Source organism: Pseudomonas sp. USHLN015 (assembly GCF_037153275.1).
In the GTDB taxonomy this organism is placed as follows: Bacteria; Pseudomonadota; Gammaproteobacteria; order Pseudomonadales; family Pseudomonadaceae; genus Metapseudomonas; species Metapseudomonas tohonis.
In genome coordinates this window covers 170970-228640 of sequence record NZ_JBBCKP010000008.1, presented here as the reverse complement: position 1 = coordinate 228640, position 57671 = coordinate 170970, and the positions used below count along the sequence as shown (strand labels likewise).

Here is a 57671-nt window from a genome sequence, read left to right as displayed (position 1 = left end):
TGCTGCTCAACGCCCACCACGACGTGGTCAACTTCCGCCTGCCGGAAGTGGCCCAGGGCACCGCCTGGACGCTGCTGCTGGACACCAACCGCCCCGACGACCGTTCCCTGGAGCGCTACGAGTTCGACACGGAGTTCACCCTCACCAACCGCTCGCTGCTGCTCTTCGAACTGCAACGGGAGGACGGCTGATGGGGGGCGCCCCGGCCTGCGCCGCCAACCGCCTGGAAGGCGGCCTGGCGGAGTACCCGTGCCCGGGCGCCGACACTCCCGAACTCGGCCGCCGCCTGGCCGCGCTGGTGGCGGCGGGCCTCGACCGCCTGCCCCAGCCGGGCGGCGGCGCCACCCTGGAGCGCTGGCAGGCGCTGGCCCGGGTCGCCGCCCGTGACCTGGGCCTGTGCAAGCTCTACGAAGGCCACACCGACGCCCTGGCCATCCTCCACGAACTCGGCGCCGAGGCGCCGCCGCCCGGCAGCACCTGGGGCGTCTGGGCCGCCGAGCCGCCGCAGGCGCGGGTGCGCATCAACGCCCGCACCTCGCAGCAGGACGTGCGCCTGGATGGCACCAAGGCCTGGTGTTCCGGCGCCGCCGTGCTCAGCCACGCGCTGCTCACCGGCTGGAACGAGGCCGGCCACCAGCAGTTGGTGGCCGTGGCCCTGGACCAGCCCGGGGTGCGCATCGCCACGGGCGGCTGGAACGCGGTGGGCATGGCCGCCACCGGCAGCGTCGAGGTGCACTTCGAGCAGGCCCGTGCCCACTGCATCGGGCCTGCCGGCGGCTACCTGGAACGCCCCGGCTTCTGGCACGGCGGCGCCGGCATCGCCGCCTGCTGGCTGGGTGCCGCCCAGGCCCTGGGCGAGGCGCTGCGGGTGCATGGCGCGGATCACGACGAACCTCACGCCCTCGCCCACCTGGGCGCCCTGGACGCACAGCTCTACGCGGCCGCCTGCACCCTGCGCGACTGCGCCGCCTGGATCGACCGCCAGCCGCGCGCCGACGCCGAAGTTCCGGTACGGCGCCTGCGGGCGATCTGCGAAGGCGCCGCCGAGGCCGCCATCCGCCATGTCGGCCACGCCCTGGGCGCGGCGCCCTACTGCCTCGACCCGCACCTGGCACGGCTGCTCGCCGACCTGCCGGTGTACCTCCGCCAGAGCCATGCCGAGCGCGACCTCGCCGCCCTCGGCCGCCTCGCCACCTTGGCCCCACAGGGGAGCTGGATGCCATGAGAGCCCACCTCATCCACGGCGACGGAACGCCGCTGCAGGCCTGGAACGCCTCGCAGCACCTGAGCCTGGTACCGACCATCGACTGTGAGCGCCTGGTGCCGCCGGAAGCCCGCGCGGTGATCGTCGCGCCGCACCCGGACGACGAAGTGCTCGGCTGTGGCGGCCTGCTGCAGCTGCTGTTCCAGCTGGGTCGCCAGGTGCTGCTGATCTCGGTCACCGACGGCAGCGCCAGCCATCCCGGCTCGCCCTACTGGACCGCACATCGCCTCGGCATCGTGCGCCCCCAGGAAAGCGCCGAGGCGCTGCATCGCCTGGGCATCCCCGTGGCGGAGCTGAAGTGGCTGCGCGGCGGCTTCCCCGACACCGGCGTCGGGCGCCACTTGGGCGAGCTCAAGCGTTTCCTCGCCGCCTACCTGCAGCCCTCGGACGTGGTCTTCACCACCTGGCGCGAGGACGGCCACGCCGACCATGAGGCGGTGGGACTGGCCACCCTCGAAGTCGGCAGCGAGATCGGCGCGCTGGTCCATGAGGTGCCCATCTGGGCCTGGCACTGGGCGAGCCCGGAAGACCCGCGCATCCCCTGGGAGCGTGCGCGCAAGGTCGAGCTCGACATCTGGACCCTGGCCCGCAAGCGCCACGCCGTGCAGGCCTTCGCCAGCCAGCTGTACGCCGACCCCGGTGGTGGCCCGCCGGTGCTCGGCAGCGCCAGCCTGGAACGCCTGCAGCAGCCCTTCGAGCTGTTCTTCCTATGAGCGTGGCCGACACCTATTTCGACAGGCTCTACCGCGACAGCCGCGACCCCTGGGCCTTCCGCCAGCGCTGGTACGAGAAGCGCAAGCGCAACCTGGTGCTCGCCGCCCTGCCCCGCGGCTTCTACGACAGGGTCTTCGAGCCCGGCTGCAGCAATGGCGAGCTGAGCCTGCGCCTGGCCGACCGCTGCCACGACCTGCTGTGCTGCGACACCTCGGCGCGCGCCGTGGAGCTGGCCGCCCAGCGCCTGGCCAACAAGCCCAACGTGCGCCTTTTGCAGGCGCGCCTGCCGCAGCAGTGGCCCGGCGGGCGCTTCGACCTGATCATCCTCAGCGAGCTGTGCTACTACCTCGACGCCGACGACCTCGACCACCTCATCGCGCATTGCCTGGCGTCGCTGAACCGCAGCGGCACCCTCCTGGCCTGCCATTGGCGGCCGGAGATCGACGGCTGCCCGCTGACCGGCGACCAGGTGCATGAACGCCTGGCCCGGGGCCTGGGCATGCCGCGCCTGCTGCGCCACGAAGAGCCCGACCTGCTGCTGGAGGTCTGGTGCCACGACGCCACCTCGGTGGCCGAGCGGGAGGGGCTGCGGGAGCGCGGTGCATGATCGGCGTCGTCATCCCGGTGCACAACGAGGAACAGCTGCTGGGCGCCTGCATCGAATCGGTGCTGGCGGCAGCCGCCCACCCCGACCTCGGCGGCGAACCGGTCCGCGTGCTGGCCGTGCTGGACGCCTGCAGCGACGGCTCCGCCGCCATCGCCCAGGCCGCCGGCATCGCCACCCTGGCCATCGCCGCCCGCAATGTCGGCCAGGCCCGAGCCGCCGGCGTGCATGTACTGCTGGATGAGGGCGCGCGCTGGATCGCCTGCACCGACGCCGACAGCATCGCCGGCACCAACTGGCTGGCCGCACAGCTGGCCCTGGGTGCCGACGTGGTCTGCGGCACCGTGCGCATCGCCCAGTGGGACACCATCCACCTCGACGCCCAGCTGCGCTACCACGCTCACTACCAGCAGCGCGACGACCACCGCCACGTGCACGGCGCCAACCTCGGCTTCAGCGCCGAAGCCTACCTGCGCGCCGGCGGCTTCCCGCCCCTGGCCGCCCACGAGGACGTGCACCTGGTGCGCGCCTTCGAACGCAGCGGCGCGCGCATCTCCTGGAGCAGCAGCCCCGCCGTGCACACCAGCGCCCGCCTCGACGCCCGCGCGCCGGAAGGCTTCGCCGCATTCCTGCGAGGGTTGATGTAGGAGCGAGTCCACTCGCGATCGATGCCAAACCACACGCGAGGCCTCACCCGGGTCACCCGCCACCCCGCCATCGATGCCCCGCGCCTCACATCGGTGTGCGCGGCGTCTTCCCAGGTGCGCGTAGCACACCCTACGGCGCTGCACCGCGCCTCCCGGGACTCCCGCACCTGTAGGGGCGAATTCATTCGCCAAGCGGTGCGCAGCGCCGTCCCACGTAGGAGCGAATTCATTCGCGATCGGTACCCCACCACACGCCGGCCCGAAACCCGGGCTGCGCCTCGTGCCCAACGGGCAGAAAACCTGAACCGCTCCCTTGCCGCCCAGTCGGAACTATCACAGGTGCCGCCCCGGCGCCTGCCGTTTTCCATGCCTGGTCGCCGGTGAGCACCGGCCCGGGCCCGAACAGGAGCCACCCATGAAGGCAGTCGTATTCCATGACGTGGGCGACATCCGTCTCGACGACGTCCCCGAGCCGACCCTGCAGGCGCCCACGGACGCGATCATCCGCCTCACCGCCTCGGCCATCTGCGGCACCGACCTGCATTTCGTGCGCGGCACCGTCACCGGCATGGTCAAGGGCACCATCCTCGGCCACGAGGGCGTCGGCATCGTCGAAGCCCTGGGCAACGACGTGCGCAACCTGCAGATCGGCGACCGCGTGGTGGTGCCTTCCACCATCGCCTGCGGCAACTGCTCCTACTGCCGGGCCGGCTACTACGCCCAGTGCGACGTGGCCAACCCCAACGGCAAGGAGGCCGGCACCGCGTTCTACGGCGGGCCCCAGGCCACCGGCCCCTTCCATGGGTTGCAGGCGGAGAAGGCCCGCATCCCCCACGCCAACATCGGCCTGATCAAGCTGCCCAGCGAGATCAGCGACGACCAGGCCATCCTGCTGTCCGACATCTTCCCCACCGGCTACTTCGGTGCCGAGATGGCCGAGGTCACCCCCGGCGACACGGTGGCGGTGTTCGGCTGCGGCCCGGTGGGCCAGTTCGCCATCGCCAGCGCCAAGCTGATGGGCGCCGCCCGGGTGTTCGCCATCGACCACCTCGACGACCGCCTGCGCATGGCCCGCCAGCAAGGCGCAGAAGTGATCAACTTCGACCTGGAAGACCCGGTCAAGACCCTGCGCCGGCTCACCGACGGCATAGGCGTCGACCGCGCCATCGATGCCGTGGGGGTGGACGCCGAGCACGCCTGCCACGACCACCACGCCGCCGGACGCATGCGCCGGGAGATGGCCGAGCTGACCCCGCGCACCCACCCGGACGGCGACAACTGGCACCCCGGCGACGCGCCGAGCCAGGCCCTGCAATGGGCGGTCGAAGGCCTGGCCAAGGCCGGCACCCTGTCGATCATCGGCGTCTACCCGCAGCAGGCGCGCAGCTTCCCCATCGGCCTGGCGATGAACAAGAACCTGACCATCAACATGGGCAACTGCCACCACCGCAAGTACATCCCCAGGCTCATCGAGCTGACCCTGAACAAGCGCGTCGACCCGGCCAAGATCCTCACCCAGGTCAAGCCGATGAGCGATGCCATCGAAGCGTTCAAGGCCTTCGACCGCCGCGAGAGCGGCTGGATCAAGGTCGAGTTGCACCCACAGCGGATGCAGCCGGCGGGCGCTGGTGGCGAAGAAGTGATCGCCGACGAGGCGCAGCTGGAACGGACGCTCGCAGCCGTCAACCCGGCTCCGGGTCGCTAGCGGAGGCGAGGATGGCAGAGATCCGTATCGGCATTTCCGGCTGGCGCTACGCCCCCTGGCGGGGTGATTTCTACCCCAGAGGCCTGGTGCAGAAGAAGGAGCTGCGCTTCGCCTCCCGCGCCGTCAACAGCATCGAGATCAATGGCTCCTTCTATGCCCTGCAGACGCCCGAGCGCTACGCCGGCTGGGCGGCCGACACCCCCGAGGACTTCGTCTTCAGCACCAAGGCGCCGCGCTACATCACCCACGTGACGCGCCTGCGCGAGCTGCAGCAGCCCCTGGCCAACTTCATGGCCTCGGGGCTGTTCCGCCTGGGCGGGAAGCTGGGGCCGGTGCTCTGGCAATTCCCGCCCAGCTTCAAGTTCGACCCCGCGCTGTTCGCCGACTTTCTCCAAGCCCTGCCCCACGACAGCGACGCCGCCCGTGAACTGGCCCGCCACAGCGACGCGCGCATGCACGTGGAGGGCTACCTGGACATTCCCAAGGGCCTGCGCCTGCGCCACGCGGTGGAGATCCGCAACGACAGCTTCCTCGACGAGGCCTTCGTCGCCCTGCTGCGCCGGCACAAGGTGGCGCTGGTGGTCGCCGACACGGCGAAGAAGTGGCCCTACGCGGAGGACCTCACCAGCGACTTCGTCTACATGCGCCTGCACGGCGACAAGCAGCTCTACGCCAGCGGCTACTCGGACGCCGCGCTGGCCGCCTGGCAGCGACGCATCGAAGCCTGGAGCCGTGGCAGCCAGCCCGAGGACGCCCGGCTGATCAGCGCCAAGGCACCGGCCCGGCGCAAAAGCCGCGACCTGTACTGCTACTTCGACAACGACATCAAGGTGCGCGCGCCCTATGACGCCCGCCAACTGCTGGAAAGACTCGGCCTGGCCGGGCACCTAGAGACCGAACCCGGCCAGCCCCTGGAAGGAGCCGACCTGTGAATACCGTCACCAGTGCCCCCTTGCCCGCCACCGACCTGCTGCCGGCCGTGCACCAGCTGCGCATCATCACGGTGAACACCCACAAGGGCTTCACGCCCCTCAACCGCCGCTTCATCCTCCCGGAGCTGCGCGATGCCGTGCGCACCCTCGGTGCCGACCTGGTGTTCCTGCAGGAGGTGCTCGGCACCCACCAGCTGCATGCCAGGCGCTTCAGGAACTGGCCGCCGACGCCCCAGTACGAATTCCTCGCCGACAGCATGTGGACCGACTTCGCCTACGGCCGCAACGCGGTCTACCCGGAAGGCGACCACGGCAATGCGCTGCTGTCGAAATTCCCCATCCTGCGCTACGAGAACCTCGACGCGTCCATCGCCGGCAACGAGGAACGCGGCCTGCTGCATTCGGTGCTGGACGTGCCCGGCCACCGCGAGGTGCATGCCATCTGCGTGCACCTGGGGCTGCGCGAAGCCCACCGTCGCGAACAGCTGGAACTGCTCTGCCGCCTGCTCGACAGCCTGCCGCCGCTGGCGCCGGTGATAGTCGCCGGCGACTTCAACGACTGGCGCGTGCGCGCCGACGACATCCTCGCCAGCCGCGGCATGGTCGAGGCCTTCGTCAACGCCTATGGCGCCCCGGCACGCAGCTTCCCGGCACGCTGGCCGCTGCTGCGCCTGGACCGCGTCTACGTGCGCAATGCCACCAGCCACTCACCCCAGGTGCTGCTGCGCCGGCCCTGGTCCCACCTGTCCGACCACGCCCCCTTGCTTGTGGAGGTGCACCTGTGAAATTCGACTGGCGTGAAGGCAACCACGTCGAGTTGCTGATCAATGGCGAGGCCTTCTTCCCGGCGGTGTTCGAGGCCATCGACAAGGCCCGCCACGAAGTACTGCTGGAGACCTTCATCGTCTTCGAGGACAAGGTCGGCCTGCGCCTCAAGGAGACCCTGATCGCCGCCGCCCGGCGCGGCGTGCGCGTGGAGCTGACGGTGGACGGCTACGGCACCGCCGACCTCGGCACTCGCTACATCCGCGAGATGACCGAGGCCGGCGTCAACCTGCACATGTTCGACCCGCGTCCCCGGGTGCTGGGCATGCGCACCAACCTGTTCCGCCGCCTGCACCGCAAGCTGGTGGTGGTGGACGGCGAGCTGGGCTTCATCGGCGGCATCAACTTCTGTGCCGATCACCTCGCCGACTTCGGCCCCATGGCCAAGCAGGACTACGCGGTGGCGGTGCGCGGGCCCATCGTCTGCGACCTGCACCGTACCTGCAGCCAGCTGCTGTCCCACAGCGCCAGCGAGGTGCACAGCCTGCTGCCGGAATCGCCGGAAAACCGCGAGGCCGGGCCTGCCCGCATGCTGCTGTCGATCCGCGACAACGAGCGCCATCGCAACGACATCGAGGAACAGTACCTGCGCGCGCTGCGCTCGGCCCGGCAGCGGCTGGTGGTGGCCAATGCCTATTTCTTCCCCGGCTACCGCCTGCTGCGCGAGCTGCGCAATGCCGCCCGGCGCGGCGTACAGGTGACCCTGATCCTCCAGGGCCAGCCGGACATGCCGCTGGTGCGCCTGTGCTCGCGGCTGCTCTACAACTACCTGCTGCGCGACGGCGTGGTGATCCACGAGTATTGCCAGCGACCGCTGCACGGCAAGGTGGCGCTGGTGGACGGCGAATGGGCCACGGTGGGCTCGAGCAACCTCGACCCGCTGAGCCTGTCGCTGAACCTGGAGGCCAACCTGGTGATCCGCGACCCGGCCTTCAACCGGCAGTTGCACGACCACCTGCAGCAGCTCGCCGACGCCAAGTGCAAGCGCGTGACGTTGCAGCGCATCACCCGGGGCCACTGGTGGCGGGCGCCACTGATCTTCCTCAGCTTCCACTTCCTGCGGCACTTCCCGGCCATCGCCGGCTGGTTCCCCGCCCACTCGCCGCGCATCAAGTCGCTGCAGCCGCTGGAGGATGCCGGCGTCGAGCCGGTCTACGAGCAACAGGAGAAAAGCTCATGAGCGCGGGCAAGGCCACCTGGAAGACCTGGGCCAAGCGCGGCCTGACGGCGTTCTTCTTCTGCCTGGTGCCGGTGCTGCTGTTCATGCTGGTGAAGAACCTCGACTGGCAGGAAGTGCGCCAGGCCATCGCCAACTACAAGGCCACCACCCTGGCGCTGGCCGGGCTGGCCTGCGCGGCGAGCTACGCCACCTACTGCTGCTTCGACCTGGTGGGCCGCCACTACACCGCGCACAAGCTGCCGGCCTGGCAGACCATCCCGGTCACCTTCGTCTGCTACGCCTTCAACCTCAACCTCAGCTCCTGGGTGGGCGGCATCGCCCTGCGCTACCGCCTCTACTCGCGCCTGGGGCTGGACGTGCCGACCATCACCAAGGTGCTCAGCCTGAGCCTGATCACCAACTGGCTGGGCTACATGCTGCTGGCCGGCTGCGTCTTCTCCCTGCGCCTGGTGGACCTGCCCGAAGGCTGGAAGATCGGCGAGACCGGCCTGCAACTGATCGGCTTCGCCCTGGTGGCCGCCGCCCTCGCCTACCTCGCCGCCTGCCGCTTCTCCACGCGCCGCAACTGGCGCTTCCGCGACCAGGAGCTGACCCTGCCGAGCCTGCGCATGGCGCTGATCCAGGTCGGCCTGGGCATGCTCAACTGGTCGCTGATGGCGGCGCTGATCTGGATCCTGCTGCCCAGGGAAGCCTTCTACCCGTCGATCCTCGGCATCCTCCTGATCAGCAGCATCGCCGGGGTCATCACACACATCCCCGCCGGGCTCGGCGTGCTGGAGGCGGTGTTCATCGCCCTGATGCAGCACCAGATGTCCAAGGGCACCCTCCTCGCCGCGCTGATCGGCTACCGCGCCATCTACTTCCTCCTGCCCCTGGCCATCGCCTGCGTGGTGTACCTGGTGCTCGAACGCCGGGCCAAGCAGATCCGCCAGCGCGATTGGGCGCATGAGGGGTGACGCCTATCGCTGTAGGGGCGACTTCAGTCGCCCAGCGATGCGCCGCATCGCCGTAGGTTGGCGCCGAGCGTAACGAGGCCCAACGGCGTAACACCGGACCCCGTCATGTTGGGCTTCGTACCTCAGCCCAACCTACGAAGCTGGCGTTCTGAAGCCCAGCAGCCCGTAGGATGGGTAGAGCGAAGCGAAACCCATGCTGACGGTCGCCTCCGCTAGAACCAATCCCGGCGCTCATCGAAGGCGGCGTGCACCAGGGCGACGAGGCGGCGGACTTCCTCGCGCTCTTCTTCCCCCGCGCGCACGGCGAGCCAGGCCTGCATGTCCATGCGTGGTTCGAACAACGCCGGCAGGGCCATGAGGTTCTTGTCCAGCTGGCTGACGTAATGGGGCAACAGGCCGATGCAGGCGCTCCACTGGATCATCTGCCGGAGCATTTCGTAGGAGTTGACCCGGGTGACCCCGGCGCGGCGTTCGGCGATGGCCAGGTTCCAGGGTTGCAGGGCGTCGATGCCGGCGTAGCCGTGGAGGTCGACCAGCATGTAGTCCGCAAGCTCCACCAGGCTGCGCGGGCGGCTGGTCTCGCGGGAGTAGCGCTTGGCGATGTGGGGCAGGTATTCCAGCTGGGCCAGGCACACCTGATGGGCGCTGGCGAAACCCGGCCAGGGCGTGGCGTCACCGGGCGGAGCCAGCCACACGCGCAGGTCGGTGTCCGCCGCCGGCGCTTCGCCCTCGTCGAGGCGTGCCAGTTCCAGGCGCACGTTGGCGTGCTGGCGGAGGAAGGCCAGCAGGTCGCGGCCGAGGATGTCGTGCAGCAGCGGCTCGGCGACGGCGATGCGCACCAGCGGCTGGTCTTCGTTCTGCGCCAGGCCCGGCGACAGCACCGCCAGGCGCGCCGCCAGCTGGGTACGCAGGCGCCGGCCCTCGGGGCTCAGCACCAGGGCGTTGCCCTGGTGCTGGAACAGCGGGTGCCCGGCCCAGGCCGCCAGCACCCCGAGCTTCTTGCGCAGCAGTGTCGGCTTGACGCTCAGGCTGCGCGCCGCCTGCATGAAGCAGCCGCAACGGGCGGCCACCACGAAGAAGTGCGCCGCCTCCATGTCCAGGCCGGCGAAGCCCTCGTCGGCCCCGTGGTCGCTCACGATGCCGCCGCCGCTTGCCGGGTGGTCGTTCTCCTGCAATGCCATAAACCCTCCTCCGTAAGGTTGCCTCGCGCCGGGCCTCCCGCCCGGCGCCGTCTCAGTGGGCCCGCTCCAGCGCCTGGTCGAGGCTCGCACCATCGATGCTCAGGGTCGCCGAGCTGACCATGCCGTCCAGGTAGGCCCGTGCCACCTGTTGCTGGCGTTGCGCACGCAAGGCCTGGCGCAGGCGGTCGCGCACCTCGTCGAGGCTGGCGACGCGGCCGGGCTGCTGCTCGGTGAGCTTTAGGATGTGGTAGCCGGCCTCGCTGCGCAGCGGCTCGGACACGCTGCCCACGCGCTGGCGGGCGAGTACCTGGCGCATCGCCGGGACGAACTGCACCAGCGGCTGCAGGCCGGTGTCGCCGCCGCGCTCGGCGGTGCCGGCGTCCTGGGAGAACTGGCGCGCCAGGGCGGCGAAATCGGCGTTGGCAGCCGTCGCGCGGCGGGCCAGCTCGATGGCCTGCTTGCGCACCTGCTCCTCAGCCGCACCGGGGCCGACGGCGAGGAAGATCTGGCTGACGCGGTACAGCGCGGGGGTCATCCAGTTGTCCTTGCCGGCCTCGTAGGCGGCCTGCAGCTCGGCGTCGCCGGGGTAGTCGGCGGGCACCTGGCTGACCGACTCCAGGTAGGTGCGCAGGAGGATCTGCTCGGTGGCGGCGCGGGTCAGGCGCTGGATGTCGGGGCGCTCTTCCCAGCCCTGGGCCTGGGCCTGCTGCAGCAGGGCCTTCTCCGCCAGACGCCCGCGCACCCAGCCTTCCAGGGCGCCCCGGTCGGCACGCAGCTGCTCGCGGGTGGCTGGCAGCAGGCCATCCAGCACCGCCTGCAGCTCGCCCTCGCCCAGTTCCAGCTCACCCAGGCGCGCCACCGCCCGCTCGGCGGGGGCGGCCTGGCTGGCCACCCTCGCCTGCTGCACTTGGAGCGCGGCCTGCACCGCCGCTTCAGGCGCACTGCCCGGTCGCAAGCCGAGTGCCAGGCCCACCGCAAGCGCCACGGTGGCCAGCGCACCGATGCCGACCATCCGGCCCTTGGCGTACATCGCGCTCAGGCCTCGCTGTCGGCGGTTTCGGCCGGTGCCTGGGCGGCGGCCTGCTCGCGGGCCATGGCCTGGCTGTAGTCGCGCAGGTAGGCGATGAACTCCTGCAGCAGGCGGTCCCACAGTTCCATCTGGCCCTGCAGGTGCTGCGGGCTCACGCCGGCGGCGACGATGGCGTCCATCTCCAGCACGAGGAACTCGCCCTGGCGTGACAGGCGGGCGAAGCGGCGGCTGGCGTTCCACACCTCGGCGAGGCCCGCCGGCAGCTCGCCCTGGATGCGCAGGGCGCAGCTGAAGCAGTAGTCGAGGTAGGCGCCCGCGTCAGTGGCCGGGTTGCCGAAGCGCACGGCGAAGCCGATGCCCTGGCTGGCGCTGAGCAGTTGCACCACGCCGCCCTGCTCGGTGCGGTTGACGCGGTAGCCGGCGGCCTGCAGGCGCTCGGTGAGCTGGTCGGGGGTGATGCTGTGGATCATGTCGATGGCGGTCATTGCGCGGTTCCTTGTCTGCGGTTCGGTGCCGGCCGCGCCGGCACCCGTGGGTCACTGGCCGGCGGCGGGCACCATGGCGGCGTCGAAGTGGGTCTTGTAGAGCGCATCGCCGTAGGTCTGCGCCAGCTCCTCGAACTTCACCCGGGCGCTGCCGGCGAAGGGCTGGCGGATCTTCATCACGTCGCTGACGTCGATCTTTTCGTAGGCCTCGAGGATGTCCTTGGCCACCTGGTACATCTGCTGGTTCTTGGCGGTGCACTGCTGCACCTGTTCGTCACGCGTGGCCAGGTCGGTGGCCAGCTGGGCGCGGGCCGACTCGATGCCACGGGCGCGGCCCAGCAGTTCGTCGTAGGCCTGCTTGAACTTGCCCACCTGCAGGGTGCTGGCCGCGACCTGGGCCTGGGCGGCGCTGCGCAGGCTGTCCTGCTGGCCGGCGAGCTGCTCGGCCTGGCCCTTCGCCTTGGCCAGCTCGGCGGTCAGCTGCTTGATCTGCGCCTGGGCCGCCGCCAGTTGGCCCTCGGCCGCAGTGCGCGCGGCGGCAGCCTGGGCCTGCTCGCTCTGCAACGCCTGCAGCTGCTGGGTGGTGCTGCGCAGCTGGGCACGCAGGCGCTCCTCCATGCCTTCGGCCGAGGCCGCGTTGGCGATGCTGGCCCCCAGCAGCAGGGCCAGGCCCAGCTTCAGCGGTGTGTGCGATCGGGTGTTCATGCTCTCGCTCCTTGGCCACACGCGCGTCAGAAGCGCGTGTTGACCTCCAGTTGCAGGACATCGATGTCGAAGGGCGCGCCGTAGACCTCCTCCGCACTCAGCCAGCGGACGCTGCCGACGATGTTCTTGTCGAAGCCGTAGTTGGCGCCGAGGAACCAGCCCTTGGCGTTGGTACCGCCGAGGTGGAAGGACGAGTCGTTGAAGCCGTCCGGCAGGGCGTCGGGCTCGATGCGCTTGTAGCCGGCGTAGAGGTTCCAGTCGCCGTGCTTCTTCAGGTCCAGGGCGTTGCCCAGGGTGAACTGCAGCATCCAGGCGGTATCGCCGCTCTCGATGTTGCCGCTGGCGTCGACGTTGTTGGCCAGTTGGCCGGCCGAGCGCTTGCGGATCTCGAGCTCGTCATAGCCCAGGTTGCGCAGGTAGTGGGCCTGGCTGCGCAGCTTGAAGTCGTGGAACAGCGCGGTGTCCCAGGCGAGGTTGAGGTCCACCAGGTTGAACTCGGAGGCCAGGCCGAAGTACTGCGGCTGCGGCGTGGTGGTGGGGTTGGCCGGGTCGATGACGATGTTGCGCAGCTGCATCAGGGTGTTGCCCTTCTGCATGAAGGCGGGGCGCGACTCGTCGGTGTCGCAGGCCGGCTGCCCGGAGTACAGGGAACAGGGGCTGGAGCGCCGGCCTTCGATGTCGTCGAAGCGGTAGTAGGCCAGCGCGCCCTTGACGCTGTTGTCCGCGTCCAGCTGCCAGCGGGCGCCGAGCTGGGCGCCGTAGAGCCAGTTGTTCCTGCTGCTTTCCTTGTCGAAGCCGTTGCTGCTGGCGGTGTCGGAGCTGTATTCCACCGGGAAGGCGCCGAGGGTGCCGAACAGCCCCATGTCGCGGTCCAGCGGCTGGTCGAACACCGCCGCCAGGCCGTCGAAGTTCAAGTCGCCCGAGTACAGCAGGTCGGTGGTGTAGAACGGGTTGGGCATGCGCCCGCCGGTGAGGGTCAGGCGCTCGTCGGGCTTGTAGGCGAGGTAGCCCTGGTCGAGCCACAGGTCCTTCTTGCCGAAGCCGCCGCCCAGGGTCTGGGTGGTGGACACCGGGCCGCTGTCGGAGCCGGTGCCGATGCGCATGACCGCCGTCCAGCTCGGCGAGAGCACGGCGCGCAGGCCCAGGCGGGCACGCAGGCGCAGCAGGTTCTCGCGGTCCTCGCGGGTGTTGAGCAGCGGTGGCAGCTGCCGGTTGGTGTTGGTGTTGATGTCGTAGGGGCCGCGGTCGTTGATCCGCGCGAAGTCGACGATGCGGTCGCTGTTGGTGTCGGAGTAGTAGCGCGATTCGCTGCGCAGGCGCACGTCGCCCTCCAGGCTGATGCGCGACACCCAGTCGGGGAAGGTGTTGGGCGCGGCCCAGTTCTCCTGCCTGGCCTGGGCCATGACCTCGGCCTTGACCTGGTCGCGGATCTGGTCGCGGACGATGGCCGGCACGTACTGCACGCGCACCTCGCCCGGCACCCCGGCCGGGGCCGGGGCCGATGGGGCCGTGGCGGCGGCCTGGCGGGCCTGCACGGCCTCGGCCTCGGCCTGCTGGATCAGCGCCTGGGCCTGGTCCTGCTTGAGCACGCCCTGCTGCACCAGCAGGCGGATCAGGTTGATGGTGGCGTTTTCCGAAGGCGCCGGCGGTTGCGCCAGCACCGGGCCGGCCAGGCCGGCGACCACGGCGCCTATCCCCAGCGCCAGTCGGCTCATTCTGCAGATCATGGTTCTACTCCTTGGCTGTTCTTGGTGGCGCGGCCTAGCTGGGCCGGCGTCCTTGCAACGAGATTCGGACCGGCATCGACATCGAGGCCGGCGGGCGTTCCAGGGCGGGCGAGGCACGCAGCGCGGCCAGCACCTTGGCGTCGAGTTCCGGGTCGCCGGTGGAACGGGTCAGCTCCACGCGGGTGACCTGGCCGCCCTGGTCGATCCACACGTCCAGGTGCACGCGGAAGGCCAGCGAGCGCAGCTCGGGGCTGTCGCGCATCAGGCGCTGGAAGGCGTAGGCGAGGAACTGGCTGTAGGTGCCGTTGCCCAGGCGCCCGCCGCCGCTGCCGGCCATGCCGCCGCCCTTGCCGGCGCCGATGTTGAAGGCGTCGGAACCGGCCTGGGCGTCGCCGTCCATCTGCATGGGGTTGGCCAGGTCGTCGGCGGGTGTCGGCGGTGCCTCCTCCTCCGGCTTGACCTCCTCGGGCTCGGGGGTGGGTTCCGGCTCGACGATCTTTTCCTCCACCGGGGTTTCCGGCTCCGGCGGCTTCTCCTGCACCGGCGGTGGGGGCGGCGGCGGTGGCAGCGGGATGATCGCAGGGATCTTCGGCGCCTCGCGGCGCACGCCGCTCATGTCGTTGGCCCACTGCCAGAGCAGCCAGGCGAGGCCGGCGGCGACCAGCGCCCCCAGGCCCCAGGCCAGCGGCCGGCGCCAGGTCGGCTCGGCGCTGCGGACTTCGGCGAGCCCGCTATCGGGGCCCTTGCTGGGAAAGGTGGTCATGGTCAGCCCTGGTTCGGTTTGCCGGTGACCAGCCCGACCTGGGACAGCTCCAGGCGCCGCAGCAGGTCGAGCACTTCGATGACCTTCTGGTACTGCACCGTGGCGTCGCCGCGCACGATCACCGGGAAGTCGGGGTTCAGCGCCTTCTCGGTGCGCAGGCGGTCCTCCAGCTCCGGCAGGGTCACCGGGTAGGCGTCGAGGAACACCTGGCCGCCGTCGTTGACCGAGATGGCCTTGGTCTTCGGCTGCGCCAGGGAGATGGCGGCGCTGGCCTTGGGCAGGTTGATCTGGATGCCCGAGACCTGGGCGGTGGCGGTGAGGATGAACATCACCAGCACCACCATGAGCACGTCCACCAGGGGCGTGATGTTGATGCTGTCGACGGCGGCGTCCTCGTCGTCGTCATGGCTGCTGCTCAGGTTGGCCATGGCAGCGTCCTCAGGCGGTCAGCGGCGCGCTGCCGGCATGGAGGCCCCGCCGGTGCGCCGTTTCGCTGAACTGGGATTCGCCGTGCACTTCGGCCAGGCGGGTGACGAACTCGTCGACGAACACCCGCATGTCGGCGCTGACTTCGCGGTTGCGGGTGGTCAGGCGGTTGTAGCCGAACAGCGCGGGGATGGCGACGAACAGGCCCATGGCGGTGGCCAGCAGCGCGGCGGCCATGCCGGGGGCGATGGCGTTGATGTTCACATCGCCCGCCATGGCGGTGCCGAGGAACACCACCATGATGCCCAGCACGGTGCCGAGCAGGCCGATGTAGGGGCCGCCGGCGATGGCGTTGGACAGGGTCGACAGGCGCGAGGACAGCTGCTGGTTCTCGCGGGTGCGCACGCCGTCCATGGAGGCGCGGATGGCTTCGATGGTGGCGGCGGAGATGGACGAGGTGTCGGCGCCCTGGTCGCGGCGGGTACGGATCTCCTTCACCGCCACCTGGTACAGGCGCCAGAGCGAGGAATGCACCAGGGACTCGTTGAGGGCACGGTCGTCGGCGAGCAGCTCCAGGCGGGTGCCGACCCGGGCGAACTGCTCGCGGAACAGCTGGTTGGCGCGCATCACGCGGGCCACGCTGCGGCTCTTGCGGATCATGATCACCCAGGACTGGATCATCATCAGCACCAGCACGGCGATGATCACCCAGGCGTCCACCGGCACCGCCTTGAGCAGGAAGCCGAGGCTGCCGAAGCCGAAGCCGGACTGCTCTTCATCCACGCCGTAGGCCACCAGGCGCGATTCGGCGCCCTGGGCGGTGGCGTCGGCGAGGATCAGCGCCGCCGGGCGCGCCACCTTGGACAGGCGCAGTTCGTCGATGGCCCCGGCGAAGGCACCGAAGGCGGCTGGCGCCGGGGCTTCGGCGGCGCCTTCCACGGGCACGGTCTGGCTCTGAGGCAGGTCGGCGCCGATGGCGATCACCGAGGCGAAGGCCGGCAGCGAAAGCGCGAGGCTGCCGGACTCGCGCCCATTGACGTACAGGCGCAGGGCGCTGCCGTCGGCGCTCAGCGCCAGGTGCTGCCACTGCCCGGCGGCCAGGGCCTGGGTGGCCTGGACGCGCTGGCCGTTGACCTCGACGAAGGGCAGGCCCTGGGCCAGGCCCAGCAGCAGTGCGTTGCCACCATCACGGCGGGCCAGCAGCAGCTGGTCGCCTGCGGCCTGGTCGGCACGCACCCAGGCGCTGAAGGTGAAGGCGCCACCGGCCGGCAGGGCCAGGGACGGGCTGGCCGGCAGCATCAGCGGCTGGCCGTTGAGCTGGGCGGCGCGGCCGATCACCCCGTCGATACTGCTGGCGGGCGGCGTCTGCCCATGGTTGCCGTAGGCGGTGGTGTCACGCGGGGGTGCACCGACGGCACCGTCGAAGTGGTAGACCAGGCTGTAGTCCGGGTCGAAGGTCAGCTGGCCATTGCCGGTGGCCGGGGCCTTGGCGTTGCCGTAGTACATCCAGATGTCCTGGCGCTGGCCGCCTTCCACCTGGGGTACGTCCACCCAGATCAGCGCCATGCCCATCAGCGGGTCGAAGCTTTCCACCTGGTGGTTGAGCACGGTCTTGTCGTCGGCGGCGACGAAGCGGATGTCCGAGCCGTTCTCGTTGACCCCGTCGAAGCTGAAATTGCCGGTGTGCAGGCGTACCAGCAGCGGCGTGCGCCCGGCGGCCTGGTCGATGGCGGCGCCCTGGGGCGTGGTGTCGACGGAGATCTGCTTGCGGTAGAGCCAGTCGTCCTGCCACCAGGCACTGGCGATCGCCGGGTACAGGAGCCCCAGGCTGATGAGCGCGGTGAAGATCAAGCGTTGCATGTGTGTCACTCCGGAGTCGGTGCCTGTGGGGTCAGAAGTTCGCCTGCACGCTGAAATGCACGCGCGGGTCTCGTTTTTCAGTGTTGGGGCCATCCTTCAGCGGGTAGCCCCAGTCGAGGCTGCCGGACAGCCATTCGCGCAGCGTGGCGCGGGTGCCCAGGCCGACGCTGGCGAGGCTGTAGCTGTCGTCCTGGTCGGGCAGCGGGTCCTGCAGGGAGAGCTTCGCGCCCTCGGCGAAGGCATAGAAGCGCCAGTCCTCGACGTAGCCGCCCAGGCCCTTGCCGAGGAAGGCGGCCAGCGAGGGCGTGCGCAGCTCCTGGGAGAACAGCCAGCCGTCATCGCCCGTGCGTTCGGCGGCCAGGTAGCCGCGCACGCTGGTGGCGCCGCCGGCGGAGAACTGCTCGTTGGAGACCAGCGGCCCGGAGGCCAGCTGGAAGCCCAGCTTGGTCGACGACTGCCAGTCGCCGCCGAAACCGAAGGTGTAGGTGGCGTCGCCCTTGAACACGGCGAAGCTGGGGTTGGCGCGGTAGCGCTTGTAGTCGAACGCCTCGGCGTCGCTGCCGTAGCCGAGGAACTCGCGGGTACCGGCCACCAGCGCCAGGCCGAGGCCCAGCTGCGAGGCCTCGGTGTAGCGGTAGCCGTTGTAGCCCAGGGTGATGGGGGCGTACTTGAGCGGCACCTTGTCCTCGGCGCCGCCGAATTGCAGCGACTCCTCGAAATCCTTGAAATCGACGCCCACCGACAGCGAGTGGGCCCAGGGGCCTTCCGGCGGCAGGCCGTAGATCAGCGAGACGCCGTAGGAGTGGCCCTTGCCGAGCACGTTGCTGCCGCCGATGGTGGCCACGTCGCTGTCGGACTGGTAGCCGGAGAACTGCAGCGTCCAGCGCTCGTCCAGGGGCGCTGCGTAGGAGCCGGACCAGACCTCGGCGTTGTCGCGGTCCTCGGGGGCGGTGAAGTAGGTCAGCGAGGCGCTGTGGCCGCGCTGGAACAGGTTGTTGTAGCCGAGGCTGACCACCGAGCGCAGCTTCTCGGTGTCGGCGCTGTAGTCGTTGTTCAGGCCGACGCTGGCCTGCCAGGGGTTCTTGTCTTCCACCTGCAGGTCCACGTCCATGGTCCCCGGGCGCTGGCCTTCGCGCACCAGCGGCACCACCTGGCGCCCGGGGTTGCGGTTGATCGCCGCCAGCTCGCCCTGGACCTTGGCGAAGTCGGGCACCTTGCCCTCCTCCAGCGCCGGCACGTCGTCGAGGATGGCCACCGGCGAGTAGTGCCTGGCGCCGACCACGCGCACGCGGCCCACCTTGGTCTCGCTGACCTGCAGGTAGACCACGCCGCCTTCCACCTGCTGCTCCGGCAGCTCGACGAACACCGACTGGTAGCCCTTGCCCTGGTAGCGCTGCTGCAAGGCGTCGCGGGCACCCTCGATATCGGCGAGGCTGCGCTGCGGGCCGAGGAACGGGTAGACCGCCTCCTCGATGTCGCGGGCCTCCAGAACCGTGTTGCCGCGCACCACGTACTCGTTGACGTCGACCAGCCGAGCCGGGGCGTCGGCGCTGGCCGCCGGCTGCGCCCCCTCCTCCGCGGACACCGGCGCGGCGTGGATCGCCAACGCCAGGCAGGCCGGCGCGAACGGCAGGCTCAGGGCCGCGGCGACGCCTCGTTGGTTGAATGACAGATGACCCACACAGCCCCCTCGTGAAATGGCGCCCGGTATGCCCCGGGCCGCCTTCCGTGCAGGCGTGGCCGCGCCCGAACGCGCGTGCCGCACCGCATCAGTGAACGTTTCGTTGTTGGTTCGCCGGCCGCCTTCAGCGTTGCCGTGCGCCGGCCGCGTGCCGGGCCAGCCAGGTGTGCAGCTGGGCGAAGTTCAGCGAGAACTCCGGCATCTGCATCAGGCCGCCGGAGAACACCTCGCCTACCACCCGCTCGATCAGGCGCACCGCCTGCGGGTTGTCCAGCACCTGCCCCAGGTCCCGGACGAAGACCGAGAAACCCCAGACCCGCTGGTTCAGCTCCAGGCCGACGAACCAGCGGAACAGCAGGTTGTAGTTGAGCTGCTCGTAGAGCTGCTTCTCGCTGGGCAGCGAATAGAGCAGTTGCAGCAGCAGCGCATGCAGCAGGGCCGGCAGCGGCACCTGCAGCTGCTGCGCCCGGGCCCAGCCCTGCAGCTCGGCCAGGGCCTGGCCCATCACCTCGTCGATCTGCGGCCGCAGCAAGACCAGCGAATGGCCGGGCGGGATGTAGCTGGAGACCTCCTTGAGCGCGCTCTGCCAATCGTCCTGGGACACGATCCACACCCAGGGCGCGCCGTAGCGGTAGACCGAGACCGGCTTCTTGCGCGCCGCCTCGACGATCTTCGACAGACGCTGGTCGAGCTCCTGCATGCCCACTTTCGAGTAACCGTCCATATTCCCCATCGCCCCTGTTCCACTGGCCTCGGCACGCCCGCAAACCGCGGGCGAAAGTCGTCGCCCTCCCTGGCGACACGTTCCCTTTCGGCGATATCCCTCGCCGTTGACGCTCCGTACATCACCTTGACCGGGGCCGGACGGCACCACCGAACTTTTGTCATCGAATCTTCATGAACGGAGGACGGCGGGAAGGATCTGGCGGGGTGAAAAGCGTCTGGAATGGGTATTACAGCGGGGTATTGCCCACCTCCCCCTGGTGGATGCAAAGAGCGGCATCCACCCTACACACGGCCCAGCCCCGTGCCCGCAAAGACACTCCTGTAGGGGCGAATTCATTCGCCAAGGACCGCGCAGCGGTCCCCTGAGCCTCGTGAAATGGACGGGGCGTAGCTCGGTGCTTCCGGCGAGCACCAGGTGCTCGTAGCACACCCTCCAGGAATGTCGCCAAGGGCTGCGCTCGTAAACGTGCTGTCCGGGGCGCCCGGAACCTCTGCCATTTCTGCAGAAGCGGCTCGCCCGAAATGAAGAAGCCCGGCTGATGCCGGGCCTCTTCTTCTGGTCACGCTATTCGCGAGTGCGCGGGTGATCTGTTCGTCTTTGATCAGTTTGCTGCTTTCAATATCAGCGAAGTCTGAGGTCGGTGGAAAATGCCGGGCTCATTCAGACCGCTCCTGGAATGTACTGATGTTTCTGAACTCATCCGTTATCAACTCTGCAAAGGCATCCCGTGCTCGATGCAATCCAATATTCTTGTTCCAGATGAAGTAATTCTGTATTGGCGTCAGGTCGTCGAAGACATAGCCTTTTATATTGCCAATCTTCTTGTACTGCTCGAACACGCCAGAGGGAACCAGAGAAACCCCCGCACCTGCACTGACGCAGCCAAGAATGGTTCCATAGCTCGCTATGCTGGTTATAGGAGTTGATATGTGTGCGGTCTTTAGCCAGCGCTCGAGGGCGTGGCGGTAAGGGCAACCTTCAGGCCACATGAAAATATCCAGATTGTTGACATCATCAGCAGAGGTGATTTCACCTATGGACTCCGATGCGATCAGTATCAATGGCTCTTTGTATATTTCCAGTTGGGCAATGTCAGCGTGATCGCTCTTCACGGCAATGATTGCGCCATCCAACTTGTGTCCGATAACTTCCGCCACCAATTGCGACCAGGTGCCGGTGCTGAATTGCATCTGTACGCTCGGGCACTGCACATGGTAACGAGACAATAGAGCAGGTAGGCGGCCAGTCGCTGCTGATTCGATAGCGCCTATTTTTAGCACCCCGGCTGGAGTCGCCTCAGGATCAAGCGCTCTTTTCGCTTCTTCGCAAGTATCGAGAATCTTGTTCACGTAACCGAGAAGCAACTCACCGGAAGGGCTTATAATCAGCCCCCGGCCTTTACGCAAAAAAAGATTCACTCCCAGTTCCTGCTCCAACAGCTTTATTCTGTTGGTAATATTCGAGGGAACGCAGTGCAATAGCTTGGAGGCCTTGACAATACTCCCTTGCTCTGCAGTCACTTTAAACATTTTGAGTTGCGACAGTTCCATTGCTGCACCGAAGATTCATTTAAAGTGAATAGTGACGTGATTATAAATTACTTGTTTGGCGCCTACAAGTGACCTAGTTTCGTGCCCGCCCTTAACTTCAAGCGATAACGAACCCGCTCACACACTTTATGGAAGAAGGTTAAGCAATGAATTCTATTGTTATGGAAAGTGATATTGTTGCGCCCCGCCACGAGCTGTCCATGCAGCAATTTGGCGAAGCATTTATTGAATATCTCCCAAAACACTTTGCAGCCTTGAAGATACCGGGCCGAGTGATTTCCGGTGATCAGCGTAAAGCGGCAATCCCCGCACATGTGGATCAAGTGCCAGCTATCCAGCGGGCGATGCATGATGTGCTAAATCATGAAACAACGCAAGCGTCGCAGGATTGGGCAGAAAAAAGCTTCAATGCCTTTTTAGAGAAAGAATTGGTCGATGAAGGTGTACTGAAATTTTTTAATGGCTGGAATGAAACCCATAAGACCACAAGCTTGGTTTCAGCGAAAATAATCATGCGCTTGGCTGCTGATGCAGGCGCGATTCCTGCTCACCAGCAATCCCTGTACAACAATGTCATGGCACATATGCATGAGGTGGCCAAGGATGACTTCGGTCTCGGCCATGAAGGGCACGATGGCATGTACGGATACATGACGTCCGCGTTCGGCGCTTCGCGTTGGGTCGAAAGTCAATATGTCGTGCCCGGGTGCAATGAGTTCTCAGGCTTCCTCTACAGAGCGGGCATCGCAGAAAACAAATCACCTTTGAATTCCCATGAATACAAGCGATCCATGTTGGAGGCCATGATGACGTCGGTGGCGTCAGAACTCTGGAATGGTCGTGAATATAACTATATTGCGCAATATATCGAGGAGAAGCTCCACGCCGTCAGTCCAGATCTTCGCGCTGACGTGAAGGCGCTTCGGAATGCCAAGGGTTATGTCATGGGGCATTCAGGAGAGGTGGAGAACAGGCATGGACTGCATGCATTGGCCGCAGCCCAGGCCTATTGCCGATTCGCCGACTTGGAGTTTGACATTCATCGTTTGAAAGAAATCATGATTGATTATAACGGCCGTGTTGGAAAGGCATTCCGTAGTTTGCACGAGGCCTTGACTGCTTGATCGTGTTTTAAAACTGATTGCCGCTGGTGCGATGCGGCTACGCATCAGCGGTTTCGCTCATCTGATCTCTGCATGGATACGGCTTCGGGAGATGATGTGAACAGTGGAAGGTGAAGAGATGTTTTTATGACCATTGAATATACCCTCGTAGCATTGGGTTTTTTTGCATTCTGCGGCGGGTTAATCGATGCAGCAGTTGGAGGCGGGGGACTTGTTCAGGTGCCTGCCCTGCTTCATGCGCTACCTCAGCAAAGCCTGGCGACGGTCTTCGGAACCAACAAGCTGGCCGTACTGCTGGGGAATTGCTTTTCCATATCCCGCTACCTGAGACGCATACATATTGCTTGGACGTTAATTCTTCCCACCATGATCGCTGCTTTTATTTTCTCTTTTCTAGGTGCTTTTTCTGTTTCATTGATACCTAAAGAAGCCATGGAGTACGTCGTCTTTGTGGTGTTGATAGTGATGGCTGTCTATACCTTTGCCAAGAAGGATTTAGGCAGGATTCATCGATCTGTCGAACATGGGCCAAAAGAGATTGTGCTGGGCGTTTTCTTTGGCGCGTTATTGGGATTTTATGACGGCGTATTTGGCCCTGGCAGCGGGAGTCTTTTGCTGTTTGTTTTTGTAAAGTACTTTGGTTTCGATTTTCTCAATGCGTCGGCGTCGGCCAAGCTCGTTAATTTAGGCACGTTCAGTGCTGCGCTATTTTTCTTCGTGCCTTCAGGTAATGTGCTCTGGCTTATCGGTGGCATGGTGAGCCTGTGCAATATCGCCGGCGCCCTCACCGGCGTGTTTTTAGCACTTCGTTATGGAAGTGGTTTCATTCGGATTTTCTTCCTGATTCTATTGGTGTTCCTGATAGGCCGCATGGGGTTCTCAATTTTTATTGAGGCCCCGTGACATAGACGCCCCCGTTCACGCAGCTCGCTGTGGAACTGGCGATAACCGTAACCCCTCTCCTCACTATGGCGCCGGGAACTTCGCTCAAACCCTTTCCCGACCATGCGCCTCCAGCCAGGCCAGCCATGTAGGGCGGCAGAGAATAGCCAACCACGCAGACGTTGGAGGCCGAGCAAGGCCTACCTTCTCGCAGGTAAAAAAAGAGCGGCAGTCGCCTGCCGCCCTCGGGAAAGGGGTGCCGCTCCGAGGGGCGGCCGGGGATGGGGTCAGAGGGTCAGGTTGCGCTGTTCCTCCGGGGTCAGCTGGTTGCGTGCCTGGTCGTCCAGCTGGCCGGCGCCGAGTACCTGCACACTGCTGCCGGGGTCGTAGGTGGGGGTGCGGCCGGCGCCTTCGCCGGAGGGCGCCACGCGCTCGTTGCCGAAGCCCAGCACCTGCACGGTGAAGATCGACGGCTGGCGCTGGCGCGAGGCGGCCTGCTGGTCGCGGGCCACGCCTTCGGCGGCGTCGCTGGCGGAGCTGGCCGCCGAGCTGGCCGAGGACAGCGCGCCGGTGTTCACCGCGGCCACCACCGGCACGCCGCTGGACTTGCCCTGCACCTGGATGTTGGCGGCGTTGACCACCTGCAGCGCGGCGATGTTGACGTTGCCGGAGACGCGGATGCCCGCCTCGCCCGCATCGATGGTGCCCAGGGGCGCCAGCAGGTCGATGTCGCCCGGCGGCACCTCGGCGATGGGCGCCAGGGTGGCGATGCCGGCACCGGTGCTGGGCACGGTGGGCGACAGGGTGACGTTGCCCCAGTTGTCGTAGACCCGGCGCGGCGGTGTGTACACCAGGGTGGTCTTGGAACCCCGCCCGGCGTTGATGTCGCCGGCCGCGGACCAGGCCAGGATGTCGCCGCCGAAGGTGGTCATGATGCGGCTCTGGCCCAGCAGCACGCTGCCGTTGGCGAACAGTTGAATGTCGCCCGTGCCCTGGGTGATGACCCCGGCGGTGGACGGCGGTGCCTCGCCCTCGATGCCGAACACCTGCTGCCCGCCCGGGGTGAGCATCTGGATGCCGCCGCCGAAGTTGGTGTGCACCCCGGCGCCGCCGTACATCGTGATGTCGCCCTGGTAGAGGATCGGGTTGCCGGCCACGTCGTGGGTGGGGAACAGCGCGGCGATGGCGTTGCGGCCCCGCAGGTAGCTGCCGAAGCGCGGGCTGGCTTCGTCGTTGTACTCGCGGCCGCCGGCACGCAGCTCGGCGAAGTAGATCTCCCGGGCGAACACCCGTTGCTGCTCAGCCGGCAGCGCGGCGTAGTAGGCGCGCGCCTCCTCGCTCGTGCCGCTGAAGCCGAAGCGCTGGGCCAACCAGGCCGCCAGTTCCACTTCGTAGGTCTTGGCCACGCCGCCACCCGCCAGGCTGCCGCTGGCCTCGACGCGGTTGGCCGGGTCCAGGTAGCGCTGGGCGAAGGCCAGGTAGTCCGGGCCACTGCCGACGCCGGCCTGCATGACGATGTCCGCCCCCGGCCGGTTGTCGCCCGGCACGATGGCGCCGAGGCTGGTCACCGCAGCCTTGTCTTCCATCAGGATGTTGCGCCCGGCGCTGATCTCCAGGGTGCCGGGGCCGGCGACGTTGAAGGTGCTGTAGAGGATGTCGCGGCCGGCCGAGACGATGGAGATGTCGGTCGGGTCGTCGTGGATGAAGAGGTTGCCGGTGCTGGTGGCCAGGCCTGCGAACTGCGACAGCAGCGTGCCGGTCAGCTGGCCGCTGTTGACGATATCGCGGCCGGCCATGATGCGCGCCGGGCGAGCCGCTTCGTACCAGGTCTCGCCCGCCCTCGGTGCACTGGCGAAGGTGATGAGCTCACCGGTACGCAGCCCGATGATGTCGCCGGTGAGGGCGTAGAAACGGGCCGGCTCGTCGGCACCGCGATAGGCGCTGCGGGTCCCCGTGCCACCAAAGGCGAACAGGCTGCGCCCGAGGACCCCGGCACCAGCCAGGTCTCCTTGATTGGCGCCATTGGAGTCGAGGTAGTAGAACGCCGGGTTGAAGGGGGTGGCCAGGCTGGACACCGGTGCGTTGCTGGGCGTGATGGCATAACCCCCGGCATAGATCGAGTCGCCTGCCAGAAATTCCAGCTGCGCCCTGCCGCCGGGTGCCAGCAACAACGAATAGCGGGTGGTGTTCAGGCTGTTGTCCGTCCACAACGCCGATGGGCCGTAGTAGAGGCTGCCGCCTGGTGCTGTGGCACGCAGGATCGACGGGTAGACGAAGCGGCCATCGGTGGCGGAGTAGTCCAGGCCGCTACGAACACTGTCGTTGGAGCCCGCAGGAAGCTCACCGACCTGCGTCGAGGGGGTGAGGTTGCCGCCTGCGGAGAACAGGTCGATGGCCGTGTGGTCGGTCCACAGGCTGAACCAGGAGCGGCCAATGCTCTTGCCGCCATCGAGATCCACCGGCTGCCAATTGCGGGCGTCGGTCCGCCCGGCATCGGCCGCCCCGCCAAGCACCAGGTCACCCCGGGCGTCCAGGCTGATGGTGGCGTCGCCCGGCACCAGTACCAGGCCGCCGGTGGCGCTGGCCATGGTGGCCTTGAAGGGGTCGTAGGCACGGCTTTCACGGGGGTCCTGCGACATCTGCAGCGGCCCATTGACCTGCTCGATGCCGCCGAAGGAGCCCGCACTGGCACGCACGGCGCCACGCAGGTTGGCCAGGCTGCCATTCAGGTCATGGCGTTGTGCGACCGGGCGGCTCCGGTCGTCCAGCATCGCGCGCGCGGTCAAGGCCGGGTTGAGCCCACCGCCCACCTTCAGATCGAGGTCGCCACCGCCGGTGAGCACCAGTTCACCGTCCACCATGCGCCCGGTCGAGCCCACCGCCAGTACCAACCCCTGGCTGCGGGTGGCGATGGTGTTGTCCAGGGTGCCCCGGGCCGCCAGCATGCCGGCGTCACCGCCGACACGTACATCGAGGTTGCCACCCCCCAGGGTTCCGAACCCGGTGAAACCGGTGAAGGCGACGTTGTCGTTGAAGGGCATGTAGGTGCCGAAGTTGATCCACCAGGCGGTGGGTATCTCGCCATTGACGCCGCCGCCCTGGCGCCACAGCCAGCTGCCGACGCTGGAGCTTTCAGGCTGGTCGAGTCCGCCACCGCCCATCAGTTTGGAACCGAGGATATCGCCGGTCAGGTCACCGCCGACGGAAAGCAGCAGGTTGCCGCCATGATCCGGGTACCAGGCGCGATACAGGCTGCTGGCCCCACCATTGACCAGGGCTTCGTAGCTGCCGCCGTTCTTGCCCAGTACCGTCGCATCGAGCGTGCCGTTAGAAAGCTGAGTGAAGCCCCGCGGCTGATTGAAGACTGCTGACGCGGCCAGATCCAGGGAAGAGGTGCCGGCCGTATAGATGCCGTACAGGGACTGCATGCTGAAGTCACCAGCACTGATCAGGTCCAGGTCGCCGGTACCGACTCGAAGCACACTGAAGCGACTGGTTCCCAGTGCGTATTCATATTCCGTTGGCGCCTGCGTAGCTCCACCGCTACACAAACTGGCCCAGGCGCAGACCTCGTCCTCAGTGATGGCGAACTCCAATGCGACTTCCGCCACGGGCCTCCCCGCCTGGGACGCGTCCCCATAGAACACCGTGGAGCCCTCGGCAGTCAGCAGGCGCGGTGACGCCGCTGCATTGCACAGGCTGGCCCAGGCACAGACCTCGTCCTCGGTGATGGCGAATTCAGCTGCCACGTCCGCCACGGATTTACCGGCGTGGGATTCGTCCCCATAGAAGGTCATGGAGCCTTCGGCCGTCAGCGTGCGCGGAGCGGTCGTTGCCTTGCACAGGCTGTCCCAGGCGCAGACCTCATCCTCGGAGATGGCGAACTCCGCTGCCACGTCCGCCACGGGCTTGCCGGCATGGGACTCGTCGCCATAGAACACCATCGAGCCTTCTGCCGTGAGCACTCGCCCACCTGTGGGCTGCCCGGGCTTGGCGGTCACCAGGTAGCCGTAGTGCGTATCGGCCACGCGAAGCTCGCCCCGCTCGGCGTAGGGGTCCACCAGGCGAGTGTCTGCCGCCTGCAGATCGGCGCCGGCCACGGCGCGCAACGACCAGGATTGAGTGCCTTCGGCCAGCATCTGCGCGGCGGCCCAGTTGCGCCCCTTGCCATCCCCGCCACGCAGGTTGATCTTCTCCACGCCGGCGGTGAGCTTGACGTCGGTTCCGGCTGGGATGAGCGCCCCCAGGGCCAGGGTCAGGCTGCCGGACTGGACGACCACATCCGGATGGCTGCTGTCGACAGAGCGCAGCGGGTTGTTCGGCAACGCCACGCCCTTGGGCCAGTTCATGCCCGTGACCGCCGTGTCGCCTGTCAGCAGCGTGCCGGCGCCGAGGATCATGTCCTTGGCCAGGGTGATATCGGCGGAGAGTCGCGTACCTGCCGCATAGGCCAGGCTGTTGTCGGCGTTGCGTATATCACCGGAGAGCACGGTGCCGGCTGGCAGCGTCAGAGGCTGATCCAGCGTCGCAGCGATTGGCAGGCGCGTGCCGGCCGCCAGGGTCATGGCCTTGATGGGCAGGTCGTAGTTGAGCACGGTCCCCGCCGGGAAGGCGGTGCCATCCTGCAACTCGATACCCGCGCGCGGCACCACCACATCGCCATTGAACATCTGCTTGCCGGGCGTCAGCACCCAGCCGGCGTCGTCCTGGGTTTCCGGCGGCGGCATGAAGCCGTCGTTGACGCTGCCGAACACGGAGAGGTCGCCACCGGCGCGGATCACCAGGTTGCCCACCTCGCCCGAGCCGTAGACACCATTGAGCTTCTGGGCATGGGGATTGAGGCTTGCGTAGCGATGGCCGGAAAGGTCCAGGTCACCCTGCACCACCAGGTCGCCATCAGCGGTCTTGCTGACGATCTCGACGCCCGGGCGCAGGTGGAAGGCGTCGGCATAGGCGCCGTTGTTGAGGCCGGCCAGCTTGCCGTTGACCAGTGCGCCATTGGCCAGGGCGTTGTCGATGAAGGCCAGGCTGTCGGTGTGTTTCTGGTCCAGGTAGTTCTGGTCGATCTCCTGGTAGCGGTGCCCGTTGACGGGGTCGGTGACCTCGCGTGCGTCGTCGTAGCGCTGCACACCGTTCACCGCGATCAGCCTGGCGCCCTGGATGTCCAGGCTGCCGCTGGCGTCGATGGCGATATCGCCGGCGGTGGCGCCGCCCAGGCGCGGGGCGTTCAGTTCCAGGGTGCCGCGGGCCTTGCCGTCATGGCCACTGGTAGCAGCGGTGCCGTGGCGCAGGTCGATGCGCGCGCCATCGGCCAGGGTCAGCAGGCCGTCGCCGGAGCCCAGTTCCACCATGGCGCGGTTGGGCGAGTCGATGATCTTGCCGTAGCTGTCCACCCGCAGCAGGCTGCCGTGGGCGTCCAGCAGTGCGTTGCCGCCGATGGTCAGGCCCTGCTTGCCGGCCAGGCGGATGGAGCCCACCCGCTCGCCGCTGGCGTCCACGGTGCCGTTGACGGTGAGCGTGCCGCCGTCCACCGAGACGTCGATCGCCCCGGCCTTGAGGCCATCGCCGATCACCAGGTCGCCCTGCTTGAGCTGGAAGCTGCGGCCACCGAACACCTGGCCCTGGTTGAGCCGCTGGTTGAGAGCGGCGAAGTCGTCGCTGAGCTCGCCATCGCCCAGGTGCTGGGCACGGATGTCAATGCTGCCGGCCTTGAACGGCACCAGGGTGCCGCCAGCGTCGTAATAGCCGCTGCTGCTACCGAGGATGCTGCCGCGCAGGTCGACGCTGCCGGCACCCGCGGCCAGGGCGGTGGCCTTGAGGCTGCCGGCCTGGTTGTTCGTGGCCGAGAGGTCGATCACCGAGCCGGACGCCTGGCGGATATCGCCGTTGCGGCTTTCCAGGATCAGGTCGCCGCCCCAGCTGTACTTGTTCACGTCGTTGAAGGTGACCTTGCGCCCGGCGAGGTCGATGCGCGCGGCATCGGTGAGGGTCAGTTGCGCCTCGGCCTTGAGCGTCAGCTTGCCGCTGGGCAGCACCACGGCTCCTTCCAGCAGCAGGTTGCGGCCGCTGAGGGACAGCTCGGCGCCCAAAGCGTCTCCGCCGATGCTGGGCACTGCACTGCCGTTCGGCGCACTGACGCGGATATCGCCACCTGCGGTGATGCGGTTGACCGAGCCGGCGCCGCCGGTCATCACCGGCGTGCTGATGGTCAGGTTGCCGCCGCTGTACTGGAAGCCCTTGCCGGTGACATAGCCATCCTGGCGCTGGTACACCGAAAGGCCGCCCTTGTGGTTGGCGGTGATGCGCTCGCTGGCGTTGAGGTTGACGTTGGCGAAGCCCACGGCCAGGCGATCGCGAATCGTCGCGGCGGTGGGTTGCGCGTCCGGCTGGTAGCCGAACTCGATGCGCTCGGCGTCGATCACCAGGTTGCCCGCGCCGGTGCCGGCACCACTGGCAATGATGGAACCGGCCTCGTTGTGGGCGCCGTTCCAGATCAGGTTGGAGGTGTGGATGCGCGCGGTCTCGCCCGCCTCGCCCTTGCCGTAGAGGGCCGGGGTGGTCAGCACCAGTTCCTTGAGGCGCGATTTGCCATCGCCCGCGTAGGTATCCAGGCTGGCATTGCCGAAGAAGTTGAGCGAGTCGCGAGCGCCCAGCACCAGGGTCTCCAGGGCCGGCGCGCCGGTGCTGGTGTCACCGCGCAGCAGGCGGTCGAGCACCTGCTGGTTGAGGGTCAGGCCGCTGGGCAGCAGGTTGCGGGCGGCGAGGTCGGCCAGCGCCTCGGCACTGCCGACGTTGATGCCGCCCACTGCCAGGGTCAGGTTGCGGGTGCCGTAGTTGACCGCCTCGCCCAGTTCGAAGGCATTGTCGGTGGCCGTGGCGATGGTGCCCTCGGAGTAGAGCCCGGTGGTGCCGCTGCAGATGCCGTCGCAGACGCCGATGCGGATGCTGCCCGGGGCTTTCTGCGGCTCCTGCGGGTTGGCGGCGTCGGGCGCCAGCATGTTCAGGTAGCCGTTGGAGACGGCCAGCACGCTGTTGCGGCCCGGTTTGTAGATGTAGCCATCGCGGGAGTCACGGGGTGCCGCGCCCTGGCCCAGGGTGCTGATGCTGGCGCCCTGCTCCACCGTGATGCCGCCGGTGGGCCCGGCGGTGACCAGGAAGACTTCCGGGGCCTTGAGGGTCGCACCGCTGCGCAGTACCAGGTTGGTGGTGCGGGCCACGCTACCGCCCGTGCTACTGGCACCGTCGTCGAACTGGATGAAGTTGCCGCCCTGGCCGTAGAAGGAGCGCGCATAGGCGCCGATGTTGAGGCTGCCGGCGCCGATGGCGTTGAGGGATTCATCGGTCAGGGTCACGCCGTTGAAGCCGGCGGTGGCGCCCTGCCCGGCCCTGACGATCTCCAGGTTGCCCGTGGAGGTCTGGGTGATGCTGGAGGTGCTGCCACGCCCGCCCTCCCCGCGCGCCTTGAGCAGTTCGCCGGCGAAGCTGAAGCTGGGCCGGTCGGTGGTGTTGTTCGCAAAGCTCAGGTTGAAGGCCTTGGCATCCCTGGGCATCAGCGCGGCGGGAATGCCCAGGCGCGCCGCGTCGGCCTGGAGGAACTGGCTGAAGCGGGTCTCGTTGTACTGGGAGTAGCGGCGCAGTACATCGGCCGAGGTGAGGATCACCCGGCTGGCCAGGCTGTCCCGCGCGCCGCTGGCCAGGCCGAGGGTGCCGGCGGTGGACCAGGAGCCATTGCGCATGGCCTGGGTGGCGATGACGCCGCCCTGCCCGGCCAGGCCGTTGACCTCCACGCGGAAGGCCCCCGGCAGCAACGCATAGGTGGATGGCAGCAGCGTATAGGTGCCCGCCGGCAGGCCCGGCACGCCGGCGCCGAGGGTGATCTGCTGGCCCACCCTGGGGTCGACCGCGCCGCCCTCGCCGCCCTGGGGCGCATAGCCGGCCTGCACGCCGGGGACGATGGCGTAGACCGGGTTGCTGCCAAGGGCCGGCAGCAGGAAGCCATCGGCGCCGTACTGCATCAGCGGGTTGAAGCGCGCATCGGTGGAGCCACCGCGCCCGGAGACGAAGCCCGCGCCGACCAGCTCGCCACCGCCGGATACATCCACCACCGCGCCCTGGGCGACATCGATCACCTGCCCCACCAGGTCGACCTTGCCCGGCATCAGGCTCTGCCCTTCCTTGAGCAGGTCGTTGGACAGCGACACGCCGTCGTAGAGCCAGGTCTTGCCGTCCACCGTGCCGCCGTAGGGGATCACCAGGCCGGCACCGCTGACCGAGGTGAGGCTGCCGGGCAGCAGGTTGACGATGCTGGCGGGCCGGGTGGCGTCGCCCTGGTAGCCGAGTATCAGATCGCCCAGCGGCGCGCGCAGGATGCCGCCCTGGTTGATGACGTCCGCCTGCAGGCTGAGCGAGCCGAAGGCCGAGTAGGGAACGGACGGCAGGCCGCTACCGCTGCGGCCGATGTCGATCCTCGATGCACTCACCTGCCCTTTGACACCGGTACCCGTATAGATCTGGGCGGCGCTCATGGCCAGGTTGCCGGGCACTTGCAGGCGCATGGCGCGGGCGTCCTCCGTGCTCAGCAGCCGCAGGTCCCCCTGGCTGCTCAGGTGCACATCGGAGAAGGCCCGACGGTCCACCACCTGCGCGCCCCCCTGCAGCATCAGGATGCTGCCCCGGGCGCCCAGCCTGACGGCATCGCGCACATCCAGCAGGCCTCTGGCCGACAGGTTCAACCGACCCGTGGCAGGGCGCTGTGAGCTGCCGACGCGGATGGCGGTGTCCGTACTTGCGCTGTCTGCAGGCGCCCCCGATGCCCCGGCCAGGCGCAGGTAGCCACCCCGCAAATCAACGATGGATCCTGCAGCGGTCGTCTCGGCCAGGCCGTAGGTACCGGCATAGAGGTTGAGCGCGTTGGCCATGTCCAGGTTCAGCGCCCCGTCGAAGCTGAGCAAGCCGGTACTGAGCAGGGAGAGGTTGTCGAAGCCCCCACCCACCACCTGATCCACGCCCAGCCGGCCATTTCCGTACTGCAACCAGGCGGCGCCCTGGCCCGGCTCAACGCCGCTCGGCAGCGATTCGCCCTGGTGTTGCGCCAGGACCAGCTCCCGAGCCTGGCGTACCGCATCGGTCGCCCTGGGGTCGTTTATCCGATAGGACGGGGCACCGAGTGCAACGGAGAGGCTGCCCCCCGATGCCCCTGCGCCACCGGCCTCGGCCTTGAACTGGCCATCCAGATAGAGCCCGCTGGTGGACGCGAAGGCGATGCTGCCGCCATGGCTGGCCACGGGGGTGGCGCCCTGCCCCGGGATGTCCAGCACGGCCTGGGCACCGGATGCGTCCAGGCGCGCGCCCTGGCGCACCACCACGAAGGCGTCGGTGGCGGTTAGGCTGCCCGTGGCGTGGTCGATCTCACCGCCGATGACGATGCTGCCGCCGTTGCGCACCGTGCCATAGCGATTGCCACGGCTGTCCACGGCCGTGACGGCGCGGGCGGCGGCATCCAGCACGGCGTTGTCGCCGATCCAGAGGGACTGGTAGGTCTCCAGCGGTTTCTGCAGGGCGATATCCGGGTTCGAGACGATCGAGTTGACCGAGATTCGTCCGCCCCATGCGTTCAGGGTGCCGTCCACCGTCACCTGGCCGATGCCGGCCAGGCCGATGGATTGGCCGGGGTCGACATTGAGTATCGCCCCCTTGCCCACCAGCAGATGGGTGGTGGCGATATCACCCACCGCCGTGATGCCGCTGCCGGCGCGCAGCGACAGGCTGGCCCCCTGGCGCTGGGTCAGCATTCCCTTGGCGGCATCCTCCAGGTAGAGAGGGGGCGTCCAGGTTTCCAGGGCGTCACGGGGCGCGCCGCCCGTGGCCAGGCTGGCCGCCCCTTCGCCCTGCTGGTACACCGGCATGCTCACATCCACCCGGGTGCCCTCGGCCACTTCCAGGCCGCGGTTGCCCGCCACCTCGTAGGCGGAGAAGCCCTTGTCGAAGAAGTCGCCACGCAGCAGCAGGGTGCCGGCATCGGCCGAGGTGGCGCTGTCGCTGATCAGCACCTTGCCGGCCTGCAACGCCAGGGTGCCACCGCCCTTGACGCCCTGGCCGCGCAGCTCGCCGCCCAGGCCCAGTACACCTGCGCCACTGGCGGTGTTGGCGTTGGCCGCCAGGGTCAGGTTGCCGCCCTTGCCGCCTTGCAGCTTGCCGCTGGCCAGCAACGCGGCGCCGGAGGAGACGTCCACCAGGCTGCCGCTACCCAGCAGGGTGCTGCCGCTGCTGCGCAGGGAGACGCTGCCGCCATCGAGGTACGCCAGCGCACGGCTGTCGTTCGGATCCAGCAGCAGGTTGCTCCACAGGCCGCTGGCATCGAGCCTGGCGCCACTGGCGAGGGTGACGGACGCCGCTCCGCCCAGCGTGGTATCGGCCTTGCCGGTGGCGGTGATCTGGTTGAGCACGTTGCCCAGCTGGATGCTGCCGCCATGGGCGGTGATGTCGGCGTTCACCTCCACCTTCGGACCGAACAGGGTGACGTTGCCCGCCGGGGCCACCTGCAGGTCGCCATCGACGCGGATGCCCTCGCTGGCGGCCACCTTGACCGCCCCGAGGTTGAAGCCGTTGAGCTGGGCACTGTCGAGGTAGAGGATGCCCTCGCGGCCGGCCGGCAGGGCCGAACCCAGGTCCAGCCCATCGGCGATGCGGGTGCCGCCCTCGCCGAGGATCACGTTCTTCAGGGTGTTGGCATCGGCGCCCAGGGCATATTCCAGGGTGCCGCTGCCCTTCACGTACCAGGGGGTGTAGCTGCCCACCACCAGTTGGGCACCACGGGCCACGGCCTTCTGCGACTGGCTGTAGCCGTCGAGCCCGGCCTGGGCGCCACGGGTCTGGCGCTCGCCCTGGTAGGTGTCGCTGGCCAGGGTGCCTTCCAGCACGGCGTTGCGGGTGCCGATCACCAGGGTTCCGGCGTCGCGGCCCACGGTGTAGCCGCCTTCCTTGCGCTCGTTCGGGGCGATCAGCGGGGTGTAGTAGTAGTCGGTCTGGCCCCAGCGCTGGCTGTGGTCCTCGTAGCCCTTGTAGAGGCCGGTGTAGAGGATGTCGCCCGGTGCGCTGGAGAGCTCGTAGAGGCGCCCGTCGGCGCCCTTGAGCCAGGTCTGCTTGATGGTGCCGGCCTGCACATCCAGGGTGCCGCCGGAGAGGTTGATCTGCGAGCCGGCCTGGGTCACCACCTCGTTGCCGGTGAAGCTGACGGTGCCGCCCTGGGCCATCCACTCCGCCACGCTGTGGCCCTGGGTGCCCAGGTAGCCGCCGACCTCCAGCAGGCCGCCGGCGGTGTACCAGCGGTCAGTGGCATAGCCGTTGGTGCCGGCGGGCACGAACACCAGGTCGCGCACATCGACCCAGACATCGTTGTTGTTCAGGCCGCCGCCATCGCGGTTGACCGAGGAGTCGCGCTGTTCGTTGCCCTGCAGGTTGACCTTGACGCTGTTGGACTCCATCGCGACCTTGACCCCGGTGGCGCCGGAGACGTCGATCACAGCGCCATCACGCACCAGGCTGCGCTGGCCGGCGTTGACCGCCACCTGGCCACCGGTGGCGAGGGTGATGGAACCCTTCTGGAAGTCCACGGTGCCGCTGCTGTCGATCTGCACCAGGGATAGGTCGCGGCGGTAGGCGTCGCCGGGAATCACCTTGCCATCCTGGGTCACCGCCGGGGCGATCAGCGCATCGCGCTGGCTGTCCAGGGCCGTGGCGCTGGCGTCCAGCAGGATGGCGGTGGTGCTGCCCTCGCCCAGGGTCACGCTGCCGTTGGCGCCGGTTGCGGTAAGGTGCACCGTGCCACGGGCATCGGCCGAAGTGCTGGCCAGGGCCGCGCCGTTCTGGCGCACCTGGTGGCCGGCCAGGGTCACGTCGCCGCTGGCGGCGAGGATCACCCCGCTGTTGGTCACCGTGCCCGTGCCGCCGACGGTCACCTCGTTGCCACGGGTGGTGGAGGTCGGGCTGCCGTCGGTGCCATAGCCCTTGCGGATGGTGAAGCTGTCGCCCGCCGCCAGCAACGCCTGGCCCTTGGGCGTGACAATGGTGCCGGCGTTGTCCACCTCCTTGCCCAGCAGCAGCACGTAGCCGCCGCCAGCCGTGGAGGTGGCCGGCGCGGCGGTGTTGAGCTGCGCACCCTGTTCCACGCGGATGGCGCCCTGGGCGTTGGTGAAGGCCGGGTTGCTGCCGCTGTAGAGGCCGCCGGTCTTGAACTGCTCGTCGCTGAAGTCGGTGGCCGCGGCCACCAGGTTGCGCACGTTGACCTGGCTGCTGCCGCTGAACACCACGCCGTTGCCGTTGAGGATCATCACCGTGCCGTCGCCCTTGATCTGGCCCTGGATCTGGCTCGGCGCCGTGCTGTTGCCGACCTTGTTCATCAGGGCCCAGCTGGCGTCCTGCTGGAAGGCCACGGTGGTATCGCGGCCGACGTTGAAGGTCTCCCAGTTGAGGATGGCCTTGTCGGCGGTCTGCTTGATGGAGACCAGCACCTTGCCATTGGCGTCGGTCTGCACCGGCCCCTCGGCGTTGACGAACAGCGGCTTGCCGTCCGGGCCTATCACCACGTTGAGGCCGTTGCCGCCCAGGCCGTTATGAATGGTCTGCGGGCCGCTGGAGGCAGCGGCGCTCCCCGCCGCCTGGGCGGCCTGGGCCGCGGCGATGGCCGCCACCGTGTTGTTCATGTTGGCGAAGGTGCGCCCCAGGCGCTCCTGCACCCGTTGCTGCTGGGCCAGGGGCGGCGGCGTGCCCGGCGCCGGGGTGGTCGGCCGCGTAGCGCCCGAGGCCTGGGCCGCGCCCTTGGCGGCGAACCAGGCGGCGCTGAACGCCGGCTCCGCCTGGGCGCCACCGGCCAGCAGCATCAGGGCGATGGCCTGGGCCAGGGGCTTGAGCGGCAGGAAGCCGTCGTGGCGGGTGGCGGTGCGGGAAGCGGGCTTGCTCGGCTGGGAACGCATCACTACGGATCCTTGTGTTCTCGCGAAAGACGGGCGCATCGCCCTCCCCTGAGGTGCGCGCCATGGCTATACCCAAGGCGGTGGCAGCCGCGCTCGACCGAACTTTTGTCATGCAAAGTTCATCTGCCCGGCAGGCGGCTGAAACAGGAAAACCGGCAATGGCGCGAGGCCATTGCCGGTTCGTGGAGCGGTGCCTGGTTAGAGGCTTAGAGCGGACGGCCGATGCCGTTGCAGGCGGTGGTGTTGCCGATGGCCAGGGAGTTGGTCGGGGTGTAGAAGGTGCTGCGAACAGCAGTCTTCCAGTTGTCGGTCAGCGGGATCAGCTTGTTGGCGATGATCTCGTCGTCGTTGTTGTTGAGGTCATCGGTGTTGAAGTGGCGGCCAACGAAGTCACGGATGGCGGTGCGGTCGGCGCTGTCCTTGTAGCACTGGCTGAACACCAGGTTGGTGTAGCCCACGATCTTGTAGCCGCTGGCGGGGTTGGCCAGTACCGGAACCCACTTGGAGGGGTCGGCGCGGTCAGCGGCGGTGGACGGCGGAGCGATGGTGCTCAGCGCTGTGGTGACGTTGCCGATGGTGGGCAGCAGGCCGTTGACCTTGGCCACTACGGCGTTGTTGGTGGCATCGACGTCTTCCGGGCCGACGTAGCCGATGGCGCCTTCGGTGGAAGCGACGGTGCTGGCCAGGTTGGCACTGCCGGTGGCAGCGATCCAGGACGCCGGCTCGGCACCGACGTTAGCGGTGGTGAAGGTGCTGTTGGTGGTGAACTTGGCCGAGCACTGGCTGTTCAGGTGACGGGTGAAGATCTCCGTGGTACCGCTGCTGCCGGCACGGTAGACGACGGTGATGGCGGTAGCCGGGTAGCTGGCGTTGACCTGGTTCCAGGTGGTGATGGTGCCCGAGAAGATGTCGCACAGCTGAGCACTGGTCAGGTCCAGGTTGTTCAGCGCGGCGCCACCGGCCAGGGTCAGTTTGTAGGGGATGGTCACCGAAGTGGCGGCCGAGGGAACCTGGACCAGCGGGCCCCAGTTGGCGGCGCTGCTGGTGGGAACGGCCGGGGACTGGTGAGCGGCCTGGTAGGTGGAGATCTCGCTGGCGGACAGGATGGAATCGCTGCCGGCGTAGTCGACGGTGATGCCGGAAGCCAGGCCCAGCTTGGTGGAATCGTTGGTCAGCACGGCGGATTTGCCAGCGCCGCTGCCCACGCCGATGTAGGCGTTGAAGCCCGACGGCAGGACGGTAGCGGTGTTGTACAGGTTCTGCGGCAGAGTGGCGCCGCCACCGACTACGGCAGCCATGGCCTGGGCGGAGCACAGGCCGGCGACGGCCATGGAAACAGCGAGAACATTGCGCTTGAACATGAAGAATCTCCTTTCATCGTGTCTGGACGTTGAGTGGTTCGCTCTTGCATCACGCTGCGGCCTGGCCCCGAGCCACATTCCCCTGCTCGTCGGTGGGCTGGCCACGAGGTAGAAGCTCTCAATTTCCGGTGACAGAGAAAGGAAAAAACCTCGGGAGCCTGTACGGATTTTTTCCAGTATTTCTCGGGAGTTAACGAAACTTTCCTGACATCTCGGCCAGCGCTGCCGAGCGTTTTCCGTTGAGTGCCGGCCCCCCTCTCCCGCCGTTGCTGGCCCGGGCCGTCGGTGCATGACGGAAGGATGAACCCGAGTGAAGGTGAAGCGGAGCTCAGGTGTTAGCGGTAAAAGAGTGGAAGCAGCTAGCCAACCCCGCCCCGTGGGCGTCGAAGAACCATGGCTCGGCGCTTTGGACAGTTCCAGAGCACGTGTTTGATGCGTGAGAATTAAGAACGACCCTGAAACGGGCCGTTCTTAACAGTGAATCATCCAACGCCACGTTAGATTTCGATCTCGTAAATCTCCTTACCCAAGTCGTAATCCTTCATAAAATTCGCAATGGTCGAATACGTTGCCGTCTTGATTTCTCCGCCATGTTCCTCGGGAAAGAAGTCCTGAACAAATATAGAGCCAAACACCCGTTTCACGCTGCCGATCTTTATAGTCTGCGGCTTGAAATAGGCTCGCTTGTTTGCAGTCAACTGCGCGCGATCACTCGTGCCATAAATAGCACTAAAAAGAACATTCAGCGTGAACCCCGTACAATTCTGATACCGCTCAGAATCCATTTTCGCTGGAGTTATGCAATTTTCGATAATCGGAGGAATCGATTACTTGCAGTAATTTTTCCTGGAGTGATGGCTTGGGAATTATCACACCCGACCTCAATGAGTAGACACCGGCATAGAAGTCCAAAGGAAAATCATTTATCAAGTCGCTGACATTCTTCTGATCTTCGCGCTGATATAAATTATAAACTTGATACCCTTTCAGCTTCCGACCGTCTTGGGCTGTGATATCCGAGTAGACCCAGAAAGCCACATGAGTATATTTGACACCCTCGGGCAACTCGCTTTCCGGCCTACCGACCCGAGACACGATCGCAACTCTAGCCCCTCTTTCAGCAAGGCTTTTTCGACTTTCTTGGAAAAGGAAATCAGTTGCTCGGCCGTGTACTGGTCAGTATTTTCAGTTGCGTCACCTTGATTAGAGAAACCTTGTGCAATGGCAATATATGGGAGTACTAATGCCAGGAAAGGCAAAGAATATTTTTAAACATTGAATTCTCCTACTCTGCCTTCGGCGCAGGGCCTGCTGAAACTGTCTCGTCAGACACGTGCAAAGGTTTGGAATCACCAGTAGCGTCCAGCAGGGTATCGCCGGCTTTGTCTGCTGCCTTTCCAACGGCGCCTACAGCTTTCAACGGCAAGGCCACAGCACCCGTGACGACTTGGCCTGAAGCCACCGCCCCGTGAGTCGCTGCGGAGGCGGCATGTCCCGAGGCAGCGGCTGCATGCTGAGTAGAGGCTGTGGCATGTTGATAAGGCCCGCCTGAGCAACCCAACAACACGAGCGTAAGCGCAGCAATACTTACCTGATTGGTATTCACTTCGACATTTCCTTCTTGCTGTTAATTAAAGCATCGCATTCACTTCCTGATGATCACTGCTTACACAGAGCCACCATGACGCGATAGCAAACAAAGCCGATGTAATGCTCAAGAAATAGCAAATAAGGCATCTACCACGAGCCGACTCACATACCATGCGCCAACTCGACTAACTATTCGCTCTCACTCCGAAACTTACGAAGAGAGACTCTAGGCCATATCCAGAACAGGAAATATATGGAATACGCCGAAATTGGACCTGGCGTTATCCTAATTTAGTAATGGAATTTTCCTAACACCAAGGAGAACTGAGTGAGCGCCTCTAATCTCACTAGAGGCTCTTGGGCAGTCAGCCATAATCGGCAATTGGACCCACCACATTTCTGCACTCCCGAGACCCGCCAATTGGTAGAGGGGTACAGTTCCCGCATGGCATTTAGTCATGCCTGATGGATCGCAAGCAAGCCCGCCATCAACTCAAACTCGAACAACCCGGCACAACAGCGCAAAAACACTCAAACCGAGTATCGAGCAGCACCTTTCTCGACATACACGCCATCAATTTATATTTTTGCACGCTCCCCCCTCAACAACCGTCTGATTAGATCGCAGCCATCCGGTAATAGCGCTGAATTTGGCATAATTGACCTTTAACCATTCTCGATCAGGACTTACATCAATAACTCTGGCGAGATCATCTTTAGCCAGATACATCTGAGTTTTTCTTTCCTCTGTCGGCTCCACATAGAAAAAAACCTTGGCTAAAGCAGCCCTCGCACATGCCAATTCTTCAGTGCCGAGCAACCGAATAGATACCGAAACAACTTCACCGGAAGCATCATACAAAGTCACCCTTTCGACATCCGCACTTAGCGGCTCTCGCTCCAGGTGTTTATATATATTCCCATCAAGAAATTTATACTGCTCAACCCTGACAAATGGACCACTATGCTCAAAACTACTAAATCCGTGACGATCAGCCCTAGGATTACCAAAAATGGGCTTTTGCTCACTAAACAAAATATTTCCAGCCACCGGCCTCAGTAGAAAAAGACTATAAAAACCCTCCACCCTCCCATCATAAATTTTCAAAAAAACATCCGTATATCCATCTCCATTAGCATCCATGAATATTACCGGACTGGCCTCTCCGCCAAATGTATCAGCAGACTTAATCGGCTCCCACTTATTGCCACTCAACAAATAGTAATCACCACCTCTCTCTCTCACCCTTAGCTTCTTATCGGGGCTGTAAAAATTCGCCTCATACTCCTTAAATCCCTCCCCTCTCGCCGAACAGCAAATCAAAACAGCCAAACAGATAGAACACCACCTACACCCTAAAAATCTCATCACTATCACCGAAATATTTCTCCCAAATATCCTTACCGTTCCTGCTTCTCGCAAGTGAGCTCTCCGAAAATTTATATTTCCCATATTTACTAAAGCCATGAGTGGAGCATGACCCTACGCTTAGCCTTTCAATCAAACCAAGCACATATCCCTCTCTCTCAGCGGCATGATTGAACCCCCCATTTACTCCAATTATAGTTTTTAAGAAATCATTCATAGATGAGGGCTTGCTTAGATCTCCCCAAGCAGAACCATTTCGCCAGTACCACCCTGCCGATCCTGTCACCAAACGTGGATTAGATGCCACTTCCACAACTGAAGTTGAGCTCGGCAGCCCTTCACTTTCAAAATACGATCTATAATTTTCTATATGTGTCAGCTGTATTAGGCCTCTTCCGTGGTAGTCATGACCACCCCGATAGCCATGCCAACCAGAAGGGATAGTTCCATCTCTATTTTTATATTCCTCGGTAGTCCTAAAATAATCAGACTCAACTGCAAGATTGGCTATAAAAAACGCCTTATCCAAACATTCATTAATCCCAAATCTCCCCATCGCCCCGTTTAGCATTCTCAAGAACTCTTCAACTCCTATACCCCGAATTGTGGGGTACATTGACGACTGAAACATCCCACTAGATAACTGAGATCTTGAAATTATCTGTATGATTTCTGCTTCTGTAATTTCTCTATTGCATGCACAAGGCTTATGATCTGCCCACCCCACTAATCCCGCTGCATTAAGGTGATATACCATTCCATTACTAGATATCTGGCCATCAGCAAAATCCTCCTCCCACCAACTCAACTCCTTAATACGCTCCTTCTCAGCCACCCAGTTCAAGATGGGCGTCGACCCCGTATGCCCGAGTACCTTATCCAGTGCATCCCACTTCCGTTGTTGATAAAACCACTCACTTTCGTAGTGAATGACCAATTGAGAAATGGACTGGGCGTAGGCGGGAGTCTTGAGCGCCTTCTGAATCTCGGCAGTGGTGATCTTCCCATCACGATTTTCATCGATGATTTCGAAGAGCCGCTCTCTTACCGGCCCTCTGTCCGATGCATCGGCCAGGGGCTTCCACTGCTCCATTTCCTTGCCATCAAAATAATCGCCCATGTTCAACAGGAAGTGGGCCAGGGCGTTCTGTGGCGGGTCGTCGTTGTAGATGACTTCATAGCCGTCCCACGACCAGGGGTTGACCCAGGGCGTTACACCGACTTCATCGCAGATCCACCCCATGGGGATGTCCTTGCCCGCTGCGTCGATCAACAGGTCATCCAGGCGATACCAGTTCCTGGCCTTGGAAGTCTCAGTGGCGGGTATGGCGATCTTTCTATCTGCCGATAGGCCGTCCAGTTCGGTACGCGGGATCAACAACTTCGCACCGCTCGCAACATGGGGGTCGCCAAGGGTCGGCGGAGCCGAGTGGCAGTGGCCTGGTTGGTGGATGACAACCTTCGTGCCCTTCTCCAGCTTCAGCCATGTTCTGGCTGTTGCGGGCATTTGATCTGCCCATTGGCGGCTCCGAGCGAAGAAGGCCTCCACGTTTTCGCTGGCGAAGACTTCCAGGTGCAATCGCTCTTGAGGGGCCTCCTCGTTGCTCTCCTGGTAGGGGCCGAGGTGCCCGATAAGGTCGCCGGCCTTGATCGGGCGGGGCCTGTCCAGCACCACGACTTTCCCATGTTCGGGCACGCGCTCACCCTCCAGCGAAGCAAGTTGCACGTACTGGACGACGCTTTCCAGTTTGCGGAAGTCGCCTTCTCCACTGATGGTGATTCCGTACCGCGGGGCAATTCGAAGATCTTGCTGCGCGAGGTGTCCGGTGTGGGTCGCACCCGCAGCGCATCACGGGTCGTATTGACCCGATAAGCTCCACCGCCCAGGTCCAGCAATGCACTGAAGCCGACATAGCCCTGCAAGGTGCCGTCCGGGTTTTGCAGTTTCACCGGCCCCTTGATGCCCTCGACTTTGCGATAGGCGCCCTCACCGCTGACGGTGATGACAGCACCTTGCGGCAGAAAGCCGATGGTCTTGCCCTGAGTCGGAGCGTGCCTGAGGTTGAGGCCTTTTTCGCCAGCACGGACGGGGCTGGGGTCCGTATCCGTCTTCACCCGGTACTGGTCCGACTCCGGCCAGAACGCCGGGCGTGGCTTGTCGGGGTCCGCCAGGTAGCTCGCCCAGTCAGCAAGGTGCATGTACAGGCTGTAGAAGATCAGGCTGGGAGGCGCGTCGGCGACGCCTTCGATCTTCGGGGCCTCCAGACGGTGGCGAACCAACACGAAGCCCGTGGCGAAGGGCGCCTCGATCGTCACGCCTGGTGCCGGGAAGAACCTGGTCTTAGGCGTTTGCTCGGGAATGCGATAGGCGATCACCTCACCATCGGCCAGGCAACGCACGAAGCTCTGGCCTTGAGGGCCCGCCGTGCCGGAATCGAAATGCACCCCGCCATGCCACAGGCCATTGCGACCCAGCGGAAAGTAGCCCGACTGTGCCTTGGCCAGCGTGGCCAGTTGCTGGAAGACGGACGAGGTATCGCCAAAGGGGTGGCTCCAGTTCTTCACCGCCGGCAAGTCGCTTGGCGGCGGAGGTTCTGCCGTCGGGGCCGGTGCAGGAGGCACCGAGTCCACTGAGATAGTCGAAGGCACCGAGGGTCCGTCACGCCAGCGACGGTACTCATCCCTCATCGCGTCATAGAGATCGAGAATGAACAAGGGGCACGCTCCTAACGGCATTGGTCCGAGAAGCCTGTGAGGCTGGCGGTGGTATGCCCCAAATGCAGCCAAGGTCCGCAACCACATACCTACGAGATAGCGAGCCTGCACACGGGGGCGAGACAGTAGGCTGAAAATCCCAGGGGGCAGAAAATAGGAACAGTCCCCGGAAAGGCCGGGAAGCTTCCGAAGCGGGCATCGGCGCGCGGGAACTATCTGATGTCCGGGACGAGGCTCGGCTTGTTCAGTGGGTCCCCGCGTACGCGGGGATGACGGTGCACTGAAACCTCCCTGCTCACCTCGTCACCCTCGCGAACGCGGGGGTCCACTCGACAGACAGCTCGCTACTGCACCAACTGGTTGATCTCGATGATGGGCAGCAGCACGGCCATGACGATGGTCAGCACCACGCCGCCCATGACCACGATCATCAGCGGCTCCAGCAATGCGGTCATGCCCATGGCGCGGCGCTCGATGTCGCGGGACAGGGTCTGCGCGGCGCGGTCGAGCATGGGTGGCAGGGAGCCGGTCTTCTCGCCGCTGGCGATGAGGTGGATGAGGATGGGCGGGAACACGCCGCCGGCCTTGAGCGCGCTGGCCAGGCTGATGCCTTCGCGCACGGCGAGGGTGGCGTCGGCCACGCAGGCGGCCAGGCGGTCGTTGGCCAGGGTCTCGCGGGCGGCGTCCAGGGCGCGCAGCAGCGGTACGCCGGCGCTGCCGAGGATCGCCAGGGTGGAGGCGAAGCGCGCGGTGTTCACCCCCAGCACGAAGCGCCCCAGCAGCGGCAGGCGCAGCACCCGCGCGTGCCAGGCCAGGCGCGCGGCGGCGTCGCGCAGGTACAGCCGCCAGCCCCAGAAGGCCCCGGCGATGCCGGCGAAGCAGAGCACGCCCCAGGCCCGCACGAAGTCGCTGGCCTGGAGCATCACCCGGGTCAGCGCCGGCAGGTCCTGGCGCGCCTGGGAGAAGGCGCTGACCACCTGGGGCACGACGAAGCCGAGGAGGAAGATGACGATGCCGATGGACACCAACCCCACCACCGCGGGGTAGATGAAAGCGGTGAGGATCTTGCCGCGCAGGTTGTTGCGCTCCTCGATGTAGTCGGCCAGGCGCTCCATCACCTGGGCCAGGTTGCCGGACTCCTCCCCGGCGGCGATCAGCGCGCGGTAGATGTCGGGGAAGTCGCGCGGGCGCGCCGCCAGGGCTTCGGCCAGGCGCATGCCGCTGCGCACGTCGGTGCGGACCGCGCCCAGGGTCTCGGCGATGTGGCGGCGCTCGGCCTGCTCGACAGTGGCCGATAGCGCCGACTCCAGGGGCAGCCCCGCCGCCAGCAGGCTGGCCAGCTGGCGGGTGGCCCAGGCCAGGTCGCCATCGGACAGGCGCGGCACGAACAGGCCGCCAGCGGCGCTGCCACTGCCCTCCTCCTCGGCCAGCTCCAGGGGCGTCAGGCCACGGCTGCGCAAGAGCCCCATGGCACCGCGCGGGCTGTCGGCCTCCAGGGTGCCGCTCTCGATGCGGCCGCTGGCGTCGGCGGCTTCGAAACGGTAGCGGTTCATCAGGCGTCCCTCGTCACGCGGAGGATTTCCTCGGGCGTGGTGAAGCCGTCCCGCACCCAGCGCTCGCCGTCCTCGCGCATGCTGGCCATGCCGGCGGCGCGGGCGGCCTCGCGCAGGCGCTGCTCGGCCTCGCCCTGGTGGATCAGGCGGCGGATGTCGTCGTCGATCACGAAGAGTTCGTGGATGCCGGTACGGCCGCTGTAGCCGGTGTGGTTGCAGGCGGCGCAGCCCACCGCGCGCCACTGCCCGGGAAAGGCCGGGTCGGGCTCGCGGCACTGGCTGCACAGGCGGCGCACCAGGCGCTGGGCGAGCACGCCGAGCATGCTGGAGGCCAGCAGGAAGGGCTCGACACCCATGTCGGTGAGGCGGGTGACGGCGGAGACGGCGTCGTTGGTGTGCAGCGTGGCCAGCACCAGGTGGCCGGTGAGGGAGGCCTGCACGGCGATCTGCGCCGTCTCCAGGTCGCGGATCTCGCCGATCATGATGATGTCCGGGTCCTGGCGCAGGATGGCGCGCAGGGCCAGGGCGAAGCTCATGTCGATGCGCGCGTTGACCTGGATCTGGCTGATGCCCGGCAGGTCGTATTCCACCGGGTCCTCCACCGTGAGGATGTTGCTGGTGGCGGCGTCCAGCCGCGCCAGGGCGGCGTAGAGGGTGGTGGTCTTGCCGCTGCCGGTGGGCCCGGTGACGAGCACGATGCCGTGGGGCTGGCGGATCAGCCGGTCGAGCCGCTCCAGCAGCGTCGGCGCCATGCCCAGGGTCTCCAGGCGCAGGCGCCCGGCCTGCTTGTCCAGCAGGCGCATCACCACCCGCTCGCCATGGCCGGTGGGCACGGTGGAGACGCGCACGTCGATGGGCCGCCCGGCCACCCGCAGGGCGATGCGGCCGTCCTGCGGCAGGCGTTTCTCGGCGATGTCCAGCTGCGCCATGATCTTGATCCGCGACACCAGCGCCGCGTGCAGCGCCTTGCGCGGGGCGACCACGTCGCGCAGCGCGCCGTCCACCCGGTAGCGCACCACCGAATGGGTCTCGAAGGGTTCGATGTGGATGTCGCTGGCCTCGTCCCGCGCGGCCTGGGTCAGCAGGGCATTGATCATGCGGATCACCGGTGCGCCGTCCTCCGTGTCCAGCAGGTCGGTGACCTCGGGCATGTCCTGCAGCAGGCGGTCCAGGTCCACCTCGCTCTCGGCGGCGCCGACCACGGCCGCGGCGCTGCCGGTATCGGCGTAGGCGCTGGCCAGCAGGGCCTCCAGCTCGGCCTCGGTGACCCGCTGGATCGGCGTCGCGCCATGCCGGCGGCGCACCTCGCCGATGGCCCAGCCGGGGGTGCTGGGGCTCACCAGCAGCACCGCCGCCTCCCCCTCGCCCTGCAGCAGCAGGCGCTGGGCGCGGGCCCAGGCGTAGGGCAGCGCGCTCATGGCCGCTCGCCCGGGCGCAACGGCACGGCGCGCATGGGCCGGGGCTGCGGGGCCGGCAGCGGCGCGGCCGGCTCCGGCGGCATGGCCTGTTCGGCCGGCGGCAATTGCGGCGCCTGCATGTCGCTGAGGGGCCACTTGCGCTCGGGCTGCAACGCGCCCTGGGCACGGCGGATGAAGTCGTAGCGGTTGAGGGTGATGCTGCGCCCCACGCCGTCGTCGCGAATGATGTAGGGCCGCAGGAACACCATCAGGTTGGTCTTGGTCCGTGCGCGGCGGTCGCTGCGGAACAGCGCGCCGATGCCGGGCAGGCTGCCCAGCCCGGGCACCGCGTCGCTGCTCTGCACGAAGCTGTCCTGCAGCAGCCCGCCGAGCACCATGATCTGCCCGTCGTCGAGGAGGATGCTGGTGTCGATGGCACGCTTGTTGGTCACGGTTCCGGCCTCGTTGTCGGCGCGCTCGTCGACGCTGCTGACTTCCTGGTAGATGTCCAGCTTCACCGTGCCGCCCTCGGATATCTGCGGCCGCACGTTGAGGCGCAGGCCCACTTCCTCGCGTTCGATGGTCTGGAACGGGTTGTTGCTGGTGCCGCCGCCGTTGGTGACGTAGTTGCCGCTGACGAAGGGAATGGTCTGGCCGACGAAGATGCTCGCCGCCTCGTTGTCCAGGGTCAGCAGGTTGGGCGTGGACAGCACGTTGGTACCGCCCTTGCTCTTCAGCGCGCGGGCCAGGACCTTGAGGTCGAGCACGCGGCCGATGCCGGGGATGTCCACGCCACCGGAGACCTTGCCGATGCTGAGGCCGCCCGGCAGCACGTCGATGCTGTTCTTGGCGGCGGTGTTGAGGCCCGCGCCGCCGAGGTTGGCGCCGCCGATCCAGCCGTTGCCGGCCAGGTTGCCGGCCTGCCACTGGATGCCGAATTCGCTGGTGTCGTCCTCGCTGACCTCGACGATCAGGCTCTCGATCACCACCTGCGCGCGGCGCTGGTCGAGCAGGTCGATGACCTCGCGCAGGTTGCGGTACAGCGGGTCCGGCGCGGAGATCAGCAGGGTGTTGGTGGTGGTATCGGCCTGCACGGTGACGCCATTGGCGGAGAAGGCCACCGCGCCCTCCTGGCCGCCCTGCCCCTTGGCCGCCGACAGCAGGCCGCCGCCCGACTGCCCGTAGCCACCGGAGCTGCCGGCCTGCCCGTTGCCACTGGTGGAGGTGCCGGAGCTGGCGCCGCTGCCGGTGGTGTTCTGCGCGCTGCCGCCGAGGTTACCGCCATTGAGCTGCGCGCGGCTGCCGTCGCCCTGCCCGGCGCCCTCGCCCTCGCCGGTGAGCAGGCCGCGCAGTGCCTGGGCCAGCTTGTTGGCCTGGGCGTTGCGCAGGTACACCACGTGCAGGTTGCTGGGGTTGCCCTGGGCGCTGTCGAGCTTGGCGATCAGTTGGCGGGCCAGCTCGCTGCGTTCGGGGCTGCCGGTACGCAGGATGATGCTGTTGGAGCGCGGGTCGCCGATCACCGCGACCTTCTGCGTGGCGTCGTTGCCCGGGCTCTCCATCAGCTCGGCGACCATCGCGGCGATGTCGGTGGCGATGCCGTTCTGCACCGGCACCACGTCGGTGTCGATGGAGCCGGGCACGTCGATGTTGGCGATGATCGCCGCGACCCGCTCGAGGTTCTCCGCGTAGTCGGTGACCACCACCGTGTTGTTGCCCGGGTAGGCGTTGATCGGGTTGTTCGGCGAGACGATGGGGCGCAGCACCGGGATCAGGTTCACCGCGTTCTCGTACTGCAGGCGGTAGGTGCGGGTGACCATGCCATTGCCCGCCGGACGGTCGGCGGCGCTGACCGGGCCGCCGAGCAGCTTTGCGTCCGCCTCCGGCACCACCTGGCTGACGCCGCCCACCTCCACCACCGAGAAGCCCTGCATGCGCAGCGCCGCCAGGAGCATGTCGTAGGCGGTACGGGCCGGCACCTCGCCCTCGGAGACCAGGGTCAGCTGGCCCTTGACCCGGGGGTCGGCGAGGAACTGCCGGCCGGTGGCGCGCGACAGCGCACGCAACACGGCGGGGATGTCGGCCTCGACGAAGTTCAGCTGCACCGGCTGCTCGCCCAGCCCGGTGGCGCGGGTGTCCCGGGGCGGCGTGCCGGGGTGCCGGGCGGCCTGTTGCGCGCGCTGCGCCCGCGCCACCTGCTGCTGGCGCTCGGCCTGGGCCTGGGTGCGCTCGCGTTCCACCAGGGCGTCACCCTGCCCCACCCGCGCCATGGGCCGGCCCAGCTCGCTGGCGGCAGGGATCGGCAGCGGCGGCGGCGTGCCGCCGGACTGGCTGCAGGCGGCGAGCACCGCCGCGAGGGAAATCGCCGCCCCATGCCGCAGCGGTCGCCGCAGCCCTTGTCCATCGAACCGCTTCATGAGGATTCCTTAGCGCCTGGCGCCTGTTCCATGCCGACGACGCCGGAAAGCCGGGCGTCCGTCCGTTCGCTTTCTGTCCCGCCGTCGCGCCGCAGCCGCACCTGGCGCAGCTCCAGCGGCAGGCTCGGGGTCACGCCCAGCAGCCAGTCCATCACCCCTTGCGCCGGGGCGCCTTGCAGTTCCAGCTGCCAGTGCGGGCCGTCCACGTGCAGTTGGTAGTGGCCGGCCAGGCCGTTGCCATCCAGCCCCTGGCGCAACAGCGATTCCAGCGATGCGCCCGGCGCCAGGGCCGCCGGCCCCTGCACCTCGGCCAGCACCGCCTCGAGGGTCTGTGCCTGGGCACGCAGGCGCGGCAACTCGGCCTGCCAGTGCTCGATGCGCGCCAGGGGCGGTTCGATCAGGGCGAACCACAGCAGCATCGGCGGCAGCGCGATGGCCGCCAGGCGCAGGATGCGCCGGTCGCGCGGGCCCAGCCGCTGCCAGCGCTGGCGGGCCTGGGCCCTCTGCGGGTGCCAGGCACTGAGCAGGCGTTGCAGGCGCTCATTCATCGCGGCCGGCCTCGCCGCTGGGGGCGTCGCCCGGTGGCAGCGGCTTCAGGCTCCAGCCATCCGCGCCGATGGCCGCCTGCAACCCGGCCTGGGCCAGGCTCGCCTGCCAGGCCGGGTCCACCGGGGGCTTGCGGGCCCCGGCACGGGGCACCAGGCGCAGGGTCTCGCCGTCGTAGTCGAGGGATTCGAGGGTGCCCAGGGCGAACGGCATGGCGACCACGGCCTGCTGCACCATGGCGGCGAAGCGACCGGGCCCATCCTGGCTGCCGCCGGCCAGGCGCGCGTCGCGTTGCTGGCGGGCTTGCTGCAGGGGATTGAGCACCACGGGCAACTGCGGGAAGACCTGTTTCACCCGCTGCGCCATCTGCTGCTTGAGCGCCTGCCCCTGGTGGGCCATCTGGGTGGCGTGCAGGTTGAGCCCGAGGGTCCAGACGCCAACGGCCAGGGCGCAACAGGCCAGTGCCCGACCCCAGCGTCGCGGCCCCCGGACGGGGCCCGCCAGCCCCTGCAGCAGGTTGCAGGCGGGCAGCGGGCCGGTCCAGCGGCGGCTGGCGCCGACCGCCTCGCCCGGCAGGCCCTCGGGGACATCGCCAGGCCAGTGCGGTGCCTCGCCGCTCTCCAGCAGGCGCGGCGCACAGTCCTCGGGCAGGGGGTGCACCCAGGCGCCCTGAACGCTCTCACGCACCAGCAACTGGCCGTCACGCAGCTGCGCGCAGGCGGCTCCGGCGTCGACGCCCAGGAAGAACGGCGCGCCATACAGGCCACGGGGCTCCAGCGCGCACTGGCGCAGGCACTGCAGCAGGCGTTGCAGGCGCTCGCGCTCCAGCCAGGCCAGTTGCACCCGGCCGTCTGCCTGGCGCGGGCCGTGCACCAGGTGCAGCGCGTCGCAGCCCCCGAGCACCAGGCCATCGGCCGCACAGCGCACCGCATCGCCCAGGCGCGCGGCGGGCAGCGGCGGCAGTTCGAGGCTGGCCAGCAGGCTGTCGTCCGGGTGCAGGGTCAGCTCCACGGCCTTGCCACGGGCCTGGCGGCCGAGTTCGGCGAGGCTGGCCCGCCCCTCGCTGGCCAGGTGGCCCTGGCGATCCAGCCAGGCATGTTCCACCTGGCTGTCGGGCCCCAGGCCGGCCAGGGGTGGCAGGGCGATCCGCAGCGACGCGTTCATGCGCCCACCCGCGACCAGACGATGCGCGGCTGGCTCTCCTCGGCACGCAGCAGCAGGGCCTCCACCGGGATGCGACGCTCTCCGGCGCGGGCCAGCCCGCGCACCAGGAACCATTCGCTGGTGATGCCGATGCGCACCCGCTCGGTGGTCAGGTCGGGCATGCGCAGGCGGTTGAGCACGTCACCGCTGTTGATGAACCACAGCCCGCGGTCGCGCTCGGCGACCAGGGCGCGGGCGCGCTCCAGGCCGAGGCCGGGCACCCGCGCGGCGATCACCTCGGCGGAGGTGGTGTTGCCGTTGACCCAGGTGGGCATGGGCAGCAGCGTGACGAAGGGCGCCAGGCGCTGCAGCACGTCGGCGGGTACGCCGGGCAGCCCGGCGAGGTCCTCCAGGCGGCGCAGCATGGGGCGTCTGGCTTCGATGGCGCGATCCTCCGCCTCGGGCGAGGTCAGCCGGCCGCTGTCGAAACCGCTGCCGCCGGCCGGCTCGCTGCGGGGCGGCTGGCGGCGATAGGCATAGCCGTCGATCACCCGGCGGGCGATGCGCGAGGCCGCTTCCGGCGGCACGCCGAGCAGCGCGCAGAGGCGTTCGAAGGTGGCCATCTCCAGCGGGTCGAGCTGGTCGTCCTGCACCAGGTTGCGCAGGTTGAAGCGGCCCTGTTCGTCGATGATCGCGCCCTCGAAGGCGGCACCCTCGCCCAGGTTCAGGTTGCGCAGCGGCTGTGCCCAGGCCTGGTCGAGACGGGTGGCCGGCTCGCGCAGGCGCTCCTCCCAGAGCCGCTGGCGGCTCCACTCCAGGGCACCTCGCGCGGCCCAGGCGCCCTGCAGGCGCTGCTGCTCGCTCTCCACGGCGCGGGTGATGCGCGCCTGGCGGGCGATCATGCCGGCGGCGATGACCGCCACGACGGTCGCGATCAGCAAGGCGCTGATCACCGCCATGCCGCGCTGTCTGGCCAGGGGATGCACGGCGCGGCCTACAGCTGCCAGGAGCCGATGTCGGCATTGACGCCCTCGCCCTCGGGCTGGCCGTCGGCCCCCAGGGAGAAGATGTCCACCTCGCCGTTGGCGCCGGGGTTGAGGTAGTTGTAGGGGCGGCCCCAGGGGTCGTTGGGCAGGCGCTCGAGGTAGGAGCGCCAGTTGCTCGAGGTGGCGTTCGCCGGGCGTTCCACCAGCACCTTCAGGCCTTCGTTCTGGCTCGGGTAGCGGCCCTGGTCGAGGCGGTAGAGCTTGAGCGCCTGCATCAGCCCGGCGATGTCCTGGCGAGCGGCGGTGGCACGGGCCTGGTCGGGGCGGTCGAGCACCTTGGGCACCACCATGGCGGCGAGGATGCCGAGGATCACCACCACCACCATGATCTCGATGAGGGTGAAGCCCTGCTGGCCATTCCGGCCGCGAACCGGGGAGCTGAACCGCGCGATATCCATCTCGACACTCCTTGGGTCTGCCTCGGCCCGCTCCGTGGAGGCGGGCCCGTCCTGTCGACCCGGATTGTTCCAAGCGCATATGTCACTGGTATTGAAAATCCTCGGGAGGATTTCCCCCGCGCCCCGCCACGACGCCCGTGGCAGGGGGCTGCGCGCCGATAGGCCCGCGTTTGGGGGCGCCGTCCTCCGGTGTTTCCGTCAGCGTTTCGTCAGACGCCGGCGCTAGGCTGGAGCCTCCTTCACCGACCCGTGACCCGCCCATGCGCAAGGCCCACGCAACGCCCCGGCAAGCGGCCGGTTTCACCCTGATCGAAGTGCTGGTGGCGCTGGCCATCGTTGCCGTGGCCATGTCGGCGGCGGTGCGTGCCGCCGGGCAGATGACCCAGGCCGACGGCTTGCTGCGCGACCGTTCCATCGCCCTGCTGGCGGCCCAGTCGCGCCTCGCCGAGCTGCGCCTGGAGGGGCTGCCGGGTGTCGGCCGCAAGGTGCTGGACTGTGATCAGGGGCGCCTGCGGTTGAGCTGCGAGCAGCGCGTGACCCCGCTGGGCGACCTGCTGCAACTGAGCCTGCGCGTGTACGACCGTGAACGTGGCGGCCCGCCCCTGGCGCGCCTGGAAACCCTGGTGGCGCGCGACCGCCTGCAGGTGACGCCGTGAACTCAGCGCAGCGAGGGCAGCGGCGGCGCGTCGGGCAGGCGGGCGATGGACAGGCGCTGGGTTTCACCGCCCCGGGCGATGATCACCGCGTCCCGTTCGATGGCGTCCAGGCGTACGCCCTCCCCCAGGCTCTCGCCAGCGAGGAAGGCGCGGGGCGGCGCGTCGTCCACCGCGAGGATGGCTACGGCGCCACGCTCCCCGGCGAACAGCCCGGTGAGGCGCACGTCCAGCTGGCTGGCGCGGCTGGCGAACCATTGCGCCGCCTCCCGGGCGGCGGCAGGCACCGGCTGCGGGGGCCGGCTGAGCGCCTGGGCCTGCTGGGGCCCGGGGTCGCCCAGCAGCAAGCCCCAGGTGACCAGGCCCGCCAGGGTCGCCGCCAGTGCGGTGCCCTGGACCCATGCGGCGGGGTTGAAGCGGCTGACAAGGCGCATGCGACGGTTCTCCGGAAATTCCTGGCGCCGACGCTAGCAGCCGATCTTCACGGTTTTATGTCATCTCCTCCCGAGTGTGCCGGGCACGCGCAACGGGGGTTCACCCTGATCGAGCTGATGGTGGTGCTGGTGATCGTCGGCATCGCCACGGCGGCGGTGAGCCTGAGCATCCGCCCCGACCCGGCGCGCCTGCTGCGCGAGGACGCCAAGCGCCTGGCGCTGCTGTTGCAGAGTGCCCAGGACGAGGCCCGCGCTGACGGTCGCGCCATCGCCTGGCAACCGGACGCACGCGGTTACCGCTTCCTGCGCCTGGAAGATGGCGGTGCCGATGCGCGGGTGTTCGCCGGCGACCCGCAGCTGCGCCCGCGCACCTGGCAGGTGAGCCCGCTGGACGTGCGCCTGAGCAGCGGGCGCTGGCTGCTGATCGACGCCGAGTGGATCGGCGAGCCGGCGCGCATCGAGCTGTCGGATGGGCACAACAGCGTCAGGGTCGTGCGCGAGCCGTCCGGCCGCATCGAGGTGCAGTGATGAGGGGTCAGCATGGTTTCACCCTGATCGAGGTGATGGTGGCGATCCTGCTGATGGCCCTGGTGTCGCTGGTGGCCTGGCGCGGCCTGGACAGCGTGAGCCGCAGCGACGCGCACCTGCAGGCAGCTGCCGAACGCAACGATGAGCTGCTGCACGCGCTCAACCAGTTGCAGCGCGACCTTGCCCAACGCGCCACCACCGAGCTGCTGGAACCCCTGCGCCCGGACGCCGACGCCGACGCGCTGCCGATCCGCTCCGGGCCGCCGGCCCTGGTGCTGCGCGGTGGCGGCACCGGGCCGCCGCGCCTGGAGCTGGTCCGCGTCGCCCCGTCCCGCCCCGGCCTGCTGCTGCGGGTGCGCTGGTGGGTGGAGGGCGACACCCTGTACCGCGCCGCCTCCAGCGCCGGCTCGCGCTACCCGCTGCCGGCACCCGGCAAGGGCGTGGCGGTGATGAGTGGCGTGAGCGACTTCGACCTGCGCACCTGGCGCCCCGGCAAGGGCTGGACCACCCTCACCGGCACCCCGGTGGAAAACCCCCAGGGCCTGGAACTCACCCTCACCCGCCAGACAGCGCAAGGCACCGAGCATTACCGCCAGGTGATGGGGCCGTTCCCGTAGGAGCGAATTCATTCGCGATGGGATGTCCAGCCGCGCGAAACCTTGTGCCGGCTGCGGGTCTTTCGCGGCTGAAGCCGCTCCCACAAAATTGGAGCCGTCCTGGCACGGATGCAGGTTGGGTTGAGGCACGAAGCCCAACGCAGCAGAGCCGGCCCCGCACCGGTGGGCCTCGCTGCGCTCGGCGCCAACCTACGGCCTGCAGCCGGGCTACCGCCCCTTGTGGGAGCGAATTCATTCGCGATGGGATGTCCGGCTGCGCGAAACCTTGTGCCGGCTGCGGGTCTTTCGCGGCTGAAGCCGCTCCCACAAATTGGAGCCGTCCTGGCGCGGATGCAGGTTGGGTTGAGGCACGAAGCCCAACGCAGTGTGTAGGGTGGATGGCGCTTCACCCATCCACCATCGCGGCCCGGCGAAACACCGCTGGTGGAGGTGAAAAGCGACCTCCACCCTACGCAAACCTCGCCCTTGCGCCCGGCCCGACCTCTCACCGTTGGGCCTCGCCTTGCTCACGCCCACCTAGGTCGAGGTGGGCTTGAGGATCAGCGCGCCCAGCGGCGGGAGGTCGAGCACCAGGGAGTGGGGCTGGCCGTGGCTGGCCTCGTCCTCGGCGTGCGCTTCGGCGAGGGTGCCGGCGTTGCTGCCGGCGTACCCTTCGGCGTCGCTGTTGAGCAGCACCTGCCAGGTGCCCGGCAGCGGCACGCCGATGCGGTAGCCCGAGCGCGGCACGGGGGTGAAGTTGTGCACCACCAGCAGCGGCGCGCCGTCCTGGCCCTTGCGCAGCCAGGCGTAGACGCTGTTGCCCTTGTCATCGCCGATCAGCCACTGGAAGCCTTCGGCGACGCCGTCCAGCTGGTGCAGCGCAGGCTCGGCGCGGTACAGGGCGTTGAGGTCGCGCAGCAGGGTCTGCACGCCCTGGTGCTCGCCGTAGCGCAGCAGGTACCAGTCCAGTTCGCTGTCATGGCTCCACTCGCGCCACTGGCCGAACTCGCAGCCCATGAACAGCAGCTTCTTGCCCGGATGGCTCCACATGAAGCTGAAGTAGAGGCGCAGGTTGGCGAACTTCTGCCAGCGGTCGCCGGGCATCTTGTCCAGCAGCGAGCGCTTGCCGTGCACCACCTCGTCATGGGAGATGGGCAGGATGAAGTGCTCGGAGAAGGCGTAGAGCAGGCCGAAGGTCAGCTGGTGGTGGTGATGGCTGCGGTTGACCGGGTCTTCGCTGGCGTACTTCAGGCTGTCGTGCATCCAGCCCATGTTCCATTTGTAGGCGAAGCCCAGGCCGCCTTCGCGGGTGGGCCGGCTGACGCCGGGCCAGGCGGTGGACTCCTCGGCTATCACCAGCGCGCCCGGCGCCTCGGTGGCGACCACGTCGTTGAGATGGCGCAGGAAGTCGATGGCCTCCAGGTTCTCGCGCCCACCGTGGCGGTTGGGGATCCACTCCCCGTCCTTGCGCGAGTAGTCGCGGTAGAGCATCGAGGCCACGGCGTCCACGCGCAGCCCGTCGATGTGGTAGGCGCGCAGCCAGTGCAGCGCGGAGGCCAGCATGAAGCCGTGCACCTCGGTGCGGCCGAGGTTGTAGATGTAGGTGTCCCAGTCCTGGTGGAAGCCCTCGAAGGGGTGTTCGTACTCGTACAGCGCGGTGCCGTCGAAGCGGCCCAGGCCGTGGGCGTCGGTGGGGAAATGCGCCGGCACCCAGTCGAGGATGACGCCGATGCCGGCGCGGTGGCAGGCGTCGATGAAGGCGGCGAAGTCGCGCGGGCTGCCGTAGCGCGAGGTGGGCGCGAACTGCGACAGCGGCTGATAGCCCCAGGAACCGCCGAAGGGGTGCTCCATGATCGGCAGCAGCTCGATATGGCTGAAGCCCAGCTCCTGCACGTAGGGAATCAGCTGTTCGGCCAACTCGTGCCAGTTGAGCACGCGGCCGTCGTTGCCACCCTCCTTGCGCCAGGAGCCGACGTGCACCTCGTAGATCGACAGCGGGCGGTCATGGGCCTGGCCGCGCTGGCGGCCGTCCATCCAGTCCTGGTCCTGCCAGTGGAAGTCCAGCGGCGCGCTGACCACCGAGCCGGTGGCCGGCGGCAGCTCGGTGGCCAGGGCCACCGGGTCGGCCTTGAGCGGCAGCAGGCCGTGCTGGCCGAGCAGCTCGTACTTGTACACCTCGCCCGCCTGCAGGCGGGGCACGAACAGCTCCCAGACCCCCGCCGGGTGACGCAGGCGCATGGGGTGGCGGCGCCCGTCCCAGCCGTTGAACGCGCCCACCACGGAGACGCGCCGGGCATTGGGCGCCCACAGGGCGAAACGCACGCCGGCCACGCCTTCGTGCTCGGTGAGCTGGGCGCCGAAGACCTTGCCCAGCTCGCGATGGTTGCCCTCGGCGAACAGGTAGAGGTCGGTCTCGCCCAGCAGCGGGCCGAAGGCGTAGGGGTCTTCGGTTTCCTGCACGCCTTCGCTCCAGTGGATGCGCAGGCGGTAGCGCTGCAGTTGCGCGGGCCGGGCGATGAACAGGCCCGGCGTGGCGGCCTGTTCGAAGGGGCACAGGGTCTGGCCGCTGTCGCCATCCAGCAGCTCGACGCCCAGGGCGCCCGGCAGGTAGGCCCGGACCACCGGGCCCTGGTCGTCGTGGTGCGGGCCGAGGAAGGCGAAGGGGTCGCCGTGCTCGGCACGCACCAGTGCCTCGATCTGGGCGCGGTCGGCGCCCTGCTCCATCGTCACATCATTCATTTCTTGCTCCCCAGGAGATGGCGGCCCAGTTCCACCAGCCCCAGCATCGGCACATCCAGCCAATCGGGGCGGTAGCGGGCTTCGTAAAGGATTTCGTAGGCGGCCTTCTCGATGCTGAACAGGGCCAGGGCGGCGACCTCGCCGTCACGCTCGTGCCAGGCGTGCGGCAGGTTGGCGGCGGCCAGCCGATAGGCGTCAAGGAAGGCCGTGCGGGCCTGGCTGCGGTAGGCGCTGGCGATGCGCTGGCGGGCCGCCTCGGCCTCGCTGGAGGCATCGGCGCCCTGGGCGTTGCGCAGGGCCATGGCGGCGGCGTAGTCGAAGGAGCGCAGCATGCCGGCCACGTCCTTCAGCGGGCTGTGGTGGGCGCGGCGCTCGTCCAGGCTGCGGGTCGGCTCGCCTTCGAAGTCGATGATGAAGGCATCGCCCTGGGCCACCAGTACCTGCCCCAGGTGCAGGTCGCCGTGCACGCGGATGCGGATGCCGCCGGCGCTGCGCCGGGCCAGCTTGTCGACCACCTCCAGCAGTCCGGCCTGGTGGCTGCCCAGCCAGTCGGCCAGCGCCCGGGCGGAGTCGGAAAGGCCTTCGCGGGATTCGGCCACCCGCTCCAGTGCCTCCCGCAGCTGCACGCCGACGCTGTGGGCCCAGGCGTCGGTTTCCGGCGTGTCGCTGCCCCGGTAGCCGAAGTCGGGGTTGTCGCTGGGGCGGGCGAGCACCTCGTGCATCTCGCCGAGGCGGCGGCCGAGCATGCGGGCGAAGGCTTCCAGTTCCACCAGCGCGGTGTACTGGCTCTCCAGCCCGGACACGCCACCGGCCAGCTCGTCACGCACGGCGCGTTCCAGGGTGTTCTGCGTCCATTGCCAGGCGTCGCCCTGGTTGCTGAGGAAGGCCTGCAGCACCATCAGCGTGTGCGGGGTGCCGGCTTCGTCGACCCGGCGCACCTCGCCCAGCAACGGCGGGATGTTGGCGAAGCCCTGCTCGGTGAGGTAGCCGCCCATCTCGGTTTCCGGGTGGATGCCGGGCAGCACCCGGCGCACCAGCTTGAGCACCATGCTCTCGCCGATCACCGCCGAGCTGTTGGACTGCTCGGCGGAGACGAGGTTGACGTCGCCGTCCAGGGCGCCGATGAAGTCCACCAGGCGCGAGGTCGGGGCGAACTGCAGCTCGCTGCCCTGCCAGCGCAGCACCTGGCCGCGACTCAGCTGGCGCACCACCTGGCGGACGAAGCCCGGCAGGGTGAAGGCGTCGGTGAG

The 57671-nt window shown here is 67.3% G+C and carries 41 protein-coding genes and 2 pseudogenes (2 of these 43 cut by a window edge); 15 read left to right on the top strand and 28 right to left on the bottom strand.

All coding sequences use genetic code 11. From position 1 onward, the window contains the following. The 10 genes from glgX to WFQ67_RS17765 form a co-directional block, all read left to right on the top strand. Positions 1–191: the 3' end of a glycogen debranching protein GlgX gene (glgX, locus tag WFQ67_RS17810; protein ID WP_337057738.1), read on the top strand. The gene continues 1936 nt to the left of window position 1, outside the view; 191 of the gene's 2127 nt are visible here — the last part of the coding sequence; its start codon lies off the left edge, out of view; its stop codon occupies positions 189–191. Beyond that, entirely contained in the window at positions 191–1225 is a 1035-nt protein-coding gene (locus WFQ67_RS17805; protein ID WP_337057737.1) for an acyl-CoA dehydrogenase, read from the top strand. The genes glgX and WFQ67_RS17805 overlap by 1 nt, the downstream gene beginning before the upstream one ends. Then, entirely contained in the window at positions 1222–1977 is a 756-nt protein-coding gene (locus WFQ67_RS17800; protein ID WP_337057736.1) for a PIG-L deacetylase family protein, read from the top strand. The genes WFQ67_RS17805 and WFQ67_RS17800 overlap by 4 nt, the downstream gene beginning before the upstream one ends. Further along, positions 1974–2585 (top strand): class I SAM-dependent methyltransferase, encoded by a 612-nt coding sequence (locus WFQ67_RS17795; protein WP_337057735.1) that lies wholly within the window; start codon positions 1974–1976, stop codon positions 2583–2585. The genes WFQ67_RS17800 and WFQ67_RS17795 overlap by 4 nt, the downstream gene beginning before the upstream one ends. Beyond that, the gene (locus tag WFQ67_RS17790; RefSeq protein WP_213630334.1) at positions 2582–3229 is read left to right on the top strand and encodes a glycosyltransferase; all 648 of its coding nucleotides are present in this window, start codon (positions 2582–2584) and stop codon (positions 3227–3229) included. The genes WFQ67_RS17795 and WFQ67_RS17790 overlap by 4 nt, the downstream gene beginning before the upstream one ends. Before the next feature lie 415 nt (positions 3230–3644). Continuing rightward, positions 3645–4934: a zinc-dependent alcohol dehydrogenase gene (locus WFQ67_RS17785; protein ID WP_337057734.1), complete on the top strand. Its 1290-nt coding sequence runs from the start codon at positions 3645–3647 to the stop codon at positions 4932–4934. An 11-nt stretch (positions 4935–4945) separates the two neighbouring features. After that, positions 4946–5866, top strand: a complete 921-nt coding sequence (locus tag WFQ67_RS17780; protein WP_337057733.1) for a DUF72 domain-containing protein — start codon at positions 4946–4948, stop codon at positions 5864–5866. Then, complete coding sequence (locus WFQ67_RS17775) at positions 5863–6651, top strand: endonuclease/exonuclease/phosphatase family protein (protein WP_213630327.1); 789 nt, start codon at positions 5863–5865, stop codon at positions 6649–6651. The genes WFQ67_RS17780 and WFQ67_RS17775 overlap by 4 nt, the downstream gene beginning before the upstream one ends. Beyond that, positions 6648–7871 carry a cardiolipin synthase ClsB gene (clsB, locus tag WFQ67_RS17770; RefSeq protein WP_337057732.1) on the top strand — a complete coding sequence of 408 codons (1224 nt, stop codon included), beginning with the start codon at positions 6648–6650 and terminating at the stop codon, positions 7869–7871. The genes WFQ67_RS17775 and clsB overlap by 4 nt, the downstream gene beginning before the upstream one ends. After that, positions 7868–8827, top strand: a complete 960-nt coding sequence (locus tag WFQ67_RS17765) for a lysylphosphatidylglycerol synthase domain-containing protein (protein ID WP_213630324.1) — start codon at positions 7868–7870, stop codon at positions 8825–8827. The genes clsB and WFQ67_RS17765 overlap by 4 nt, the downstream gene beginning before the upstream one ends. 212 nt (positions 8828–9039) lie before the next feature. On the opposite strand, the gene WFQ67_RS17760 is transcribed toward WFQ67_RS17765, so the two are convergent. From WFQ67_RS17760 to WFQ67_RS17710, 11 genes and pseudogenes are all read right to left on the bottom strand, one after another. After that, positions 9040–10008, bottom strand: a complete 969-nt coding sequence (locus WFQ67_RS17760) for a LysR family transcriptional regulator (RefSeq protein ID WP_213630322.1) — start codon at positions 10006–10008, stop codon at positions 9040–9042. A gap of 52 nt (positions 10009–10060) precedes the next feature. Next, a complete protein-coding gene (locus WFQ67_RS17755; RefSeq protein ID WP_337057731.1) occupies positions 10061–11038 on the bottom strand; it encodes a peptidylprolyl isomerase in 978 nt (325 codons plus the stop codon). 5 nt (positions 11039–11043) lie between these two features. After that, positions 11044–11523, bottom strand: coding sequence for a YbjN domain-containing protein (locus WFQ67_RS17750; protein ID WP_213630320.1), 480 nt, complete (start codon positions 11521–11523; stop codon positions 11044–11046). Positions 11524–11574: 51 nt separating this feature from the next. Continuing rightward, positions 11575–12228 (bottom strand): DNA repair protein, encoded by a 654-nt coding sequence (locus WFQ67_RS17745; protein ID WP_173179866.1) that lies wholly within the window; start codon positions 12226–12228, stop codon positions 11575–11577. A gap of 26 nt (positions 12229–12254) precedes the next feature. Next, a complete protein-coding gene (locus WFQ67_RS17740; RefSeq protein ID WP_337057730.1) occupies positions 12255–13955 on the bottom strand; it encodes a putative porin in 1701 nt (566 codons plus the stop codon). Positions 13956–13989: 34 nt separating this feature from the next. Then, complete coding sequence (locus WFQ67_RS17735) at positions 13990–14718, bottom strand: energy transducer TonB family protein (protein ID WP_213630314.1); 729 nt, start codon at positions 14716–14718, stop codon at positions 13990–13992. A gap of 2 nt (positions 14719–14720) precedes the next feature. After that, complete coding sequence (locus WFQ67_RS17730) at positions 14721–15146, bottom strand: ExbD/TolR family protein (RefSeq protein WP_021221719.1); 426 nt, start codon at positions 15144–15146, stop codon at positions 14721–14723. A 10-nt stretch (positions 15147–15156) separates the two neighbouring features. Further along, on the bottom strand, positions 15157–17004 hold the full coding sequence (locus WFQ67_RS17725; RefSeq protein WP_213630312.1) for a DUF2341 domain-containing protein: 1848 nt from the start codon (positions 17002–17004) through the stop codon (positions 15157–15159). A gap of 31 nt (positions 17005–17035) precedes the next feature. Then, on the bottom strand, positions 17036–18643 hold the full coding sequence (locus WFQ67_RS17720; RefSeq protein WP_442969606.1) for a ShlB/FhaC/HecB family hemolysin secretion/activation protein: 1608 nt from the start codon (positions 18641–18643) through the stop codon (positions 17036–17038). Positions 18644–19012: 369 nt separating this feature from the next. Further along, a pseudogene (locus tag WFQ67_RS30445) lies at positions 19013–19127 on the bottom strand (transposase); the annotation flags it as partial. A 941-nt stretch (positions 19128–20068) separates the two neighbouring features. Then, complete coding sequence (locus tag WFQ67_RS17710) at positions 20069–20962, bottom strand: LysR family transcriptional regulator (protein ID WP_337057729.1); 894 nt, start codon at positions 20960–20962, stop codon at positions 20069–20071. A gap of 146 nt (positions 20963–21108) precedes the next feature. On the opposite strand from WFQ67_RS17710, the gene WFQ67_RS17705 reads away from it, so the two are divergent. Further along, complete coding sequence (locus tag WFQ67_RS17705) at positions 21109–22086, top strand: hypothetical protein (protein WP_337057728.1); 978 nt, start codon at positions 21109–21111, stop codon at positions 22084–22086. A gap of 126 nt (positions 22087–22212) precedes the next feature. After that, positions 22213–22989: a sulfite exporter TauE/SafE family protein gene (locus WFQ67_RS17700; protein WP_213630307.1), complete on the top strand. Its 777-nt coding sequence runs from the start codon at positions 22213–22215 to the stop codon at positions 22987–22989. A gap of 266 nt (positions 22990–23255) precedes the next feature. Here WFQ67_RS17700 and WFQ67_RS17695 read toward each other — a convergent pair whose 3' ends face one another. From WFQ67_RS17695 to gspG, 14 genes and pseudogenes are all read right to left on the bottom strand, one after another. Next, positions 23256–35939: a filamentous haemagglutinin family protein gene (locus WFQ67_RS17695; RefSeq protein ID WP_337057727.1), complete on the bottom strand. Its 12684-nt coding sequence runs from the start codon at positions 35937–35939 to the stop codon at positions 23256–23258. A 206-nt stretch (positions 35940–36145) separates the two neighbouring features. Then, positions 36146–37300, bottom strand: a complete 1155-nt coding sequence (locus tag WFQ67_RS17690) for a substrate-binding domain-containing protein (protein WP_213630305.1) — start codon at positions 37298–37300, stop codon at positions 36146–36148. A 497-nt stretch (positions 37301–37797) separates the two neighbouring features. Next, positions 37798–38085, bottom strand: a complete 288-nt coding sequence (locus WFQ67_RS30440) for a DUF2145 domain-containing protein (protein ID WP_442969602.1) — start codon at positions 38083–38085, stop codon at positions 37798–37800. Next, positions 38075–38413 (bottom strand): annotated as a pseudogene (locus WFQ67_RS30435) (DUF2145 domain-containing protein); the annotation flags it as partial. The pseudogene WFQ67_RS30435 and the gene WFQ67_RS30440, both read right to left, overlap by 11 nt. A 1051-nt stretch (positions 38414–39464) precedes the next feature. Further along, positions 39465–40136, bottom strand: a complete 672-nt coding sequence (locus tag WFQ67_RS17685) for a hypothetical protein (protein WP_337057725.1) — start codon at positions 40134–40136, stop codon at positions 39465–39467. 103 nt (positions 40137–40239) lie between these two features. Then, a complete protein-coding gene (locus WFQ67_RS17680; protein WP_337057723.1) occupies positions 40240–41766 on the bottom strand; it encodes a hypothetical protein in 1527 nt (508 codons plus the stop codon). Beyond that, positions 41739–42974 carry a hypothetical protein gene (locus tag WFQ67_RS17675; RefSeq protein ID WP_337057722.1) on the bottom strand — a complete coding sequence of 412 codons (1236 nt, stop codon included), beginning with the start codon at positions 42972–42974 and terminating at the stop codon, positions 41739–41741. Before WFQ67_RS17675 ends, WFQ67_RS17680 begins: the two co-directional genes overlap by 28 nt. Positions 42975–43318: 344 nt before the next feature. After that, positions 43319–44527 (bottom strand): type II secretion system inner membrane protein GspF, encoded by a 1209-nt coding sequence (gspF, locus tag WFQ67_RS17670; protein WP_337057721.1) that lies wholly within the window; start codon positions 44525–44527, stop codon positions 43319–43321. Further along, positions 44527–45945, bottom strand: coding sequence for a type II secretion system ATPase GspE (gene gspE / locus WFQ67_RS17665; RefSeq protein ID WP_337057720.1), 1419 nt, complete (start codon positions 45943–45945; stop codon positions 44527–44529). Before gspE ends, gspF begins: the two co-directional genes overlap by 1 nt. Then, entirely contained in the window at positions 45942–48338 is a 2397-nt protein-coding gene (gene gspD, locus WFQ67_RS17660; RefSeq protein ID WP_337057719.1) for a type II secretion system secretin GspD, read from the bottom strand. The genes gspE and gspD overlap by 4 nt, the downstream gene beginning before the upstream one ends. Further along, entirely contained in the window at positions 48335–48886 is a 552-nt protein-coding gene (gene gspM / locus WFQ67_RS17655; RefSeq protein WP_337057717.1) for a type II secretion system protein GspM, read from the bottom strand. Before gspM ends, gspD begins: the two co-directional genes overlap by 4 nt. Continuing rightward, positions 48879–50048, bottom strand: coding sequence for a type II secretion system protein GspL (gene gspL, locus WFQ67_RS17650; RefSeq protein WP_337057716.1), 1170 nt, complete (start codon positions 50046–50048; stop codon positions 48879–48881). Before gspL ends, gspM begins: the two co-directional genes overlap by 8 nt. Beyond that, on the bottom strand, positions 50045–50986 hold the full coding sequence (gspK, locus tag WFQ67_RS17645; protein WP_213630569.1) for a type II secretion system minor pseudopilin GspK: 942 nt from the start codon (positions 50984–50986) through the stop codon (positions 50045–50047). Before gspK ends, gspL begins: the two co-directional genes overlap by 4 nt. Positions 50987–51021: 35 nt before the next feature. Further along, the gene (gspG, locus tag WFQ67_RS17640) at positions 51022–51471 is read right to left on the bottom strand and encodes a type II secretion system major pseudopilin GspG (RefSeq protein ID WP_173180200.1); all 450 of its coding nucleotides are present in this window, start codon (positions 51469–51471) and stop codon (positions 51022–51024) included. A gap of 260 nt (positions 51472–51731) precedes the next feature. Here gspG and gspI point away from each other — a divergent pair, with 260 nt between their 5' ends. Then, entirely contained in the window at positions 51732–52127 is a 396-nt protein-coding gene (gene gspI / locus WFQ67_RS17635; protein ID WP_213630294.1) for a type II secretion system minor pseudopilin GspI, read from the top strand. 2 nt (positions 52128–52129) lie between these two features. Here the strand turns inward: gspI and WFQ67_RS17630 are convergent, their stop codons facing one another. Then, the gene (locus WFQ67_RS17630) at positions 52130–52558 is read right to left on the bottom strand and encodes a type II secretion system protein N (protein WP_337057714.1); all 429 of its coding nucleotides are present in this window, start codon (positions 52556–52558) and stop codon (positions 52130–52132) included. Positions 52559–52615: 57 nt separating this feature from the next. Here WFQ67_RS17630 and gspH point away from each other — a divergent pair, with 57 nt between their 5' ends. Beyond that, positions 52616–53086, top strand: coding sequence for a type II secretion system minor pseudopilin GspH (gene gspH / locus WFQ67_RS17625; protein ID WP_175384263.1), 471 nt, complete (start codon positions 52616–52618; stop codon positions 53084–53086). Continuing rightward, positions 53086–53703 (top strand): PulJ/GspJ family protein, encoded by a 618-nt coding sequence (locus tag WFQ67_RS17620; RefSeq protein ID WP_337057713.1) that lies wholly within the window; start codon positions 53086–53088, stop codon positions 53701–53703. The genes gspH and WFQ67_RS17620 overlap by 1 nt, the downstream gene beginning before the upstream one ends. 516 nt (positions 53704–54219) lie before the next feature. Here WFQ67_RS17620 and glgB read toward each other — a convergent pair. Both glgB and treS read right to left on the bottom strand, forming a co-directional pair. Then, entirely contained in the window at positions 54220–56421 is a 2202-nt protein-coding gene (gene glgB, locus WFQ67_RS17615) for a 1,4-alpha-glucan branching protein GlgB (RefSeq protein ID WP_337057712.1), read from the bottom strand. Then, positions 56418–57671, bottom strand: the 3' portion of a protein-coding gene (treS, locus tag WFQ67_RS17610) for a maltose alpha-D-glucosyltransferase (RefSeq protein WP_337057711.1). 2067 nt of this gene lie beyond the right edge of the window; only the last 1254 of its 3321 coding nucleotides appear in the window; its start codon lies beyond the right edge, outside the window; it ends in the stop codon at positions 56418–56420. The genes glgB and treS overlap by 4 nt, the downstream gene beginning before the upstream one ends.

Bases quoted from the DNA above. Each gene is read 5' to 3' on its own strand.
- WFQ67_RS17795 (WP_337057735.1), top strand. From the start codon at position 1,974: ATGAGCGTGGCCGACACCTATTTCGACAGGCTCTACCGCGACAGCCGC.
- WFQ67_RS30440 (WP_442969602.1), bottom strand. From the start codon at position 38,085: ATGGATTCTGAGCGGTATCAGAATTGTACGGGGTTCACGCTGAATGTT.
- WFQ67_RS17710 (WP_337057729.1), bottom strand. From the start codon at position 20,962: ATGGAACTGTCGCAACTCAAAATGTTTAAAGTGACTGCAGAGCAAGGG.
- gspD (WP_337057719.1), bottom strand. From the start codon at position 48,338: ATGAAGCGGTTCGATGGACAAGGGCTGCGGCGACCGCTGCGGCATGGG.
- WFQ67_RS17740 (WP_337057730.1), bottom strand. From the start codon at position 13,955: ATGATCTGCAGAATGAGCCGACTGGCGCTGGGGATAGGCGCCGTGGTC.
- gspI (WP_213630294.1), top strand. From the start codon at position 51,732: ATGCGCAAGGCCCACGCAACGCCCCGGCAAGCGGCCGGTTTCACCCTG.
- WFQ67_RS17800 (WP_337057736.1), top strand. From the start codon at position 1,222: ATGAGAGCCCACCTCATCCACGGCGACGGAACGCCGCTGCAGGCCTGG.
- glgB (WP_337057712.1), bottom strand. From the start codon at position 56,421: ATGAATGATGTGACGATGGAGCAGGGCGCCGACCGCGCCCAGATCGAG.
- gspG (WP_173180200.1), bottom strand. From the start codon at position 51,471: ATGGATATCGCGCGGTTCAGCTCCCCGGTTCGCGGCCGGAATGGCCAG.
- WFQ67_RS17700 (WP_213630307.1), top strand. From the start codon at position 22,213: ATGACCATTGAATATACCCTCGTAGCATTGGGTTTTTTTGCATTCTGC.
- WFQ67_RS17765 (WP_213630324.1), top strand. From the start codon at position 7,868: ATGAGCGCGGGCAAGGCCACCTGGAAGACCTGGGCCAAGCGCGGCCTG.
- WFQ67_RS17705 (WP_337057728.1), top strand. From the start codon at position 21,109: ATGAATTCTATTGTTATGGAAAGTGATATTGTTGCGCCCCGCCACGAG.
- WFQ67_RS17755 (WP_337057731.1), bottom strand. From the start codon at position 11,038: ATGTACGCCAAGGGCCGGATGGTCGGCATCGGTGCGCTGGCCACCGTG.
- WFQ67_RS17745 (WP_173179866.1), bottom strand. From the start codon at position 12,228: ATGAACACCCGATCGCACACACCGCTGAAGCTGGGCCTGGCCCTGCTG.
- gspE (WP_337057720.1), bottom strand. From the start codon at position 45,945: ATGAGCGCGCTGCCCTACGCCTGGGCCCGCGCCCAGCGCCTGCTGCTG.
- WFQ67_RS17730 (WP_021221719.1), bottom strand. From the start codon at position 15,146: ATGGCCAACCTGAGCAGCAGCCATGACGACGACGAGGACGCCGCCGTC.
- WFQ67_RS17760 (WP_213630322.1), bottom strand. From the start codon at position 10,008: ATGGCATTGCAGGAGAACGACCACCCGGCAAGCGGCGGCGGCATCGTG.
- gspF (WP_337057721.1), bottom strand. From the start codon at position 44,527: ATGAACCGCTACCGTTTCGAAGCCGCCGACGCCAGCGGCCGCATCGAG.
- WFQ67_RS17805 (WP_337057737.1), top strand. From the start codon at position 191: ATGGGGGGCGCCCCGGCCTGCGCCGCCAACCGCCTGGAAGGCGGCCTG.
- WFQ67_RS17630 (WP_337057714.1), bottom strand. From the start codon at position 52,558: ATGCGCCTTGTCAGCCGCTTCAACCCCGCCGCATGGGTCCAGGGCACC.
- WFQ67_RS17725 (WP_213630312.1), bottom strand. From the start codon at position 17,004: ATGCAACGCTTGATCTTCACCGCGCTCATCAGCCTGGGGCTCCTGTAC.
- WFQ67_RS17680 (WP_337057723.1), bottom strand. From the start codon at position 41,766: ATGCCCGCAACAGCCAGAACATGGCTGAAGCTGGAGAAGGGCACGAAG.
- gspK (WP_213630569.1), bottom strand. From the start codon at position 50,986: ATGGCGGTGATCAGCGCCTTGCTGATCGCGACCGTCGTGGCGGTCATC.
- gspH (WP_175384263.1), top strand. From the start codon at position 52,616: ATGTCATCTCCTCCCGAGTGTGCCGGGCACGCGCAACGGGGGTTCACC.
- gspM (WP_337057717.1), bottom strand. From the start codon at position 48,886: ATGAATGAGCGCCTGCAACGCCTGCTCAGTGCCTGGCACCCGCAGAGG.
- WFQ67_RS17620 (WP_337057713.1), top strand. From the start codon at position 53,086: ATGAGGGGTCAGCATGGTTTCACCCTGATCGAGGTGATGGTGGCGATC.
- WFQ67_RS17790 (WP_213630334.1), top strand. From the start codon at position 2,582: ATGATCGGCGTCGTCATCCCGGTGCACAACGAGGAACAGCTGCTGGGC.
- WFQ67_RS17735 (WP_213630314.1), bottom strand. From the start codon at position 14,718: ATGACCACCTTTCCCAGCAAGGGCCCCGATAGCGGGCTCGCCGAAGTC.
- WFQ67_RS17690 (WP_213630305.1), bottom strand. From the start codon at position 37,300: ATGTTCAAGCGCAATGTTCTCGCTGTTTCCATGGCCGTCGCCGGCCTG.
- gspL (WP_337057716.1), bottom strand. From the start codon at position 50,048: ATGAACGCGTCGCTGCGGATCGCCCTGCCACCCCTGGCCGGCCTGGGG.
- WFQ67_RS17785 (WP_337057734.1), top strand. From the start codon at position 3,645: ATGAAGGCAGTCGTATTCCATGACGTGGGCGACATCCGTCTCGACGAC.
- WFQ67_RS17695 (WP_337057727.1), bottom strand. From the start codon at position 35,939: ATGCGTTCCCAGCCGAGCAAGCCCGCTTCCCGCACCGCCACCCGCCAC.
- WFQ67_RS17780 (WP_337057733.1), top strand. From the start codon at position 4,946: ATGGCAGAGATCCGTATCGGCATTTCCGGCTGGCGCTACGCCCCCTGG.
- WFQ67_RS17750 (WP_213630320.1), bottom strand. From the start codon at position 11,523: ATGACCGCCATCGACATGATCCACAGCATCACCCCCGACCAGCTCACC.